The sequence below is a fragment of the Novosphingobium sp. Sphag1I genome, from assembly GCF_056279125.1.
This window is the reverse complement of the sequence record NZ_JBWBQS010000008.1, coordinates 114,580-168,323: the sequence shown is the minus strand read 5'-3', so window position 1 is coordinate 168,323 and position 53,744 is coordinate 114,580. Positions and strand designations below refer to the sequence as shown.

At 61.2% G+C, this 53,744-nt stretch carries 64 protein-coding genes (2 of these 64 only partly in view); 36 read left to right on the top strand and 28 right to left on the bottom strand.

The features are described from left to right. The 4 genes from ACZ9HU_RS11405 to ACZ9HU_RS11390 form a co-directional block, all read right to left on the bottom strand. A protein-coding gene (locus tag ACZ9HU_RS11405; protein WP_476105021.1) for a hypothetical protein crosses the window boundary here: on the bottom strand, nucleotides 1–1,139 show its beginning. The gene continues 1,684 nt to the left of window position 1, outside the view; 1,139 of the gene's 2,823 nt are visible here — the first part of the coding sequence; its start codon is at nucleotides 1,137–1,139; the stop codon falls past the left edge of the window. 148 nt (nucleotides 1,140–1,287) lie between these two features. After that, complete coding sequence (locus tag ACZ9HU_RS11400) at nucleotides 1,288–3,801, bottom strand: hypothetical protein (RefSeq protein ID WP_476105019.1); 2,514 nt, start codon at nucleotides 3,799–3,801, stop codon at nucleotides 1,288–1,290. Continuing rightward, complete coding sequence (locus ACZ9HU_RS11395; protein WP_476105018.1) at nucleotides 3,798–3,995, bottom strand: hypothetical protein; 198 nt, start codon at nucleotides 3,993–3,995, stop codon at nucleotides 3,798–3,800. Before ACZ9HU_RS11395 ends, ACZ9HU_RS11400 begins: the two co-directional genes overlap by 4 nt. Further along, nucleotides 3,992–4,717 carry a BRO-N domain-containing protein gene (locus ACZ9HU_RS11390; RefSeq protein WP_476105016.1) on the bottom strand — a complete coding sequence of 242 codons (726 nt, stop codon included), beginning with the start codon at nucleotides 4,715–4,717 and terminating at the stop codon, nucleotides 3,992–3,994. Before ACZ9HU_RS11390 ends, ACZ9HU_RS11395 begins: the two co-directional genes overlap by 4 nt. A 258-nt stretch (nucleotides 4,718–4,975) precedes the next feature. Between ACZ9HU_RS11390 and ACZ9HU_RS11385 the strand changes: the two genes are divergently transcribed. Both ACZ9HU_RS11385 and ACZ9HU_RS11380 read left to right on the top strand, forming a co-directional pair. Beyond that, nucleotides 4,976–5,260: a hypothetical protein gene (locus ACZ9HU_RS11385; RefSeq protein ID WP_476105014.1), complete on the top strand. Its 285-nt coding sequence runs from the start codon at nucleotides 4,976–4,978 to the stop codon at nucleotides 5,258–5,260. A 25-nt stretch (nucleotides 5,261–5,285) separates the two neighbouring features. Beyond that, nucleotides 5,286–5,603, top strand: a complete 318-nt coding sequence (locus ACZ9HU_RS11380) for a hypothetical protein (RefSeq protein WP_476105012.1) — start codon at nucleotides 5,286–5,288, stop codon at nucleotides 5,601–5,603. 148 nt (nucleotides 5,604–5,751) lie between these two features. On the opposite strand, the gene ACZ9HU_RS11375 is transcribed toward ACZ9HU_RS11380, so the two are convergent. The 17 genes from ACZ9HU_RS11375 to ACZ9HU_RS11295 form a co-directional block, all read right to left on the bottom strand. Further along, entirely contained in the window at nucleotides 5,752–5,886 is a 135-nt protein-coding gene (locus ACZ9HU_RS11375; RefSeq protein WP_476105128.1) for a hypothetical protein, read from the bottom strand. 447 nt (nucleotides 5,887–6,333) lie between these two features. Further along, the gene (locus tag ACZ9HU_RS11370) at nucleotides 6,334–8,739 is read right to left on the bottom strand and encodes a phage tail tip lysozyme (RefSeq protein WP_476105011.1); all 2,406 of its coding nucleotides are present in this window, start codon (nucleotides 8,737–8,739) and stop codon (nucleotides 6,334–6,336) included. After that, nucleotides 8,739–10,760 (bottom strand): hypothetical protein, encoded by a 2,022-nt coding sequence (locus tag ACZ9HU_RS11365; RefSeq protein WP_476105130.1) that lies wholly within the window; start codon nucleotides 10,758–10,760, stop codon nucleotides 8,739–8,741. Before ACZ9HU_RS11365 ends, ACZ9HU_RS11370 begins: the two co-directional genes overlap by 1 nt. Before the next feature lies 1 nt (nucleotide 10,761). Further along, nucleotides 10,762–11,304, bottom strand: a complete 543-nt coding sequence (locus ACZ9HU_RS11360) for a hypothetical protein (RefSeq protein ID WP_476105010.1) — start codon at nucleotides 11,302–11,304, stop codon at nucleotides 10,762–10,764. After that, entirely contained in the window at nucleotides 11,288–11,740 is a 453-nt protein-coding gene (locus tag ACZ9HU_RS11355) for a hypothetical protein (RefSeq protein ID WP_476105008.1), read from the bottom strand. Before ACZ9HU_RS11355 ends, ACZ9HU_RS11360 begins: the two co-directional genes overlap by 17 nt. Beyond that, complete coding sequence (locus ACZ9HU_RS11350) at nucleotides 11,737–13,995, bottom strand: phage tail protein (protein WP_476105006.1); 2,259 nt, start codon at nucleotides 13,993–13,995, stop codon at nucleotides 11,737–11,739. The genes ACZ9HU_RS11355 and ACZ9HU_RS11350 overlap by 4 nt, the downstream gene beginning before the upstream one ends. Nucleotides 13,996–13,998: 3 nt before the next feature. Then, entirely contained in the window at nucleotides 13,999–14,598 is a 600-nt protein-coding gene (locus ACZ9HU_RS11345; RefSeq protein ID WP_476105004.1) for a phage connector family protein, read from the bottom strand. A gap of 12 nt (nucleotides 14,599–14,610) precedes the next feature. Next, entirely contained in the window at nucleotides 14,611–14,808 is a 198-nt protein-coding gene (locus ACZ9HU_RS11340; RefSeq protein WP_476105002.1) for a hypothetical protein, read from the bottom strand. 87 nt (nucleotides 14,809–14,895) lie between these two features. Beyond that, nucleotides 14,896–15,345 carry a hypothetical protein gene (locus ACZ9HU_RS11335; RefSeq protein ID WP_476105001.1) on the bottom strand — a complete coding sequence of 150 codons (450 nt, stop codon included), beginning with the start codon at nucleotides 15,343–15,345 and terminating at the stop codon, nucleotides 14,896–14,898. A 68-nt stretch (nucleotides 15,346–15,413) separates the two neighbouring features. Next, on the bottom strand, nucleotides 15,414–16,352 hold the full coding sequence (locus tag ACZ9HU_RS11330) for a phage capsid protein (RefSeq protein WP_476104999.1): 939 nt from the start codon (nucleotides 16,350–16,352) through the stop codon (nucleotides 15,414–15,416). 207 nt (nucleotides 16,353–16,559) lie between these two features. Further along, a complete protein-coding gene (locus ACZ9HU_RS11325; protein ID WP_476104997.1) occupies nucleotides 16,560–17,492 on the bottom strand; it encodes a hypothetical protein in 933 nt (310 codons plus the stop codon). Beyond that, on the bottom strand, nucleotides 17,485–17,781 hold the full coding sequence (locus ACZ9HU_RS11320; RefSeq protein ID WP_476104996.1) for a Bbp19 family protein: 297 nt from the start codon (nucleotides 17,779–17,781) through the stop codon (nucleotides 17,485–17,487). The genes ACZ9HU_RS11325 and ACZ9HU_RS11320 overlap by 8 nt, the downstream gene beginning before the upstream one ends. Further along, on the bottom strand, nucleotides 17,781–19,418 hold the full coding sequence (locus tag ACZ9HU_RS11315; RefSeq protein WP_476104995.1) for a portal protein: 1,638 nt from the start codon (nucleotides 19,416–19,418) through the stop codon (nucleotides 17,781–17,783). Before ACZ9HU_RS11315 ends, ACZ9HU_RS11320 begins: the two co-directional genes overlap by 1 nt. 28 nt (nucleotides 19,419–19,446) lie before the next feature. Beyond that, on the bottom strand, nucleotides 19,447–19,821 hold the full coding sequence (locus ACZ9HU_RS11310) for a hypothetical protein (RefSeq protein ID WP_476104994.1): 375 nt from the start codon (nucleotides 19,819–19,821) through the stop codon (nucleotides 19,447–19,449). Beyond that, nucleotides 19,818–20,066, bottom strand: a complete 249-nt coding sequence (locus tag ACZ9HU_RS11305) for a hypothetical protein (protein WP_476104992.1) — start codon at nucleotides 20,064–20,066, stop codon at nucleotides 19,818–19,820. Before ACZ9HU_RS11305 ends, ACZ9HU_RS11310 begins: the two co-directional genes overlap by 4 nt. Nucleotides 20,067–20,079: 13 nt before the next feature. Beyond that, entirely contained in the window at nucleotides 20,080–21,627 is a 1,548-nt protein-coding gene (locus ACZ9HU_RS11300; RefSeq protein ID WP_476104991.1) for a hypothetical protein, read from the bottom strand. Continuing rightward, on the bottom strand, nucleotides 21,624–22,250 hold the full coding sequence (locus tag ACZ9HU_RS11295) for a hypothetical protein (protein ID WP_476104990.1): 627 nt from the start codon (nucleotides 22,248–22,250) through the stop codon (nucleotides 21,624–21,626). Before ACZ9HU_RS11295 ends, ACZ9HU_RS11300 begins: the two co-directional genes overlap by 4 nt. Nucleotides 22,251–23,580: 1,330 nt before the next feature. Between ACZ9HU_RS11295 and ACZ9HU_RS11290 the strand changes: the two genes are divergently transcribed. Together ACZ9HU_RS11290 and ACZ9HU_RS11285 are read left to right on the top strand one after the other, a co-directional pair. Beyond that, nucleotides 23,581–23,742, top strand: a complete 162-nt coding sequence (locus ACZ9HU_RS11290; protein ID WP_476104988.1) for a hypothetical protein — start codon at nucleotides 23,581–23,583, stop codon at nucleotides 23,740–23,742. Between the two features lie 48 nt (nucleotides 23,743–23,790). After that, the gene (locus ACZ9HU_RS11285; protein ID WP_476104987.1) at nucleotides 23,791–24,381 is read left to right on the top strand and encodes a hypothetical protein; all 591 of its coding nucleotides are present in this window, start codon (nucleotides 23,791–23,793) and stop codon (nucleotides 24,379–24,381) included. Nucleotides 24,382–24,419: 38 nt separating this feature from the next. Here the strand turns inward: ACZ9HU_RS11285 and ACZ9HU_RS11280 are convergent, their stop codons facing one another. Genes ACZ9HU_RS11280 through ACZ9HU_RS11265 form a run of 4 tightly spaced genes read right to left on the bottom strand, consistent with a single transcriptional unit; the run spans nucleotide 24,420 to nucleotide 28,025 of the window. Beyond that, nucleotides 24,420–26,390, bottom strand: a complete 1,971-nt coding sequence (locus ACZ9HU_RS11280) for a hypothetical protein (protein WP_476104986.1) — start codon at nucleotides 26,388–26,390, stop codon at nucleotides 24,420–24,422. Next, entirely contained in the window at nucleotides 26,387–27,526 is a 1,140-nt protein-coding gene (locus ACZ9HU_RS11275) for a DUF7146 domain-containing protein (protein ID WP_476104985.1), read from the bottom strand. Before ACZ9HU_RS11275 ends, ACZ9HU_RS11280 begins: the two co-directional genes overlap by 4 nt. Then, the gene (locus tag ACZ9HU_RS11270) at nucleotides 27,526–27,804 is read right to left on the bottom strand and encodes a hypothetical protein (protein WP_476104983.1); all 279 of its coding nucleotides are present in this window, start codon (nucleotides 27,802–27,804) and stop codon (nucleotides 27,526–27,528) included. Before ACZ9HU_RS11270 ends, ACZ9HU_RS11275 begins: the two co-directional genes overlap by 1 nt. After that, the gene (locus ACZ9HU_RS11265; RefSeq protein ID WP_476104982.1) at nucleotides 27,801–28,025 is read right to left on the bottom strand and encodes a helix-turn-helix domain-containing protein; all 225 of its coding nucleotides are present in this window, start codon (nucleotides 28,023–28,025) and stop codon (nucleotides 27,801–27,803) included. The genes ACZ9HU_RS11270 and ACZ9HU_RS11265 overlap by 4 nt, the downstream gene beginning before the upstream one ends. A 93-nt stretch (nucleotides 28,026–28,118) precedes the next feature. Here ACZ9HU_RS11265 and ACZ9HU_RS11260 point away from each other — a divergent pair, with 93 nt between their 5' ends. The 21 genes from ACZ9HU_RS11260 (at nucleotide 28,119) to ACZ9HU_RS11160 (ending at nucleotide 38,629) form a co-directional block, all read left to right on the top strand. Next, nucleotides 28,119–28,535, top strand: a complete 417-nt coding sequence (locus ACZ9HU_RS11260; protein ID WP_476104981.1) for a helix-turn-helix transcriptional regulator — start codon at nucleotides 28,119–28,121, stop codon at nucleotides 28,533–28,535. Then, on the top strand, nucleotides 28,532–28,843 hold the full coding sequence (locus tag ACZ9HU_RS11255; RefSeq protein WP_476104980.1) for a hypothetical protein: 312 nt from the start codon (nucleotides 28,532–28,534) through the stop codon (nucleotides 28,841–28,843). The genes ACZ9HU_RS11260 and ACZ9HU_RS11255 overlap by 4 nt, the downstream gene beginning before the upstream one ends. A gap of 87 nt (nucleotides 28,844–28,930) precedes the next feature. Then, nucleotides 28,931–29,284 (top strand): hypothetical protein, encoded by a 354-nt coding sequence (locus ACZ9HU_RS11250; RefSeq protein ID WP_476104979.1) that lies wholly within the window; start codon nucleotides 28,931–28,933, stop codon nucleotides 29,282–29,284. Continuing rightward, nucleotides 29,281–29,592, top strand: a complete 312-nt coding sequence (locus ACZ9HU_RS11245) for a hypothetical protein (protein WP_476104978.1) — start codon at nucleotides 29,281–29,283, stop codon at nucleotides 29,590–29,592. Before ACZ9HU_RS11250 ends, ACZ9HU_RS11245 begins: the two co-directional genes overlap by 4 nt. Then, nucleotides 29,589–30,134 carry a hypothetical protein gene (locus ACZ9HU_RS11240; RefSeq protein WP_476104977.1) on the top strand — a complete coding sequence of 182 codons (546 nt, stop codon included), beginning with the start codon at nucleotides 29,589–29,591 and terminating at the stop codon, nucleotides 30,132–30,134. Before ACZ9HU_RS11245 ends, ACZ9HU_RS11240 begins: the two co-directional genes overlap by 4 nt. After that, nucleotides 30,131–30,271 (top strand): hypothetical protein, encoded by a 141-nt coding sequence (locus ACZ9HU_RS11235; RefSeq protein WP_476104975.1) that lies wholly within the window; start codon nucleotides 30,131–30,133, stop codon nucleotides 30,269–30,271. Before ACZ9HU_RS11240 ends, ACZ9HU_RS11235 begins: the two co-directional genes overlap by 4 nt. Further along, on the top strand, nucleotides 30,268–30,567 hold the full coding sequence (locus tag ACZ9HU_RS11230; protein WP_476104973.1) for a LexA family protein: 300 nt from the start codon (nucleotides 30,268–30,270) through the stop codon (nucleotides 30,565–30,567). Before ACZ9HU_RS11235 ends, ACZ9HU_RS11230 begins: the two co-directional genes overlap by 4 nt. Further along, on the top strand, nucleotides 30,564–30,782 hold the full coding sequence (locus ACZ9HU_RS11225; RefSeq protein ID WP_476104972.1) for a hypothetical protein: 219 nt from the start codon (nucleotides 30,564–30,566) through the stop codon (nucleotides 30,780–30,782). Before ACZ9HU_RS11230 ends, ACZ9HU_RS11225 begins: the two co-directional genes overlap by 4 nt. 99 nt (nucleotides 30,783–30,881) lie before the next feature. After that, on the top strand, nucleotides 30,882–31,097 hold the full coding sequence (locus tag ACZ9HU_RS11220; protein ID WP_476104971.1) for a hypothetical protein: 216 nt from the start codon (nucleotides 30,882–30,884) through the stop codon (nucleotides 31,095–31,097). Further along, nucleotides 31,094–31,474, top strand: coding sequence for a hypothetical protein (locus tag ACZ9HU_RS11215; RefSeq protein WP_476104970.1), 381 nt, complete (start codon nucleotides 31,094–31,096; stop codon nucleotides 31,472–31,474). Before ACZ9HU_RS11220 ends, ACZ9HU_RS11215 begins: the two co-directional genes overlap by 4 nt. Nucleotides 31,475–32,351: 877 nt before the next feature. After that, entirely contained in the window at nucleotides 32,352–32,996 is a 645-nt protein-coding gene (locus ACZ9HU_RS11210; protein WP_476104969.1) for a DUF6745 domain-containing protein, read from the top strand. A gap of 31 nt (nucleotides 32,997–33,027) precedes the next feature. Next, nucleotides 33,028–33,375, top strand: coding sequence for a hypothetical protein (locus ACZ9HU_RS11205; protein ID WP_476104968.1), 348 nt, complete (start codon nucleotides 33,028–33,030; stop codon nucleotides 33,373–33,375). After that, nucleotides 33,375–33,803, top strand: a complete 429-nt coding sequence (locus ACZ9HU_RS11200) for a DUF4326 domain-containing protein (protein ID WP_476104967.1) — start codon at nucleotides 33,375–33,377, stop codon at nucleotides 33,801–33,803. The genes ACZ9HU_RS11205 and ACZ9HU_RS11200 overlap by 1 nt, the downstream gene beginning before the upstream one ends. Beyond that, complete coding sequence (locus tag ACZ9HU_RS11195) at nucleotides 33,800–34,534, top strand: hypothetical protein (protein WP_476104966.1); 735 nt, start codon at nucleotides 33,800–33,802, stop codon at nucleotides 34,532–34,534. The genes ACZ9HU_RS11200 and ACZ9HU_RS11195 overlap by 4 nt, the downstream gene beginning before the upstream one ends. Continuing rightward, nucleotides 34,531–35,319, top strand: coding sequence for an ATP-binding protein (locus ACZ9HU_RS11190; RefSeq protein ID WP_476104965.1), 789 nt, complete (start codon nucleotides 34,531–34,533; stop codon nucleotides 35,317–35,319). Before ACZ9HU_RS11195 ends, ACZ9HU_RS11190 begins: the two co-directional genes overlap by 4 nt. Next, on the top strand, nucleotides 35,316–35,522 hold the full coding sequence (locus ACZ9HU_RS11185) for a hypothetical protein (RefSeq protein WP_476104963.1): 207 nt from the start codon (nucleotides 35,316–35,318) through the stop codon (nucleotides 35,520–35,522). Before ACZ9HU_RS11190 ends, ACZ9HU_RS11185 begins: the two co-directional genes overlap by 4 nt. Then, nucleotides 35,519–35,776 carry a DUF2312 domain-containing protein gene (locus tag ACZ9HU_RS11180; RefSeq protein ID WP_476104962.1) on the top strand — a complete coding sequence of 86 codons (258 nt, stop codon included), beginning with the start codon at nucleotides 35,519–35,521 and terminating at the stop codon, nucleotides 35,774–35,776. The genes ACZ9HU_RS11185 and ACZ9HU_RS11180 overlap by 4 nt, the downstream gene beginning before the upstream one ends. Beyond that, nucleotides 35,773–36,324, top strand: coding sequence for a hypothetical protein (locus ACZ9HU_RS11175; protein ID WP_476104961.1), 552 nt, complete (start codon nucleotides 35,773–35,775; stop codon nucleotides 36,322–36,324). Before ACZ9HU_RS11180 ends, ACZ9HU_RS11175 begins: the two co-directional genes overlap by 4 nt. Nucleotides 36,325–36,371: 47 nt before the next feature. Further along, a complete protein-coding gene (locus ACZ9HU_RS11170; RefSeq protein ID WP_476104960.1) occupies nucleotides 36,372–36,848 on the top strand; it encodes a Gp49 family protein in 477 nt (158 codons plus the stop codon). 140 nt (nucleotides 36,849–36,988) lie between these two features. After that, nucleotides 36,989–37,306, top strand: coding sequence for a hypothetical protein (locus ACZ9HU_RS11165; RefSeq protein WP_476104958.1), 318 nt, complete (start codon nucleotides 36,989–36,991; stop codon nucleotides 37,304–37,306). A 3-nt stretch (nucleotides 37,307–37,309) separates the two neighbouring features. Then, nucleotides 37,310–38,629, top strand: a complete 1,320-nt coding sequence (locus tag ACZ9HU_RS11160; protein ID WP_476104957.1) for a hypothetical protein — start codon at nucleotides 37,310–37,312, stop codon at nucleotides 38,627–38,629. A 191-nt stretch (nucleotides 38,630–38,820) separates the two neighbouring features. On the opposite strand, the gene ACZ9HU_RS11155 is transcribed toward ACZ9HU_RS11160, so the two are convergent. The 3 genes from ACZ9HU_RS11155 to tenA form a co-directional block, all read right to left on the bottom strand. Then, the gene (locus tag ACZ9HU_RS11155) at nucleotides 38,821–39,102 is read right to left on the bottom strand and encodes an SOS response-associated peptidase family protein (RefSeq protein ID WP_476105127.1); all 282 of its coding nucleotides are present in this window, start codon (nucleotides 39,100–39,102) and stop codon (nucleotides 38,821–38,823) included. Nucleotides 39,103–39,177: 75 nt separating this feature from the next. After that, nucleotides 39,178–39,417: a hypothetical protein gene (locus ACZ9HU_RS11150; RefSeq protein ID WP_476104956.1), complete on the bottom strand. Its 240-nt coding sequence runs from the start codon at nucleotides 39,415–39,417 to the stop codon at nucleotides 39,178–39,180. An 845-nt stretch (nucleotides 39,418–40,262) separates the two neighbouring features. Beyond that, complete coding sequence (gene tenA, locus ACZ9HU_RS11145; RefSeq protein WP_476104954.1) at nucleotides 40,263–40,925, bottom strand: thiaminase II; 663 nt, start codon at nucleotides 40,923–40,925, stop codon at nucleotides 40,263–40,265. A 381-nt stretch (nucleotides 40,926–41,306) separates the two neighbouring features. Here tenA and ACZ9HU_RS11140 point away from each other — a divergent pair, with 381 nt between their 5' ends. The 11 genes from ACZ9HU_RS11140 to ACZ9HU_RS11090 form a co-directional block, all read left to right on the top strand. After that, nucleotides 41,307–42,977 (top strand): GH35 family beta-galactosidase, encoded by a 1,671-nt coding sequence (locus ACZ9HU_RS11140; RefSeq protein ID WP_476104952.1) that lies wholly within the window; start codon nucleotides 41,307–41,309, stop codon nucleotides 42,975–42,977. Between the two features lie 62 nt (nucleotides 42,978–43,039). Further along, nucleotides 43,040–43,843 carry a hypothetical protein gene (locus ACZ9HU_RS11135; protein ID WP_476104951.1) on the top strand — a complete coding sequence of 268 codons (804 nt, stop codon included), beginning with the start codon at nucleotides 43,040–43,042 and terminating at the stop codon, nucleotides 43,841–43,843. 129 nt (nucleotides 43,844–43,972) lie between these two features. Continuing rightward, entirely contained in the window at nucleotides 43,973–44,473 is a 501-nt protein-coding gene (locus ACZ9HU_RS11130; protein ID WP_476104950.1) for a c-type cytochrome, read from the top strand. Nucleotides 44,474–44,914: 441 nt separating this feature from the next. Next, nucleotides 44,915–45,793, top strand: a complete 879-nt coding sequence (locus tag ACZ9HU_RS11125; protein ID WP_476104948.1) for an ATP-grasp fold amidoligase family protein — start codon at nucleotides 44,915–44,917, stop codon at nucleotides 45,791–45,793. Nucleotides 45,794–45,899: 106 nt separating this feature from the next. Further along, nucleotides 45,900–46,274: an SOS response-associated peptidase family protein gene (locus ACZ9HU_RS11120; protein ID WP_476104947.1), complete on the top strand. Its 375-nt coding sequence runs from the start codon at nucleotides 45,900–45,902 to the stop codon at nucleotides 46,272–46,274. A gap of 202 nt (nucleotides 46,275–46,476) precedes the next feature. After that, nucleotides 46,477–46,800 (top strand): hypothetical protein, encoded by a 324-nt coding sequence (locus ACZ9HU_RS11115; RefSeq protein WP_476104945.1) that lies wholly within the window; start codon nucleotides 46,477–46,479, stop codon nucleotides 46,798–46,800. A gap of 332 nt (nucleotides 46,801–47,132) precedes the next feature. Beyond that, nucleotides 47,133–49,061 (top strand): ATP-binding protein, encoded by a 1,929-nt coding sequence (locus tag ACZ9HU_RS11110; RefSeq protein ID WP_476104944.1) that lies wholly within the window; start codon nucleotides 47,133–47,135, stop codon nucleotides 49,059–49,061. After that, a complete protein-coding gene (locus tag ACZ9HU_RS11105) occupies nucleotides 49,058–51,253 on the top strand; it encodes a two-component system response regulator (protein ID WP_476104943.1) in 2,196 nt (731 codons plus the stop codon). The genes ACZ9HU_RS11110 and ACZ9HU_RS11105 overlap by 4 nt, the downstream gene beginning before the upstream one ends. A gap of 186 nt (nucleotides 51,254–51,439) precedes the next feature. Next, on the top strand, nucleotides 51,440–51,748 hold the full coding sequence (locus ACZ9HU_RS11100; protein ID WP_476104941.1) for an STAS domain-containing protein: 309 nt from the start codon (nucleotides 51,440–51,442) through the stop codon (nucleotides 51,746–51,748). Further along, nucleotides 51,745–52,113 carry a response regulator gene (locus ACZ9HU_RS11095; RefSeq protein WP_476104939.1) on the top strand — a complete coding sequence of 123 codons (369 nt, stop codon included), beginning with the start codon at nucleotides 51,745–51,747 and terminating at the stop codon, nucleotides 52,111–52,113. Before ACZ9HU_RS11100 ends, ACZ9HU_RS11095 begins: the two co-directional genes overlap by 4 nt. After that, on the top strand, nucleotides 52,110–53,744 hold the 5' portion of the coding sequence (locus tag ACZ9HU_RS11090) for a chemotaxis protein CheA (RefSeq protein ID WP_476104938.1). Its footprint extends 348 nt past the window's final position; only the first 1,635 of its 1,983 coding nucleotides appear in the window; it begins with the start codon at nucleotides 52,110–52,112; the stop codon falls past the right edge of the window. The genes ACZ9HU_RS11095 and ACZ9HU_RS11090 overlap by 4 nt, the downstream gene beginning before the upstream one ends.

The following is a 53,744-nucleotide window of genomic DNA, read 5'->3' as shown; positions in this document are numbered from 1 at the left end:
TAAAAAACGCCGGTCCCGCCGATGATTTCCAGATTGGCGACATAGGCCGACCGCGCCGATTTGCACAAAACCAGCGACACCGCCGACGTGATGGTCAGGCGCGTCGCATCCTTGCCCGCCCCCATGATGACCACAGGCAGCGTTGCGCTGCTTCCGCTGGCCGCGCCGTTGACCAATCCGGGGCCGTTGTAAATGTAATTGCCGCCGCCCAGCCGCACCACGGCCGCCGAATTGATCGTGCCGTTCGATCCGCCCCCGGCGGGCGACCACCAGTTGCCGCCGACCTGCGAATACAGCCACGCCGCCTCAATCGCCGCCGTGTCCGCCGCCGCGCTGTTGCCGTCGCCAATGCCGCCGAAATGGTCGGTTGTCGGAAACACCTCATCAATCGCAAAACGCTTGCCGGTCGCATCGGTAAACCACCACTTGCCTTGCCCCGCTGCGGGCAACGTGATGGGCTGCGGCACAAAGCAATAGCGCGCTGCGCCCTTGCCGCGCTTGCCGCTGGCGGGCGTGGCATAACTGGCGGTCTGAATATAATTCGTGCCCGCTGGAACACTGATCCCGGTCAGGCTGTCAAACGGCCCCACCGCCATCACATTCCCGCCCGGATCGCCCTTATACCCGGCGCCCAGCAAGGCCATCATTTCCAGCTTGAGGAACAGCGCCTCATCCCGCGCCGTGCGGACAGTCGGTGCGCCGTTCTCGTCAAAGCCGGTGCTGGTCAAAATCCGATCCGCCGCGCCGGGCAATGCGATTGAGCCGGGAAGATCGGGGATGCGCAACGTCCGCGCTGCACTCGACATCAATTCCTGAATAAGCCGAGTATGTCGATCGAGTTGCTTTTCAAAGCTGACAGAGGGGAACCGCCCATTGGCCGGAAAATTTTCCTCCTGATCCGCCAATGTTGCGCGGCTGCGGTTGACCGTACTGCCCACCGGGGGTGCGCTGTCAAACACCACATTCTGGCCGATGATGGTGTAATCCATCACCGTGGCCACGCCGTCGATCAAAACTTCGACAATGACTTCGCCCACATCGGAATAGGTAAAGCCCAGATCAAAGCTGACGGTCGAACCGTCGCCATTGCTGCTGTTCCACGGTGTTTCGGCCGCAACCGTCATACTGCCCTCGCTCATCTGGATCAGAGCGAAGGGCTAAGCCGACAGGTTCGGGGCCGCTTCTGGCGTTTTACGGCTGCTCGCCGGGCATTCCGTGCCAGGGCCGCTGGGGCGCGAATTCACGCTAGGCCAGCGGCTCTGTATTTCTCACAAGGGGCCGGATGCGTCAAGGTTGGGGTGGGGTCGCCATGGCATTGCCGAGGTTGGGCGCGCGATCCGGCGCAGTTTGTCCCGGTGCCATCCAGAATTCTGTTCCCGCCTCGCGCGCGGCGCGGTCCATCCGCGCCCAGCTTCGCGCGTAATAAGGATCGAACTGCGTCTGCATCTGATCCAGCCACAGGCGATTAAGCGCAAGCCGCGCATACCAGATATTGTTGCCCGGCAATGCCTGCCTCGCCCACCGATAGCCCTCCGCTTGCAGGTTGGTGTCCTTATCCTCCTCGGCCTTACGGATGTTGCCGCCAACCATGCTGAACAGTGGATCGACCACCGACCCAATCGTCGGGCCTGTAACAAAGCTGGCAATCGGGCCGCCATGCCGATCATCAAGCCCATTTGCCCCGATGTCCGCCAGATACCCAAAGGCGCCGCTGCGAACAACCGCTCGGCCAAATCCGGCCAGGGTGAACCATGGCGAAGGGTCTTTGCCGGTCGCGATTTCGCGCATGGAGTTGGACAGATAGCCACCAAGGATCAATAGCGTCGGCAGCGTCAAGGCATAGGCAATCCGCGACATACCACCTTCGGCCCCATAAAGCGCGCGCTGAATATGGGTGAACATCGCAATCGCCGAAAAGGTTTTGAACTGGCTGGCGCTATGCAGCATTTCACCGGCCAACGTTCCACGCTCAATTCTGACACTATTGTTGAGTGTCGCCACTTTCGTTTGCGCTCGCAGTTGCTCGCTGGGCACGGCAAACCGCAATTCACTGTCAATCAGACTCATGAACTTAACGGCGCTGGCTAAACCTTCATCGCCGCCCTCGCGCGCCAGATCGCCGGGGCGCAGCAACTTCTTGCCACCATCCTCCACAATGGGAATGGCGCGCAGCCGATCCCAATCCGCCGCGGTGATCCCGTATCGCTCCAACGATTTCCGTTTGGGCGCCTCCAGCTTATCAAAGGCGCGGCCTGCATGGTCCGCCCAATCCATCATAAAACCAAGCCCGACCGCCTGCTTCATCGCCACAGTATGCGGCGAAAGCAGCGATGTGCGCATCGCGCCATCGGCGAATCGGCGCGATAATTCATGGAAATTAAAACCCTGTCCTTCGCGATACATGCGCTCGGCCCGGCTGGTCATTTCGCTGAACACCAGCCCCGCATGCTCTGCAATCTCGCGATGCCCTTTGTTGAACGGCTGAAACCCTTTCACATATTCGCTCAACACCCGCATAACCGGCAGACCGTTCATCTTGGCCGTCACCCCGGCATAGGTCGGGTCGGTGACAATCGCATCAATAAATGCGCTGCCCAGCTTGGTCGCCACATTCCAGTTGCGCAGGGCGGACCAACGCCGCGCATACGTCCTGTTTTCCGGGGCGACAGCGGTCAATGTGCCGGTGTAATAATCCCACATATCGGCCACTTCCTTGGCCGCTCTGCCCGCATCTTTTTCCAGCTTGATCGTCTTGCCGCCCTCAATTGTGGGCAGAGCATCCTGTTTCAGAATGTCGCCGATCCAGCGCACCGTCTGCGCCGGGTTGGGGCCAAGCACCTGCATCGCGGCAATGTCGCGCGTCATGCTGTCAATATGGCCAATCACCGCGTCGAACGGATCACTGCTGCCGAAACGGTCATTGTATTTCAGCCACGCATCAGCGTCCTTGAACACAAAGAACCGGTGATCGGCACGGCTGTTGGCCATTTTGCCGGGGCCGGAAACCGTGCCCGGCACCTGTCCGTCCATCCCATGTGATACAATCGCCCGCCACGCATATTCGCCCGCCTCGCGCAAGGCGTCCTCGGTGGCAAAGGCTTTGCCGGTGGCCCCGTCCATCATCTTTTCCGGGTTCAGCAAGGGGCGGATGAAATCCCACCACGCGGTAAACCCGGCCTTGCCGATGCCAAGGGCATCATGCCTCTGCGGCAAACCCCAATCGGCCAGCTTGGCGATATTGCCGCCCGCATTGTTGAACATCTGGCGCAGCCATTCGAACGTATCGCCCACCGCCTGCGCCATTTCCTTGGCGCTGGCATTGTCGGTATGCTCACCGCGCAGCGCCCGCACCATCTCGCGCAATTCATCGCCATGGCGCACCCGCCCCAACAGGTCGCGCTCATACCGGCCAAGGAACCCCTGCATTCTGGACCATGCCAGACGATAGAGCGCGCCGCGCACATTCTCTACCGATGGCCCGCGATCCCCAGCCTCGTGATGCTCCATAATGGAAACGGCGACAGAGGTTGCGCTGCCGCCTTTTTCCATATGGCTTTGCAGCCGGCCCAAAATGTTCTGCTGGGTCTTGATCTGCAACAGCGTCTGACGGCGGTTGTTGATGTTGCGCCATTCAATGGCGTCCACCATATCCTTGCTGGCCGCCTCGGCTGCGGCAACCTGCCCCATGGTTTTGCCATAGGATTTCCGCAGCCGGTCATATTCCTCGCGCCAGCGCTGCGCGCGCTCGGCGTCCAGCTTGCCCTCTTCAACCAGCTTGGTCAGACATGCCGCTATGCTCATGGTGCATCATCCCTTTCATCATTGGCGGCCTCCGCCAGCGCGCGGCGCAACACGTTGTGGCGCGCCGTCCGCTCGATACGTTCAATCAAACTGTCCATTGCATCGGTTTCAAGCCCGCGCTGCGCCGCCAGCGACCAGCCCGCACGCTTGAGTTCGGCCAGTTGCAGGCCACCCGGCACCATGATCCCGATCATGCCTGCGCCTCCATGATCTGGCTGGGGCGGCGATAGATGCGCACGGCCTTTCGGCCCACCTTTTCGGTTTTGCCCTGCCAACCCCACATGGCCAGCATCCGGGCAAGGCGCAGGCGCGTGGCCCAATCGGGGCTGCTGATGCCGATGCCCTCGGCGGCCTGCTGGATCGTGGTCTGCGCCCTGCCGTCCAGATAGGCCAGCAGGGGTTGCGCCAAAGGGTCGATATCGATCACCGTCTCGCTGTCGGGCGCAACAGGTGGCAGGCCAACCTGAAGCCACAGGCTGCGCGCGGCATGCGGCCCATAAAGGCGCAGGCCAAGGCGAACCACGTTCGCCCCGGCCTGCATGCGGATCGGGTCCATATCCATCGCCTGAACCGGCGGCGGTTCATGGCCGGGCATTTCATACCGGCCTGTCTTGCGCAGGGCGGGGAGAACTTCGCGCGTCAACCAGCGGCGAAGCTCCTCCGCCTCCGGCTTGTCGCTGCGCAGCACCAGCATCCACATGCCGCTTTCGCAGACGATGTTGACGGGACCGTTCTTACCTATGCCCTCAATCAGATTTAGGGCAACCTGATCATCGTCCAGCCGCTTAATCGCCATTGTGACATTCCGCAGCCCAAGGATGCCGCAAAGATCATTGGCAACCCACCATGGCTCCGCGTCGATCATCACAACGCGCATTTGCTTTTCGTGAAACGTGAAATTGATTGGGGCGTTCATTTGCCGGTCCTTTGATAAGGTCCGACCACAGCAAGGCTACGCTGGTGGCCGGACGCGCCACGATTAGCCTTACCGCTCAAAGGTAAGCGGCGCACCCGAGGGTGCTCGCAACGCGCCCGACCATAAGAAAACGCGCCCTCACGAGGACGTGTGGCGCGGGTCGCACCTTTGATTTTAGGGAGGCTAATCCCTCGCACGGGACATACCGTGCAAGGGCCGCTATAAGTCTTAACGACTCGATAGACAAGGGGGGGCTTCGTGGCTGTTCTGATTTTTGCTATGTGGATTGGCTCCGCTATTGCCGGATGGAATGGGTATTGGCCTTGGCTTCTTATCCCATTCATTGTGATCAGCCTGTTCGTCGCCAGCAGAGCCGCCCAAATGCAGAGGGTGCGCAAATACAATGGACTGCCAACCCCAAAGTTTGGGCAAATGGGCTCCATGGCGGCGGCAAACACTATGCTCATTGTATGGACTCTGCTTCAACACGGCGCAATTTTTGCTGTCGCGACCGGGCTGCATGCGCTGCTTCGTTTGATTTGATATCTGGGTTCGGAAGGGGGCGAGGATGGATTTTGAGGGCCTTGTACAATTTTTGATCTTTGGCGGCGCTGGAACTTTGTACATTTACCTGTTCGCTGGCAGCCTCAATCCTGTCGCTTTGCCTTTGGCAATCCATGTAATTATCGCTTGGCTGATCGTGTATGGCGGCTTTTATCCCGCTTTTTGGCCGCGCGGCGAAGGATGGTTTACCCCTAATCGCGTAACCAGCTACCTTCTTTTGACTGTCATACACCTGATTGCCTTTTCCGTCGGCAGACACCGCGCCACCCAACGAGAATACGCTGAAGTCCTCGCGCGCTGGCATGAGGCAAATCGACGCTGACACTCCTACTTCCCGCCTTCCAGTAGCGGATAAAACATCAAATCTTCCCCGCCATCAAAGCTGATTTCAACGGCGGTATAGCGGCCCGGCACCTCCATGTATGGGAACAGTTCTTTTGCGCATGACGTGATCGGGATGCTGATGCCGTCTATTTGCGCTTCTGTTTTGGCGGCTTGCGCTGATCCGGTGGCAGCGATTGGCTGCCGCTGCATTTTGGCCATTCGGAACAGCCGAGAAAGAATTCGCCTTTCCCTCGGCCGCGCGTGGCCTTCCGCTTTATCATCGCCGCGCCGCAGCGTGGGCATCCCGGCGACCCCTCTTCCGGCATTCTCCTTGGCGGCGGCGGTGGTGGGGGTGGCAAGGGCTGGGGCGGCTCTTGTGGCGGCCGCGCAATCGGCGGCGGGGGCTTTGGCGGCGCGCGAAATATCGGCTCGCCATCTGCAATTTTCGCACCGACTACAATCGCAATGACAAGTACCGGAAACCGTAACAGCCCCACTGCGGAATGATGCACCCCGCCATGATGTGAACAGGCACCTCTTCGCCCAATTGCCGCCGAATACGATCCATCCCGGCATCGCGGCTCTGGCGTGATATATGCGACCGCCACGGTGCCAACCAACCAGATGGCAAAGCCAGCCAAGAATCCTTTTCCTGCGCCCATGGGCTTTTGCGTATTCGCATTCGCCCGATTCGTGGACTCGTTTTTGCGGCGGTGCGTTCTTTCCCATCACAAACACCCCTTCAATGCATCAAAGGCGGCCTGATCGGCATCCATTCTGGCCAAAGCCTGCTCTGCGCTGATCACTTCGCCCGTGTCGCTCACGGTGAATTTTACATCTTTCAACTTCCCCGCGTCCAGATCGGCGCGCACATCGTGCAGCATCCCGTCCGCCTGCACCTGCGCCGCCGCGCCCACCGGGTCCGCCCCCACATCGGCGCCGGGCTGGGCAAGGTCAGGCCGGGGGGCATCTTTGGCCGCCATCGGCGCGCCCTTGCCACTTTCGGGCGAAAGGCTTATATCCGCATCAGCCCCGGCGCCGGTAGACCGTCCGTCTGGCGCATTGATCGGTTCGCGGCGGGTAGTCTGAACCGACGGGGCATCACCTTCCTTTTTGAACGCGGTCAGCAGCCAGCGCTTGCTTTGCCCGTCCATGGTCAGGCGAACCACTGCCTTGTGATCGTCGCTTTCCAGCACCGCGCGATTGTTGCCGCTGCGCTCGGGCACAAAATGCAACTGGTCCATGATCGCGGGCAGATCGTCCAATACCTCCGGATGCCGCGCCACAATCTTGGATAGACCCCACCCGGTGTTGCGCCCGTTGCCCGGTTCGCCCCATACAACATCGATCGGCCCCACTTCGGGGTGATACAACGCCCCCGGCGCTTCGCCTGCCTGCGCCTGCATCACCTGATCGCGCGCCTCGATCCACGCCTGTTGCCGGGTATAGACGGGCGTTTCCATGCCCATCGCATCGGCGTCCGCCTGCGCCTGCGCCACGCGCGCCGTGGTTTCATCGGAAAACAGATCAAGCTGGAGCCTTGGCATTGTCTCGCTGGGGTGCGGATCAAGGCCCGGCACCGTCTCGGCTGTGCCATCCCCGCGCGCGGCCATGCCGGCCATATCCATCGCATTGGCTTCGGCGGCCATCATCCGTGCATCCGCCATGGCCGCGTCCGCATCGGCCATATCGCCGATGCCTTCGGCCCGCGCCGCCATTTCCTCGCCGCGCCCCAGCGCGGCCATGCCCCGCGTTAAATCGCCATCGGTTTCCGCGCCCGCCTTGGGCCGCATGAATTTGCGGATATAGGCGTCCAGTACCGCGCTTTCCTCGCTTTGCGCCAGCACGTGGCGGCCGCCATGATCGCCCCCGGTCAATTCATGGTGCAGAAATTCAAGCTGCTGTGCCTTGGTCGGGTTCTCCCCATACCGCTCGATCAGGGCCGCCCGGCGCGAACCCAGCCATTGGCCCAGCCCAAAGGCCCCGCTCTTGGGGTTGACCGCCCTGTGGTTCCCGCCGCTTTCTGCCGCGATGCCTGCGGCAATCCCGCGCGCCTGCCCCTCGCTGAAACCCTTGCCGCGAAAGAACGAGACGATTTCAGGGTCAAGGCCGCGCGCGCGAACCGCGCGCTCCGCTGCGCCGGTCAACAGCCTTTCGGTCGCCCCGCTCAACCGCGCCTGATGCAGATCCTGCCCGGCATAGGTCGATTCATACGGGTTGCTTGCCGCCACCTCCGCCGCGCGGTTGACGACATTCAGCGCCGCCGCCTCATCCGGCGTCCGGTAAATCTCGGGCACCCGATCCTCAAATGCCTTCGCCACCTGCGCCAGATCGGCCGCCTGCGGGTTTGACGCTTTCAGCGCGGCCCCCACCTTGGCGCTCAAGGGAATGCGATCCACCGCCATTTGCAGGCCCTTGGCCGCCCCGGCCACGGTGGCATGCATCCCGGCGCCCAGCGCAGCGGCCATGCCCACATCCTTGGCCATATCGCCAAAGGTCGTTTCCTCGCCCATCGCCTTGCGCGCCATTACGCGCCCCGGCTCGGCGGCGGCGGCCACCACCGCATTCGTTGCGGCGGAATTCAGCAGCGCCCGCGCAAACGTGGTTGAACCGGGGCCGCCCAGCATCATGCCCAGCCAGTTGACCGGATCATGAAACCCCGCGCCAAACCCGCCGATAACGCCGGAGACCATCCCCGCCTTGGCCGCCATTTGCTGATCGGCCTGATGCTGCCCTTGGCGCGTCACCACCATTCGTTCAAATTCTGCCTGATCCTTGCCCGCTGCGGCCAGCGCATTGGGATCGGCGGCGCGCAACCGGCCAATCTGGCTCCATACCGCCTCCGTGTTCCACGGATCGCCCGCATCCATAATATCGGCGCGACCAGCGAAGGGGCGGCGGAATTTATAAATCGGCACTCCGCTGGCCCGCGCCACGTCGCGCACCAGATCGGTATAGCTGTCATTCAGCCGGTTCTGCTGCACATTCTGCAATTCATCTTTCGAATTGCGATAGCTGGCCGCGATCCCTTCGAAAAATCCGGGGCTGGTATCATCGCTGCTGCTGGCCTGCCGCTGCGGAATGTTTTGCGCCTCGGGCGAAAGAACGCGCGCGGTTGCAAGAACGCCGCCCATTACTGGCCCCCAATCCGCGTGATATAGGGCTGTCCCTTTTTGTTAAGGACGATGGAGGCATTCGGGCCTGTGCCGGTTTCCCAACGATATACCCCGTTGCCGATAAAGACAGGCGTGGCTTTCTTCAGGTCGAAATCATGCCCGTTTGGTTCAACAGGGCCATGCCCGGCCTTAACCTGCGCCGCAAGATCCGCCCGGATGGCATTGAAGAATTGCGCCCCTGTCATATTTTCCGGCGCTACAACAAACCCCTGCGGCTCTCGCCACAACATGCCGCCGCCATATTGCTGGCCATTTTTCATCTGGCCGCCAAAGGCATAGGTCGCCGCCTCGCGCAGATCAGCCCCGGTAATCTGATGCGCATTGGCCTTGCCTTGGCTTTTGAACTTTCCGGCAAGGTAATTGCGCATGTTCTGCTGAACGGCCACCACCGTTTCAGCATCCACATTGCGCAACGTATTGGCAATCATCGCGTCGAAATTGGTAAGCTGCTGCGCCGATTTTCTCTGATCCGGCAGGTTCATACTGTTGGATGGCCAATAGCCCTGATTGCCTTCCTGAATAATCTTCCCTGAATGCACCAGATCGCGCACGCCGGGGGCCAGCATGGCTTCCTGCTGAAACAGCTTGTCATTGGGCATGATCGCGCGCGCCCATTCCAATCGGCGCATGGGGGGCAGGGGGTCCAGATGCTGCAATGCTTCCAGCCTGCCCTGCACACTGATGCCGATTTGCTTGCGCATCGGCTCCATTTCCGCCTCGGCCATCGGCTTCATGGACACGCCATTTGCTTCGCCAGTCCGCATCGACCATTGATCGCGCGCCATAATGCTTTGCGGATCTGCCAAATTCAGCGCAGGCGGCTGCGCCCCACGCTGCCCCAATTCGGCCATATAGGCGACCGGATCAGCGGCAAAGCGCGAGGCCAGACTTGGCGCATGCTCCTGCGCCCATGCCAGCTCGCGCTGCTCCATGGGGTTGGGGTGGGGCTTGGCCGCCAAGGTCGCAATCTGCTGCTGCATCCTGACAGAATTGACCGCCATAATGCGATACTTTTGCGCGAACCCCTGATCTTCAAGCGCGCGCGTAATCTCGCGGGCCTTGACCTCTTCCCCAAAGCCCAGTGCAGTCTGCGCCAGCGCTCCGGCCTCCACGGGCGAAATATTTTCTCCGTCATGCGCGCGGGCGAGAAACAGGCTGGCGTCCTGATTGAACTGCGCTTTATCAGCCGCCTTTTGGGCGCGCTTCTGCTCCTCGGCATGCGCCACCTGCGCCATCGCCGCCGACCGCAAGACATGCAACTGCTCGGCGGGCACCCCGGCTTCGGTGAACTCGCCATTGTCGATGCGCTTGATCGCCTCCGCGCCGTCGCGCTGCGCCCACCCCCATGCATAGGATAGTGCTTGCTTTTGCGCGCTCTGGATCGTGCCCATCGCGCGTTGCTCGTTCGTCAAATCCGGCTGATGATGCCAAAGGTCCGCGCTGCGATTCTGGATCATGCGCAGATCGCCCAGCGCCAACACCGTTCCGGCCAGCGTGTCATTGGCATTATCCGCTGCCAGCGTATTGGCATTGGCCAACCGCGCCAAGGATACGGTCTGATAATCGCCGCTCGATTGCGCAAACCGCGCCCGCATTTCGCCCAACTGGTTTTTCACCATGCGGGCCACAATCGGATTGTCTATGCCGGAAAGAAGGGCGGGGCTGTCCTGATCAAACCGGCCCAAAATCGCCGCCTGATACGTGTTGGCCGGAATGCGGCTGTCGCCCTTCGCCGCATTCTCCACGTCGCTCATACGCGCCTGAAACTGCGCAAGGGCCACCTGCGCCGCCCCGGCCTGCGCATCGACCGCATTTTTCATGTCGATTTCGCGCCGCTGCTCCAGCCCGGCGTTGATCTGCGCCGCCCCCTGCGCGATCTCGCCAAACACCCCCGCGCCGAATTGATCCGGCGTGGCGTTCATGGGTAATGGCTGGGTTTCGGTCGGCTGGGGCGCCGGCGCCACGCTCATGTCGGGCATGTCAATTGCTCCAATTCATGCCGCTGATGTCGGTATAGATTGCCTCTGCTGCGGGTTGCATCGCGCCCGCCGGGGTGCCGGGGCCAACGCCCATTCGCGCATTGGCGTTGGCATAATCGATCTTCTGGTTCATCAACCCGCTGGTGGCCTTCAACGCACCCCCGATCAGGCTCATCACGCCGCTGCTCTGCGCCGCGCTGGCTTGCGAATTATACGCCGCCGCGCGCGCCGCCGCCCCGCGCGAAATCTGCATCATGGCATAGGCCTGATTGACCCGGCTTTCCTGCAACGCGTCCAGCATCGACCCGGTGCCCATGGCAAAGCCGCTGGCGCCCTGCGCGGCCAACTGCTCGCCGATGGCGGCGCGATACCGCGATTTGGCATCCACCGCCGCGCTGGCACCATCGGCCAATGCCATCTGGGCATTGCTGCGGGCAATGGCCGCATTGGCTTGCCCCGCGCGATATCCGGCAAACCCCGTGGCCACAGAACCAATTGCCTGCACCCCCTGCGCAATTCCTTGCAGATTAGGCAGACTTTGCATGCACGACCTCCCATAATTCCATGGTTTCGCACGATGGTCCGCACGCGCGCAGAACGGCCACACGCGAAAAACCACATGCCTGTGCAAAGCGCCCATGGCCGGGGCATTGCGCCCGTGTCATCGCCTCGATCCGGGGCCACAACCCCATGCCGACAACCTGGCGCACCTGCGCCACAATCGCCCGCCCATGGCCCGCGATCCCATCGGAAAACATCGCCCATGCGCTGGCCTGTGTGGCAAAGACCTCGGTAAATCCCGCCGCGCCCAACACCGCGCCATCATTGTCGATCAACGCCCACGCCGGACCGCCATCGCATAACCACCGCCCGTAATCCTCGGTCTGCGCCGGCGCATACAACCCCATCGCGCCATCTTGCGAAGGCTGCAAACGGATGGCCGGAATATGCCATGGCTCAAGGCGGACAATCGCGCTCAATCCTTGTCCTCCCGAACATAGGTCGCGCGGATCAAGCTGATGATCGCGGGCAGGGGCGCCCGGCTTTCGATCCGCCATTCGCCCTCGCGGTCGGCATCGCCACCGGTGGAAATCTGTTGCGACACACCATTGGTCAAAGGCGACGGCTGATCCATCCGCACCGAAACATCACGCCGCAACATTTCGGAAAGCCTGCTGGCGCGCGCACCACCCGCCCAGATCGCGGCGCTGTCCACAACGCGCAACAACATCGCCGTCATCCGGCGTCGCAACATCTCGGCAAAGCCGCCGCTCTGCGCTGGCAATTTGGGCGCCAAACCCACCAGCCATGCCGGATAGAACAGGCCCAGCGCCACATTCGACGCGGCATAGGGCAATGTCACGCTGCCGTCGCTTTCCACGGTCAACGCCATTTCCGCCTTGCCGTCCAACAATCCTGCAATGGTCTTTCCGGCCCAACTCGTGGGGAAACCCGTTCCGCTCAAACCGATCTGCGTTGCCGGGGTGCCGGAATAGAATATCCCGCCATCCACAAACCGCGCCTGCGCCATATCGGTGCCGTCCACCCACCAATCGGCCAGAACCTCAACCGTCTTGACCCCGCCGCGCTGGATCAACATCCACAACATATCGGGCGATCCCGCCGCCGATGGCATGGCGCAAATGTCCAACACCTGCGCATCGGCCCCATCAAACCCGGCAATGGCGGCCAGTGCCCATCCTTTCACCTGCTGTTCGGGCGAATAGGCATGCATCAACAACCGCCCGTCCTTGCGCAACGCCCACAGGATTTCCTCGCTTTCCTGCTGATAGGCAATTCGCGCGATGCCCGTCTGCGCCAGATGCCGACACCATACCACCATGTTCGGCGCCTGATACCGGTTTTGGGTATAATCGAATGACGCCTCGCGGATTTTCCTGGCCCCGCGCTGGACAAAAATCGTCTTCGTGTTGATCTGCGCCGCGCGAATGGCCGCCCCGCCATAATGGCTTTGCCGCAATGATTGCAGATTGGTGGACGATGCTGCCTGTGCCGCATTGATCGGCCCGATGGTGTATTCATGCCGATCCGTCCCGATCAGCATTTGCAGATCGACCGCCGCCCATTTAATCGGGTTCGAACCGTTGATCCTAAAATAAAACGCCAGATCGGCGGCAAGCTTTCCTGTGTCGTCAAACTTTGAAAAATTGAAATAGTCTCCAACGACTGACCCGAATATTTCGAAATCCGTCATCAGGATCAGGCGGTTATTCCAGATACGCACGATCTTGGGCCAGCCATAGGCATCGCTGAACCGCCCGAAATTCCATCGCCATGTGGCCTGTCCGATGTCGCTCAATCCGTTGGGCAACGCGCGCGTGACCGTGGCCGTCGCCGTGTCCGACGCCGCCAATGGATCGCCCGTCGCGGTGATCAGCATCTGGCCATACTGATCGCAAACATATTGCCACAACACGCCATAGGCATGGCCGTCGACTGCATTGGTGCCGGTACCGTCCCATTCGCTGCCATAGGTGTGCGTGGGCGGCGTCGATCCGGTCTGTCCGCCGTTGATGTTGCGATACAACTTGCCGTCGCTGCGCCATATGTCGCCAACGACCGTCTGCATGCCCGGTTGCCACAGCTTGAACCCGGAAAAATCCAGCGCCTGCATCTGGAATTGGCCACCTACATGGCTGGGCATGAAAATCGCGCTGCTGGCCGTCAACGTGATCGAGGCACCCACCGTCACATCGGATGCATAAACCGTAATCGTCCGGTCTGTGTTCTGATCCTTGAACGGCCCGCTGCTCAATGTCGGCACGGAATAGGTGAAGCTGGCCGCGCCGGTCCGCGAAATCCGCGACAACGGATGCGACGGATGCGCCATATACAAAACATCGGCGCTTTGCTGCCAATCCAGATCCGGCGCTTCCTGCGCGCTCCATGGCAATCCGGTGACAACAACCTGATCGCCGCCGCCATCGGTCAATGGCGCGCCGCTGTTGGCATAGACCCTCGCGGCATAATCGCCCATTTCCAGCGCATAGGCCTGTGTCGCGTTATATTCGAACGGGATCAATGCGCTTGCGGCGGCGGCGGCCTCACCTGCAATCTGCGTGCCCGAACGCTTGATTGCCGGCCCTTCAACCGTCGGCGCGAAATTGACCATTTCCGAAAGCGCGATGTCATAAATCGCCGCATCGGTGCGCCCGTGCAAACGGGGCGAAATCGAACCACCGTTAAAACTGGTCTGAATGTCATGGGTGGGCATGGATCACCCCGGCCATCCAGAACCATAGGCAAGGCCCGCACGGGCCAGCAACCATGGATCGGGATCGAAATCGACCGGCGGGTTTTCCGTCGCGTCCACCTGCTGCGCGCTGGAAAACAGATCGCCAAATCGCTTGCCCAGCCTTTCGGTCAACGCATCATTGCCCGTAATCGTCACGCATACCAGCTCGGCCAGCTTGATCGACATGGCCATTTCGAACATGTCATCCCACAGCGTCACGCTGGTGCAGTCATAGACATAGCGGATCAACAGCGGCGCGGCATTGGCAAGGATCTTGCCGCCTTCGAATACCCAGTCGCGATCGCGTGAAAACGGCCCCACCACATCGACCAGCCGGACGAAATCGGCGGGCATGGTAAAGGCGCAGTCATATTCAAATTCCGGCTTGATCGTATCGGCGGGCATCCGTTTGCGCTTGGTCGCGAAATTCCAGTTATTGGCGCGCAAGGATGCCCGGCGCGCGCTGTCCCACGCGCCATCAAATGCGCGCGTCAAACGGGTGTCATCGCTGGGGTCAAGGATTTCCTCTTCCTGCCCCAGGTGGTTGGCCGACAGCCGATAGATCGACAGCTTGGACGCCATGCCGCCGCGCCCTTATGCCGGGGGAAAGCTGTGACCGGGAACCCAGACTTCCAGCTTTTCAAGGATCACTTCCAGATGCCCGCGCGTCATATTGGTGCCGGGGTCAAAGGTCAGCGCAAACTGCCCTGCGGCGATGGTGGGCGCGCCGGTGCCCGTGGTAAAATCCTTGGGCTGGTCGCCCAGATTGCCCTTGATGTAAACTTGCGCCATCGCACCGTTCCTTGCGTCTTATAAAAGGGGCAGGGGTGCCGCCCGGCGCCGAAGGAGGTTGGCGCCGGGCGGCTGGGGGTCGCACCATCAATTGATCGACTGGAACGACATCTCGATTTCGGCGTTGAAACTGGCCGGGATCGCCGCACCGGTTACGGTGACGATGATTTCCTCTTCCGCCGTAAACTGCCCGGCCATACGCACCGCCACAGGGCGCAGCGTATAGAGCGTGTTGGCGGCGGGCGCCGCAATCGAACCATATTTGGTTGCATTACCCGCGATCCCGAACTGCAACGTGCATCCGGTAAAGGCGGTATCGGACTGAAACGTAATCGCGTTGAACAGCGAAAACGCGGGAAACCGATACAGCACGATCGTATCATTGACCGCGCCAACGCCCTGACTGGCAAGGCTGGTCCCGGTAAGAAAGATCGAGGTCCGGCGCGCGCGCGAACCAACGATGGCGCCGTCACCCATAAGCGGAGGAAGCGTGCCATCCAGAACCCCCAGCGCCTGAAGCGAATAACCTTTTGCCATTTTGCGAAACTCCCGATTGGAGTGTCAGTATCAGGTGTCAAACGGCGCGCATCACACGCGCCGCCTGATCACGCCTCGCTGCACTGGATATGGCCGGAATAACCGTCCTGCGTACGGGTCACCGTCATGGCGCTGCGCGCATAGACCTGCGTTTCATAATGCAGATCCTCGCGCGTCGTAATGTTGGTGAACAGCCGTTCCCACCACCCCGCAACCACACCTTCCTTCATCCAGAAGGGGCACTTGCGCACGGTGCCGCCCGCCGAACTTTCGGTGGTGGGCGCCTTGGTGGAATAGAGCGGATCAGCCAGGTTCTTTTCGATGATTTCAAAGCCGAGGAAACCCAACAGCTTCTTGCCATCGGGACTCATCCGCCCGCCCAGCGCGCGGAATTCATCGCTGGTGATCTGCACCTCGCGCAACAGATCGGTGATCTGCTTGGGGGTCAGCATCATATAGGCGACGCTTTCGGAATAATCGACGTTGCCCAACGCAAGGATTTCGCGCGCGGCAAACACTTTTTCCACGCACATGCGGTTGCTGCCGCTGGCGCCAAAGCCCGTGTTGTACGGCACGATTTGCCCGCTGGGATAGCTGGCGATGACGGTGCCCTTCTTGCCGGTCTGGCGGCCGGAAAAGAAACCATTGATCCATTGGCGGTCCCAATAACGGCGAATGGCGGCGCTGCCCTGCATGACATAGCCGCCCTGCAACTGCACACCGGCCATCAACTGGTCCTGCTTGTTCACCAGCCGGTCGAAATAATCCGGGTCGGGCTTGGCCAGCCACAGGCGGTCCTGCGATGCCTCGGTGGGCGTGATCGGAATGTGGCGGTCGCGGATGGTCTGCGTATCGGCCGCGCCAAAAATATCGTCCAGCTCGGCCAGCTCACCCGACAGGTCGCGCTCCAGACAGGTGGAAATCAGGTCGCCGCCCTGCGGGGCCAGCGCCAGCTTCATGTTGCTTTCATAGGTGACAATTGCGGTCGTGTTGACCTGATCGACCATGATTGGCCTCCCGAAATGATGAAGGAACATCAGATCGAAAGGCTAGGCCGCATCCGCGCGGGGCCGTTTCTAGCGCTTAACGGCCGCTCGCCGGATGATCCCATCACGGTTTTCCGGGGCGCTTCGCCGCTGGGCGATGGGGCGCTAGGCCGGACTTTTGACTTGCGCCTTATCCATCCTGAACAAGGCGCAAGTCAAGAGGCTGTATCAGGCGGCGCGCTTTTTGGCATCGCGCGCAGCGGACACCTGCGCGATCAACTGCTGCTGCTTGGCCTTGGTGGCCGGATCACCCTTGCGCAACAGCGCCGCATTGTTCGCATCCGCATTGAACGTGTCCAACGCCGACTGCGCCTCACTCTCGGACAGGGTAAAGCCGCCCCCGCCGCCTTGCCCCCCGGCGCGCAACATATCCTCCGATGTCATCTGGCCTATTTTGTGCATCAGCTTGATCGCCCCATCCACGCCAATGCCGCGCCCGATGCCGTCCAACGTGGCATTGTCGATGCCAAGCAGGTTCATACCCCGCCGCGCCACTTCCTGATTGGCGCCAAACTGCGCGCCCCATTCCTGACGCAGCGCGGCCTTCTGCTGTTCCACCGCCTGCGCATCGGCCTGAATATTGGCGATAGCCTGCCCGTTATACCATTCGGTCAACGCCGCCGCCTGTTTGGTCGAAAGTCCTGCGTCAAACGCCGCCTGTTGAAAACTGCCGGTGAATTGCGGGTTGGCCTCAAACCCGTCCGGCGCTTTCACCTCATACCCGGTCGGCGCATCGGGGCGGCCTACGCGCTTGAAAAATTCGTTCCACCGTTCCGGGCTGTCATTCTCGCCGGGAATAGCCGTGCGCAATGCCGCCTGCGCATCGCGCGCCGCCTTGGCCACGGCGTCCATGCTTTTGAACCCGGCCTTGGCCACCCAATCGCGCGGGCTGGGCGCGCCATCGCCCATCGGTTGATCGCCAAAGCCCATCATCCAATCGGCATAGCTCAACGCGCCGCCGTCATCCTGTCCGCCCTGGACGTTGCTTTCGCCGCCGCCTTGCGCGCCCTGATCGCCGCCGCCCGCCAACAGATCCGATGCGCCCCCGCCGCCATTTCCGCCGCCTGCGCCCAGATCGCCACCATTGCTCACATCAGTCATTGTTCAAAAACTCCTCATGGGTTTCAACAAATTTACGGACTTCTTCTTCATCGAAATTCAGAACGTCATTGATGGCCAGCCACACTTCACGGCGGCCATTGTTGCGCGCTGTCTCTTCGGGCGTGGCCCCGGCGGTGGACTTTTGCGCGAAACAATAATCGCGCATCCACGCAAGGAACCGCTCCACCGCCTCGCCGTTCGGCCCTTCGGTATCCAGCGCGCGCTGGAACGCCCGCTTGCGGAAAAACCGGACGCGGATCGCGGCCAGATTGTTTTCGATCCAGCCCATCACGCCGCCATCCCGGCTTGGCGCGCCTTGGCCATGTTCAACATCGCCTGGCTGGCGGCGGGCGCGGCGGCGGTCAATTGCTCGACCTGCTGCTGCTGGGCGCGGGCCTGCTGCTTGGCCGCCACCATTTCGGGCGTGGCCAGCCAATCGGCCCGAACGCCCAATGCCTGCAACAACCCACGCGGCGCCTTGTCGGTGTCAATCACGTCAAGGATGGATGGATCAATCGAGGCAACCGGCTGCAACATTTCCAGCCCCTGCATGAAATTCTGCGCATCCGCGCTCTTGGCCGCGCGGGTAAAGGGGTTGTCCATGGTGAATTTCACCCCGGCGCGCGCCTCATGAAACACGGGCGGGGGCGGATCGATCTGGGCCGCGCGGAGCAGGATATCCATTTCCCGCTGCGCCTGCGGCACCAATGCCTCGGCAATCTGGCGCCCGGCATAGGGCGCCTGCAACATCATCGCCTCGCGCTTGCGGCCCAGAAATTCTGTGGCCGTCTGTCGGTCGATGGGCGCGTTCATGATCGCAAAGACATGGACAAGGAATTGCGCCTGGACGAAATTCTGCACCCGGTCGAACGTATGCTCGGTATAGGCCAGCTCGCCTCCGGTATGGAATGGCTCGATCATCCGCTTGCCATTGTCCATGCCGCCCGGAATCGGTGCGCCCGGCGTCATCTGCATCCGCGTGATCGTGCCGTCACCGGGCATCAAAATCGGGGGCTGCATGTTCAAATGGCTGGCCTTCATCAGGTCCGCGCTCATCCGGTTCAATTGCCTGATCGAACCGATGCATGTGCTGGCCGGGCCAATGCCGTAAACATCATGGGGGGACAGCGAATAACGCGACACCACCAACGGCATCGTGTGATATCCGCCCACGGACAGGACGTGCTTGCTGTCCTCCTCGATGTAAATCGACTGGATCTCAAACCGCCCCGCATCCAGCCGCCCCGGTTCCCATTGATGATTGGGGCGCAGGATATGGATCAGCGTGAATTTCGCCTCCGGCTTGTTGTCGGCCAGCGCCTGCTTTACCTTGGGCGGCAGATTGTCGTTGTGAAACATCTGCGCCATCTGCCGCGCGCTCACCTCGCGGCGGCGATGCACCGTGTCGATCATGCCCCGGAAATTATCGTCCACATACATCTCGGACGGGTGCACCGCCTGATAAAACAGGCCTTGCCCCACCACCTCGTCAATCCACAATCCGCCCCAGCCATAGATGCCCAGCATGCGCCAACGCAGCGCATTGTTGCCGCCAAATCCGGTATGGGGCGCATTGCGGCATGCATGCATCCGGTCGCTCGCATGTTGCAGCCAACGCTGCATTGCCGGTTCTTCGTTCAACGATGCATCGGTGGTTTCCACCAACGTCACCCGTTCACCCTCCGGCGTCAGCATGGCATTCATGGCGGCCACATAGGTGTCCAGCCCGACGCGGGCCGTATCGTCGGTAATATGCGCGTCGCGCTGCCCGCCGGGCGTGCGGCGCCAAAATCCGCCCTGCTGGTTGGGATCGACCCACCGCTCGCAATCGCGCCACAATGCCTCGCGCGGGCTGCGGTCGGAAACAAGCTGCTGGTGGCGCTTCACCAGAACCTCGGCCTCTTCCTGAATTTTATCCTTGCTCATCGGGTCGATCCTTTCGGGTGAAGGGTTTTCAGCTTGCGACGGGGGCAGGGGGAACCTTGGGCACCACGATCGCGCGCGAAATCCGCGCCTCGCATTCCGGTTCCAACCGGATCGCGCTGGCGGGCGCAAAGCTGCCGATGGCCCGCTTCTTGTCATCCAGCAGGACAAATTCGGTAATCACTACCGCCTCTTTGGCCGCGCTCATATCAACGGCAATGTCGATCATCAGCATCGCCCCGGCCGGGTGCCCGAACAACCAATCCGTGGGTGCCGCCTTCACATTGGGCCAACCGGGCACATTTTCTCCCTCGGCCTTGGCGCGGATATAAACCACGCCCTTCTGGATCTTGTCATAGGCCGGAAAAACCATCGCATTGCTGCCTTGCATATTCGCCTCCGTCATGCGCCCAACACCATCTTGGGTCCGGGCATCTGCTGGCTGATCCCAGCGTCACCGTTCAAAATATCCGCCGCGCCCCCCTTGCGCGCGGCCACCGCATCATTGGCGGCAAGGACGCTGCTCGCATCGTCGCGTTGAATTTGGGGGATGGCTGCGGGGCCTCTCGACCCCGACGTCAGCGCCGCGACACCGGCGCCAATCGCTGCTGTTGAAACAATCGTCGAAAGAACCGAGGGAACCAATTGCATACGCTTCCTCCTTTCACATGCCCGCAAACGGGTCATAATCGGTGATGACTTGAACAGGCCGCTGGGCGCCGGATGCATGCCCGCGGATTTCGGCAATGACGTTTTCGCCTTCCAACGCCGCGTATTGCTCGGCATCGGCAACATGGGTGAAAATCGTATCGGCGATTTCGACTGTGCCGCGCGTTTCGCCTGTGCCCAGCTCATGCTTGGCATAGCGATATCCGCCCGCATGGGCCTTGATCAGATGGCGGGCATTCCGGTCGACCAGATATCCGCCGCGTTCCTTATGCGCGCGCCAGATCGCCTCATTGCGCAAACCCTGCCGGTTCGTCTTGGCGCGATACACAGCAAAGCCCAGCGCCTTTTGGAACGCCAGACGCCAATCCTGTTCATCATCCTCGCGATCGCTGGCGGCAAACATGGCGGGGTCGCCCACCACACGGATATCGTCCGGGCGCAGATAGGGAAACTTCTCCATCAAAAACGCCCGGCACTTCTTGCCAAAACTGGTCGGCCCCACCTTCAACAGGCTCTTGCCGTCCGGTGCCAGATTGACCACGTTGCCTAGAACGCGGATCTGGCCCAACTCATTGCGGAACAACAGGACGGCGGCCGCAAACAACCCCTGATCCACACCCAGGATCAGTTTGCGCCGGCGGTCCCACACCACATCGCCCACATGCTCGCGCTGGTTGAAATCCGGGTTCACCGGCAAACCATGCATCAGCATCACCGGCTTGTTGTGAACCATGCGGTCGACATAACCCGGCTTGTGTCGATTTGCCGCCACTTGGAGAACGTAATAACCTCGGCCATTGTTCAGATTATGCAGGTTTTCTGCATCCGGCTCCATGCCGCCCGGCTGTACAAAAGCCTCGATCAACGGGCGCCCGTTCAACGCCTCTTTCAACGCCGCCCGATCTTCTTCGGTCAGCCCGCTCAATTCCTGATCCATCAACAACCGATAGATATGGTTTTCGATGTCCGGCATGTTGAGCGACAGGATGATGGTCGGCAGCACCACGCTATCGGGGTTCAGGTCCGAAAAACGCCCGACACGCCCCGTCAGGAACGGCACAAGATCGGCGGGCTGGATATCCGCCTCATCGACGATAACCGCGTTGACTTCCCACCCGCGACAGGCCTGCTCGACCGACATATCGCCGATCGCGCGGAACTCGAATTCCGCATGCAGGATCTCAGTTGGCAGGCCGGTATTCCTGTCCCGCCGCAACACTTTGGAAAAATTATGGGTGAACGGCGCCTTGGCCGAAAAACGCCCTTCCTCGCGCGGCACAATGGTGAACCACGATTTCAGGATGGTGGACTCGATCGAGGGATAGCTTTCGCGGATGATCCCAATCCGCGCCTTGCGATGCAGGATGCCGCGCGCATCCCGCGTGCCCCCTTGCAACGCAGCGATGCCCAACCCCTTTTGCAGAGCCGCCATCGTCTTGCCGGACCCCACCGGCCCGATGATCCCGCAAATAAATGCGGTCGAATGCGTGAACGCATCGGCCACCGGGCCGGGCGACGTCAACTTGCGCGGGCGCGGCTTCATTCGCCACCCTCCCATTCGCCCTCGACGATGTTGCCGTTTTCATCGACCTCGACAAAATCGGCGTTCACGATGTCCTGAATTTCCTCGCGGCTATGGGTGAACCCCTCCATCACCAGATCGGACAGGCCCGAGAAGCTCATATCCACAGCCACCGGCTGCTTGCTCTCGATGAACGGCATCAGCTCGGCCGCGCATTGCTTGCGCAATCCCTGCGCCTCCGCATAGGACATCTCGACCGTCACCTCGACCGGATTGCCGTTTCGGTCGATGCGCATGTACTTACGCCGCGAATTCACCATCAGGATTTCCGGGGGCGTCGATTGGATCTGCATCAGCGTCACCGCCGGATGCTGCCCATGCGACAGTATCCAGCGCTTGAATTCCTGCGTCGCCTTGTTGCGCGACCCCGGCTTGCGCCCCGCACGCCCGCGCGCAACCTCCAGCACCTGCCGCGCATCACCATCCGGCATCGCTGCCTTGGCATCCGCCATCTCCTCCGGCGAGGGGACCGCCAGCAGATCGAGCTGCTGCGGCGCCGCCTGCGGCTGCGTCACTTGCGCCTTGGCATCCTCAATGAATTCCCGCGCCGCGCCTGTGGAGAAGTTTTGCGGTTCACTGGACATATGCCGCCTCCCGATTCAACGTCGCGCTCCAGCCACTCTGGCCCCGCGTTCCCGCGCCCAGACCCGTGGCTGACCTCACCAACTTGGCCCGCTCCCAAACCCCCGGCCCCATCCGGCCCATCCCCGTTTGGCGCCCTCCCGCAACCTGTCCCTGCCTGAATGAAGTCAGGGGGCAGGCGCCCGATTGATTTTCAGAAAAATGGCAGCGCCAGCGGGCCGCCGATCTGGTCGCCACGATGGGGGAGGGTGGGGGTGGCGCGGCCAGATCGACCCCCCAGGGGGTCGCGCGCGCACGGCCAGCGCACCCCGGCGCAAGACTGCAAAGCTTACGCCCATCGGCCAAAAACCCAGCAAATCCAGCGCATTGAGCCAAGCATTCCAACATCACCATTCCAACAGGCCGCGCCGGACCCCGCAAAAATGGCTGATTTCCGCCATTCCGCCCGATCCGCCCCGCGCACCGCGCCGCACCCTCGACCCAGCCCCCGGCGCCGCCGCAGAACCCAAAAGTTTCGCCGCGCCGCCCCTCTATCCAGCCCCTGATAAGAGGCGGATCGAGCACAACCGCATATCCACCCCCCAGAATATTACGGACCGAAGCGCAGCCATAGGCAGGGGCAAGGCCAACGCTTGCCGGTTGCAACTGCAACCGCACTGCAACCGGACTGCAACCATCAACCTTATGATTATCAATGATAAGTGTTAGTGGTTGCAGAGTTGCAAGGTTTTTACCCGCCCCACATGCGCGCATGCGCGCCCGCCTGCACACGCGCACATGACGCGAGGCCAAGGTCTGCAACTCTGCAACCGCATGGGGAAATGCAATACTATCAATGGAATGCCGGTTGCAGCGCGGTTGCAGCGCGGTTGCAGTTGCAACTGCCACCCCCGACCCAGCGGGATGCCGCCATTTGGCATCCATCTTATTTGCACAGGAGCGGGCCGGGGGCAAGCGTAAGGCGATGTCAGCGCGGCGCGGCCAGTCCATGGCATCACCCACGGGCCGGGGGGCAGCAGAGCGAGCGCCCGCGTACAGCATCGGCTGCGCCGCTGCTGTGGGCGCAAGCTGGCGCTTGGCTGCACCCCATTGACCCCGCGCCAATCGTTCCTGCCTACGGCCAGCGAGGCCAAGCAGAGCGCCCGCGCACCACATTGAAAGACCTTTCGGGTCTTTCAATGCTGCGGGCACAGCATTTTGATTATTTGCCTGAAAATCAGGCAGGAAAAAAATTCGCGGCACCCACTTGACACGGCTTTCTTGTGTTAATAAATTTACACAAGAAACGGCGTCGGAACAGTCCGCGCCATGGGTCAGGAAAGGACCGAAACCATGACGATCGAAGCTCACTACACCGCTGGCAAGCAGCCCACCCTCGATCTGGCCAAGACCGAAGACGGTCGCCGCACCTGGCTGGAAACCATCAACGTCAGCGGCAAGCGCGAGGCGCGCAAGATCGCCGCCGAACGCGGCGCCACGCCCTGGAACTTCTGATCGATCAAGCGGGCGCCCCAGCGGCGCCCGCGCAAGGAGGCATGAGCGATGGCCAGCACCACTTTCCCCCGCGAATTCTACATCCCCAACGGCGCCCGCAAGGTCACCAGCAAAACCTGCGCAGCGGTCGCCTACCTTTACGAAGGCAAGGGCGGCGAACCCTGCTCCGTCGCCTTTTACGGCAAGGCGGCAAAGCCCGTGTGGCGCTACCGCTTCGCCAACCCACAGGCCCGCGAAACCCGCATCGGCAAGCTGTTTGCCCACTACACCGCCATCGAAGCCACCAAAGCCACGCGCAAGGCTGAAATCAAGGCGCAGGGCCGGGGGCTGGATCTGGGCGACGTTCTTTGCCGCAGCTGGGGCTATGAACAGACCAACATCGACTTTTACGAAGTCACCGCCCTGATCGGCGAAACCATGGTCGAAATCCGCCCCATCAAGCAGGAAATTGAACATACAAAAAGCATGGCTGGCCGCTGCGTTCCCGTCCCCGGCGCCTACAGCGGCGAACCGATCCGCACCCGCGCCTCGCGCGGTTCGGTGAAGGTTGGCCATGGCCGCGCCTACCGCGAAGAACCCAGCGCCATGATTGGCGGCAAGCCGGTCTATGGCTCGCGCTACTGGTCGTCCTACGCCTGACGCGCCACCACCATCACAGCTCATCATCTGGGCCGGGGTCATACCTCGGCCCCTTTCGTTTGCTCCGCCATCCACGCGGCCAAGGCCTCACGCCGGCTGCAATCCTCCAGCTCGCTTTCGTCCAGCACCGCACACAGCGGCACCAGAACCACACGCTGGGCCAATCGCGCCATCTTGACCGTGATGCCCGCAATTGCGTTCTCATCGCGTTGCAGCGACTGTTTCCAGCCGCCGCTCTGCCACTTGCCGCCCGCATAGATCGCGGCCAGCGCCTGATGCTTGTCCGCCACGGCCAGAAAGCCGGGCAGATGCGGCTCGAACCGCGTGGCGCCCCAACGGCCCTTGTCGGCGTTCCACCGCGCATTGACCACGCACAGGCCCATCTGCTCCAACCGCTTCTGCGCCTTGTCGGCATGGTTTTCGGCATCGGTGCCATACTTGGCCACATTGCGGCACGCCGCCTGCCCGATCCATGTGCCCAGTGACTCGCGCTCCTCGCCCCCGCGCGCCTGCACCATGGCCGTGGCCAGATGCTGTAGGCATGCTTCCTGCTCGCTCACCGCCTGCGCCACCTCGGCCAGCTTGTGCGGGTGGCAGGCCTGCGCCCAGAACGCGATTTCCTCGTCGCTGGGCAATCCGTCCTCGGTGTCCCAATCATTGATCAGCAAATCACCGCAGGCCAGCAACGTGCCGAACTGATCACACGCCCGCGCATCATGGCCCGTCGCGGCCAGCGCCTTGTGAAACTTCACCTTGGTCGCGGCCAGCCTCGGCCAGCCATCGACCATCCGCCGAAACAGCTTGCGCCCCCACAGGGCCAGCGGCAGCGTCTCCAGCGCAATCCCCTTGTCCACCACATCACGGCGCAGCGGGCGCAGCTCCAGCAGCGCCAACCGGCTCAAATCCTGCGGCTCCAACGGCGGCACGATGATCGATGAAAACCAGAAGGGCGAACGCAGCGTGAATTCATGGGCCGTATGGTCCGACCCGCCGCGCGTGATCTTGTCGCCCGACGACGCCACACGGGCCAGCTTGATAACCTCGGTCACGCGCCGATTGTCATCGCTGGCCTCGATTTCATCGAACAGCACCGGCACGGTCGAATTGCGCAAGGATTGGCGAATGCCCGCCGCACTGGCGTCCCCGGTGCGGAACAACCCATCGCCATACAGGCCATGCAGAAACCCGTCCTGCCCGTTCAACGTCGATTTGCCCGTGCCGCGCCCGCCCGTGATCCATACGTTGGGCCGCCATGACAGTGCCCCGCCAATGAACCCCGCTCCGATCGCGCCCAGCACAAACCGCGCATCCAGCAAAGGCCGCCGCCAGTTCCACGTTTGCAGAATGGCCAAAACCTGCTCGGCCACTTCGCAATCCACGCTCTGGTGGTGGGGCCGGGGGATCGCCTCCGCGGCGGAATAAACATTACGTTCGATCAGGCCCGGATCGGTCCAGCGCATCCGCTTGATGACGCCTTCCGCGTTCATCTCGCTATACAACACCTTGTCGCCGCAATGCAGGATCAACCCGTTATGCTCGGCGGTGCGATGCGCGCCGCGCCCCCGCATGCGCCCGGCCGGATCAAACGGCCCCTTGCGCACGCATTCCTCGATCAATGCCCGACTCGCCTCGGCCTGATCGAACCCGATGATCTCCGATGCCTTGACCAGCCGCCGCTTATCGCCGCGCCCCTCGTAAACCGGCGGCGACCATTGCGGAAAATTCGCCTCCAGCCAGTCCGAACGCGGGCCATACAGCGCGATCAGGCTGTTCTTGCCATGCTTGTTTCCCGCCTCCAGCGGCACCAACTGCCGGTTATAGTCGAGGTAGAAACACTTCTGGCTCCCGCTGATATCGGCCAGCATGCCCAGCGGCTGCACCGGCGATCCAGGAGGGAAGGGCGGGCGTTCGCGCTTGGCCGCTTCGGGCGCATCGCCCGCCTCGGCCATGATCGGCGCGGGCTGGGGATTGTCCAGCGCATCGGCAATCGGATTTCCGCGCCCGCTCATGCCGCCGCCCCTTCGCGGCACAGCGCCCGCCACCAATCGTTGATGTCCTTGTGCGGGGCAGGGGGCATCACGGTCGAAACCTTCAATCCCCGCGCCTGCTGCGCGGCAATGCTGCGCTCCAGCGCGTCCTGCGCCGCCGTGTTGCCGTCGCGATCACATACCAGAACGAGATTTTGGGCCTGTCGCGGCAACAGGATGCCGCCCATGTTACCCAGCGTAATCGCCGCCACGATCCGCGCCTCGGGCTTCATCATGCGGATGCACAGCGCATCCTCGATGCCCTCGCAGATATAGACCGGCTCGCCCTCCGGCATCCGACTCATCGGTCTGCCGCTGGCGCCTTTGGATATGGGCACGAAACCGCCCCACACATTGCCCAGCACTTTCTTGGCATCGCTGGCCTTGATCTTGCCCCAGACATCGCCGTCCAGCGCCAGATAGGTGCGGTGCGCCCCGATCAACTGCCCATCGGCGCGATAGATCGGCGCCACCATCGCGGGCAGGCGCTCGCCGGTCGGCTGGTACTTCACCCCCGGATTGAACCGCAACGCGCCGGGCCATTGCCGCCCCGCGCCCGGCCCGATCATCCGCGCGCGCAAATAGGCCTCGACCGGCGTGCCCTCGATGCCGATGGTGGTATCGCCCAGATAGAGCGCACGGCCCCAACGCGCCTTCTTTTCGAATTCGGCCGCCTCGCGCTTCTGCCGCTCGGCCTCGCGATCGCGCGCGGCCTTTTCCAGCGCCTCCCGCTCTTGCGGCGTCAACCGCCGCGCCTTGCCGTCGACCATATCGACAATGCCCAACCGGTCCTTGGCCTCGGCAATCGCCGCCTTTGTGTCGGCAAGGCCCAGCTTGATCCGCAACAGGTCGATCATGTCGCCATGATCCTCGCCCGGCATCGCATTGCCTGCATCGCGCCAATGGCCTTGCCGCGCCCCGTCCAGATAACACCACGCGGACCAACTGTTGCCCGTGTCCGCCATCCCCGAAAACTGCCACACCTTGCCGTGCCTGCGCCCGTTGGGCAGCAATTCGCGGCAAAGTTCATCGGCCATCGCGTTGATGCGCCGCGCAATCTCATCCACCGGGACAAGGGCCGGGGCATCGTGTCGCCCGCCTGATCGATGCCCGCCCATCAATCCCGCGCCTCACGCGCCCGGTGGCCGATAATATCGGCAATCCCGGCAATCGCCTCGGCCAGCAAATAGGCCTCTGTCGGGTCCAGCGTGGCGATGCTGTCGGCGCCGCGCAACAGCACCACCACGCCTTTCCCCTCGCGCATCCCCATGTGCGCGCCCAGACGCAGCCTCGCCTTGGCTGGCGCCTGTCTGGTTGCCTCCAGATCGCCGGGCCGCTGATCAAAACGACCCGCCTCATACAGGGCCTCGCGCTGATCATAGACCGGCCCGCTCATGCCGCTTCACCCCGCGCGGCGTAAAAATCATCCGCCTTGACCGCGCCGCCCGTGAATTCCTTCAACCGGGCCATGAATTGCGGGCTGGGGATGCGGCCGCCCTTTTCCCAACTCCACCACACCGGGCGCGTCGTGCCGACACCGGCGGCGGCTTCATCCAGCGTCAGGCGCTGGGCCTCGCGCCATTGGCGCAAAGGATGATCTGGCTGCTGCTGTTCCATGGCCCAGAGTTATCGAAATGATAACACCTTGGCAACGGCGAGTTATCAACATATGATCTACCCATGTCAGCGATCATCTTACATTTTGCCCCTATGGCAAAGGCAGCGGAAAATCTCCCCAATCGGATCAGGTACTTCCGTGAGCGCGCCGCCGTTTCGCAACAGGAACTCGCCGACCGCATCCACACATCAAAGGTCACGATTTCCTCGCTCGAAAAGGGCAAGATGCAGCTGACGCTTGATTACATGCGCCGCATCGCCAAGGTTTTCGGCATCACGCCCGTCGACCTTCTGAACGAGGATGATCAAAACGAATTCCTCCGCTCCGAAGAAATGGAGCTGATCCGCCTCTGGCGCATGGCTGACCCGCTACAGCGTGAAATGATCCATCGCGTGGCCGAACCGCGCGCCGCCTTTGATCACACCGGCCACGCCGAAGCCCCGGAAACCGGGGCGTCAAAGGCTGGCGCAAAGGCTGATATCGGGGCAGGGCGCCCCCGCGCCGCTTGATCTGGCTGCTTGATTTCTTTGACGGCATCGGGCGGTTTCTTGCCGGATTGCTGGCCGCCTTTGTGCCGCTGGCCTATTGCCTGGGCGCGGCTTTCGTAACCGATCGCGCCGTTGCCGCCCGCCGCGCTGCGGGCAAACCCCTTGCCGGTAAACATCAGGCGCTGATTTTCATCATCATGGTCAGCATTCTATTCCTGATCCTGCAACCGATCCGGGGCGCGCTTGAACGCGCATCCTGCGGCGGCTCCTCGGATTTCAAAGCCTGCAATGGTGACGATTCGGGCGATGGGGTTTATGATCGCCCCTGACGCCATGTTATCACATCGATAACAAGACTCTTGACAGAGTTATCATTTCGATAACATAAACGGCCCCGTCAACACGGAGGCTGTAACATGTCCTTGCACCAACTTTCCCCCATGGCGCAGGCCCCAACCTGCGATCTGGGCTATATCCGCCGGGCGCTCGGCAAAACGCGCATGTCCGAACGGACCTTCATTTCCTTTGTTCAGGCCTTGGTGGATGAACGCGGTTTTCCGCGCCCTTTGCCCGATTACCGGCGCGGCGCTCTGGTCGATCGCGTCACCCGCCACAGCAGCTTTCACCGCGCCTCGGTCGATTGCTGGCTCGACAATTTTGTTCCCCCCGAAGCCGCCGCCGCAGAGCAGGCCGCCGCTGGCCTTGCCGCCGCCACCGAAATGGACGCCGCAGCATCCAACCTCCGCCTTATCCGCGGAGGGAGGGTATGAAAGCCTCGGCTTATTCCGCACAGGTCGCGGCGCAACTGGTCGCTGGTGGCGTTCCCGATCGCGAAGCGCGCCTGATCGCCGACCTTGCCACCCACGCAGTGAACGAAGCCATCGCCGCCATGGCGCGTGTGCTGCGCGCGGGCGATGAATTTGCCCACCCAATCCCGTTCAACCTGCGCGGCGTGGCCTACGGTGTCGCTGCCGGCGCCTTTCACGCGCTGCGGGATGAATTGATGGAGCAAGGCCGGGCGACCGGCATGGAAATCCAACAGACCGAATGCACCCTGCACGGGAGCCGCAAGCCATGAGCCACTACGACGAACAGCGCGAAGCGTTCGACGCCGATTGCGCCGCCACAAAGGCCCGCGTCGAAGCGCTCCACCAATCCGCCCCTGAACAGGCCATCGACGACGCAACCGCCATCAACAACCGCGACCTTCTGGCCGGTCTGGTCGCAGCGGTCGAGCGTATGGCCAATGCGGTCGAAACGCTGGTCGCTGCCCGGCCGGAGGTCGCCTATTCGGGCGATCACGGTGACGCGCCGATGACGTTCAGCCCGCAAAGTCTCGAAAGTCTTTACGCTGGCAATTCAATCTTGGGTGCGCGTCCTGCCCTGATCGAGGCGATCAAGCGTGTGTCATGGTTCGGCTGCACCCATCGCAAGGATCTTGGTTCCGACGATCTTATCATGACCGTCAGTTCCGAACGCGCCACTTTTGAAAAGCTGGCCGATCTGGTGGACATGACGCCCGCCGCCTTGCGCGAGGCATTGAAAGGCTTCGACCGCTACGAACGCGGCCCCAGCTATCACCGCGTTTCCTTCCCCGCCGCATGGGTCCGTTCGGCATGACCCGGCAAACCCGCGAAGCGCTCCACGAATGGTCGGAACTGATCTTCGCCTTCGCCGTCCCCACGCTGGTGGTCCTGATCACCTGCTGGGCCATCATCCCCGGCCTCGTCGCCTTTTTCACAAGGACACCGGCATGAGCGAGAACTGGCAAACGGGCGATCTGGCCCAGCGCTATGAACGTCAAAAGGTAATCGTGAACGGCAAGCCGATTTCGAAGCGCCAGAGCGACTATTACTGTTTCATTCATCGCTATGCCGTCGAACATGACGGCAAAAATCCCACGCTGGCCGAGATTGGCGAGGCGATGGGCGTCAGCAAAATTGCCGCATTTCATGTGGTGACGCGGCTCAAACAAAATGGTTGGCTTGAGGCGCAGTCCAAAACGCAATGCGGCATCAACGCGGCCAAATCGCCCGCCACGGTGCCAGCATGACCGGTCACCGCCCCACCTGCGCTTGCGGCGCGGTGCCGGTCGGCCCGTTGGGCTGCTGCGCCACTTGCGAGGACGAACTGCGCGCTCTCCTCCTGCCCGGCACGAAAGACGCCGTGCTGACGCAAATCGCCGTCGCCGCATCGGGCCACCCCGAAAACCGCACCCTCACCATGATCGCCCGCCTCGCGCGCCACGGCGTCACCCTGAAAGCCTAACCCCATGCGCCGCCTGATCCACACCCACCCCGGCGCGGCCCTGCTGGCGCTCTACGCCGCCGCCATGGCCCTTGGCGCGCTTTACGGCTGGTGGTGCTGATGGCCGCCGTTGAAGTCACGCGCGCCGCCCATGCCGCCGCCTTCGCGCATGTTTTCAACGGCGTGCCGCCGCCGCAATGCCCGTTCGACCGCAACACCGCGCGGGCGCGCTCATGGCAAATGGCCGCCAACCGCGCCCTGGCCGAGGCGCAACGCTTCGCCCGCCAATTCCCCGGCATCGCCTTCACGGCCCACATAAAGGAGCCTGCACGATGAACGCACCCCATAACCCGCCGTCGCTGCCTTTCGGGTCGCACCAAACGGAAAACGCGGCGGCACCCACCCCGGAAGGCGCGGCCCATCCCGCCGAACCTTCCGGGGCATCCTCCTGCGTCTCGCGCTCTGCGATGGAACAGCTTCTCGCCATGCGCCTGCGCCAAATGGAACAATACGGCCACACACCCGAAGCCGACATGGCCCGCCCGATTGCCGATCTGGTCGCCGCGATGAACCCTTACACGCGCTACCTGCGCGAAGACATCACCTGTCACGCCCCGCTGGCCACCATCAAAAAACACGCCGCCGCCCTGGGCGCCATGTGCCTCGCCCTGATCGACCGCGTCGAAGGCGAAGAGGAACGGCGCAATGGGTGAGGGGGCATCAAGCACAGCCACGCCCTTGAAGTGGTGGCGCGGTCTTACGGCTTTCGCAGCTACTTCGATGCGGTGGACCATCACAAAGCGCCCGCCAATACCTAACCCAACCACCGGAGCACCCATGAAAAAATATGCTCTTCTCCCTGAACATCAGGCCCGCTTTCCCGAATGGCGCGATCGCTGGATCGCCAACGCTATGTCTACCCAAGCTATGACGGAGGATGACCGCGAAGTTTGCCGTAATGCTGTGGCAGGGATCTATGCCGCAGCCAAATTGCCGCCACCCAAGCACATCGTGTTCGTGCCCAGCCCATTCGTCCTGTCCTTCGCCAGCGGCTTCTCCGCCGCGCGCTGGCACATTACCAAGACGGGCTTTCAACATGGGGCCGCGACTAGGGACGCGACTAGGGACGCGACTAGGGACGCGACTTGGGCCGCGACTAGGGACGCGACTAGGGCCGCGACTTGGGCCGCGACTTGGGCCGCGACTAGGGACGCGACTAGGGACGCGACTTGGGACGCGACTAGGGACGCGACTAGGGACGCGACTAGGGCCGCGACTAGGGCCGCGACTAGGGCCGCGACTAGGGACGCGACTAGGGACGCGACTAGGGACGCGACTAGGGACGCGACTTTGGCCGCGACAGAGGCCGCGACTTGGGCCGCGACTAGGGACGCGACTTGGGCCGCGACTAGGGCCGCGACTTGGGCCGCGACTAGGGACGCGACTAGGGCCGCGACTAGGGACGCGACTAGGGACGCGACTAGGGACGATCTATCCCAATGGTACGTAATTCCCGGTGATATGCGCTCCTGCGCTGCCGCCTTGGGGGTTGGGGACTTCGGATTGCAATGCGCCGCGCGTGCTTGGAGCATGTGGACGGGCGGCAATCAATATTCGAGCGCCGATGCGCTGATCAGCTTTTTTCAGGATATCGCTCAGCTTCCCCTCGACTATTCCACCTATGCCCACTGGCGCGCCCTATGCGAACACAGTGGCCCACGTATCATGCATCCCGACTTCTGCATGATTTCGGATCGTCCGGAAATTCTAATGGTGGACGAAGCCAATCGTCCTCACGGCGAAACCGGCCCGTTCTGCCGCTGGCGCGATGGCAGCGCGCTTTATAGCTGGCATGGCACCCGCATTCCGGCGCGCTGGATCGAGCAACGCACCGCGCTCGACCCAGCAGAAGTCATTAAAGCCACCAACGTCGAACAACGCGCCGCCGGCGCCGCAATCGTCGGTTGGCCGCGCATGCTGACCAAACTCAAATCGAAACTGGTCGATGACAGCGGATCGCCCGACATTGGCCAGTTGATCGAGATTAAGCTCCCCGGCCTCGACCAGCCCGGACGCTTCCTCAAAGCTGAATGCCCGCGCAACGGCACTATCGTCGAAGGTGTTCCGTTCGTCTCGGACATCGATGGCCTGCCCATCGAAACCGCTATCGCCGCGCAGGCTTGGCGCATCGGCGATCCTCAATCCGAATATGCCCATCCGCCCCGCCGCACCTGATTTTGGCCGGGCTTTTCAAAGGAGAGTAAACATGAAGCGTATCATTGGTGCCCAGGGTGAAATCACCATCATCGAAATCGATGCGATGCCCGAAGGTGTCGAAACCAAGCCGGTCGAACGCACCGAAAAGGGCTGGATCATCAGCCACAGCGAAAGCGGGCATCACCATATCCTGACGGGTGGCGATGTGCTGGAGCGTACCAGCGGCGTGCCCGCTGGGATGCAGGTGCTTTACGCCCTTCTCGATGGCCCCGCCGAACTGGTGCAGGATGCAGCCACCCCTCATGGCAGCTACGCTCTGCGCAGCGGGCTTTATGAATTTCGCATCGCCCGCGAATTTGATCCTTTCGCGGAACAGTCCCGGCGGGTGGCGGATTAATGCCGCACGTTTCGGCCATTCGGAACGGGGGCCTGCGCCCCCGTTCAACCCTTCACGCCAGGCCGCAACGCATCCAGCGCTCGCGGCGGCGGGGTTATCGTCAACCCGAAGGCGCAATCTATGTCGGTCGGCCAACGCTATGGGGCAACCCGTTTGAACATCTGCGCTGGGGCCATGCAAAAGCGACCATCCTGCATCAGAACTGGCTCGATGGTCGCCTTGGCGCCCTCACTTTGGAACGTATGGGCTTTTGCCCCAATGAAATCGAAGCGCTGGAGCGCCTGCGCGCTCGCGTTCTGACCAGTCTGCATACTCTGGCTGATCACGATCTTTCCTGCTGGTGCCCTCTATCCAGCGACTGGTGCCACGCCGCCACCCTCCTGCGCATGGCACCCGCCTATGCCGATCTGGAAAGGCATGCGCTGTGACCGCCAACCGCTCCCCCGCCGTCATGGCCCAGCGCGCCCCGGCGCCCGACGCGCTCGACTATTTCCCGACGCCCCCATGGGCCACGCGCGCCCTGTGCGAATGGCTGCGCCTTCGTCGCATTATCTTGCATATCCGCCGCGCATGGGATCCGGCCTGCGGCGAACTGCACATGGCCCGCGTCCTGGGCGAATATTTCTACGAGGCGCTGGCCTCGGACGTTCACCAGTATGGCGCCAACGAGATTTGCGATTTCCTCGCGCTCAAATCCTATGCGCCGCGAACGCCGGTCGAATGGATCATCACCAATCCGCCCTTCCTTTTGGCCGAACAGTTCATCGCCACGGCCTTGGACCACGCGCTTGAAGGTGTGGCCATGCTGGTCCGCACATCCTTCCTTGAAGGACAGGACCGCTATCGCAACATCTTTGCGGGCGAGAACCGGCCATCCCACGTCCTGCAATTTTCCGAACGCGTGGGCATGTTCAGAGGGCGCGTGATCGAGGTCGGCAAACCCGATCCGTTCAACCTCGATGACAAGGGCCAACCGCGCAGCGCCTCCACGGCCACCAGCTATTGCTGGCTGGTCTGGGACAGCAAGGCACCCGCCATGCGCCCCACCGAACTCCACTGGATCGCCCCCTGCCGCACCCAACTGGAGCGGCCCGGCGACTACCCCGCCTATCCCGAACAATGGGCCAAAATCGCGCCCGCAACAGGAGGTTTGTTGTGACCAACACCCACCCCACCGCCATTGTCTACGGCCCGCAGGGCTGCGGCAAATCCACCCACGCGCATGAAATTGCCCACCGCCTGCGCATCCCGCGCTCCAACATCATCGACGACGCCGAAATCACGCGGTCGCGCCAGATCAAGCCGGGCTTCCTCCACCTGACGCATATCCCGCCCTTCGGCTTGTCTTTGCCGAAAGGCTGCATCGTCATGCCCTATTCCGATTTCGGCTTCCCCGATCTGCGCCCCGATGCGGGCGAAGCGATCCCCGTCTATCGCGGCGGCCCAAATGACAAGCCCACCGTCACCATGGAATCCCCCGCCGAAACGCGGGCGGCCAATAGCGCGCGATTGCGGCCCTTTGGGCTTGATATGAGGACGACGGGCTTGGGTGTGCTTAGTGATCAATCGCCCAACGGACTACCGCGTTTTAAAAATGAAAATTTCACGCCCCTGCCGCCGCCGTCGCCAGAGGACGTTGCCCGCATGCGCCTTACCAACGAGATCGAGCGGGAACGCCGCCGCCAGATTGAGGCCGAAGGCTATAGCCACACAGATGACGACGTGCTGGCCAAAGGCGAACTGGCATCCATGGCCGCCGCCTATGCTGCCATGGCCGCCAACGATGAACGCGCCAGCATGCAATGCTGGCCGTGGGATGATCCCGCCCCCAAAAGCCTCGCCAGCCCGCCCCGCCGCGCCCTTATCATCGCGGCCGCCCTGATCCTCGCCGAAATCGAACGTCTCGACCGCCTGACGGCACAGCCGAAAGGGGAGGGCGCATGATCCACCTCCAATGTCGCGGCGCATGGGCGCCCGTCGACCGCCACGCCAAGAACCGCAAGCTGGTGCAGGTCCGCCTGCATGATGTCGCCGCCGATGCCATGCGTATGGCTCTGGCCCGGTGGGACAGCGAAACCCAAAACTGGCTCGATACGGGCACCGGCCAGCCCCTTTCCTTCACCCCCACGGAGTATCTGCGGACATGAGCAACCATGGCCACAACAGCGGCATGGCCGCCGACGAACGCCTGCGCCTGCTGATCGAACGCATCGAACGGCTGGAGGAGGAAAAGAAGGGCATCGCCGACGACATCAAGGACGTTTACAACGAGGCCAAGGCCACCGGCTACGACCCCAAGGCGATGCGCTCCGTTGTCCGCATCCGCAAGATGAAGCCGGAAGACCGCCGCGAACAGGAAGCCATCCTTGAGGTCTACCTGTCCGCCATGGGCATCGAATGATGGCCGCCCGCTTCATCCCGCCCGTTCACTTCGCCGCCCTGCGCGCCGCCGATGGCATCACCCCCGATGCCATCGCGGCCGAGCTGACGCGCGAAGCGACGCACCGCGAGGCGGTTTACAAAACCGAGGTGGCCAAAGGCCGGATGACGCGGGCGCAGGCCGATTACGGCGTGTCGATTTTTCAGACCATGGCGGCGGACATGGCGCGCATTGGCGCCGCCACGCCGCCCGCGCCGGACCCGCGCTTCCCATGGGGCGAACGCCGCGATGCGCTGAACCGCGAACTGGCCTTTCGCGCCCGCATCTATCCCGAATGGATTGCCAAAGGCCGCCTGACCCCGACCGACGCCGCGCGCCAGAACGCCATGCTCGCCGCCGCGCTCGATGCCTATGAGGGCGGCTGGGATATGCCCACCGACGATCGCGCGCGCGGCACACAGATCTATGTCGATTTCCTGCTGCGCCGCGAACTGGCCACGCCCGATACCCTGCGCGCCGCCTATCCCAATTGCAGCCTTCCGGCCGAGCAACAATCGCTGGCCGTCTGACCCGTTCCGCGCCCGGCGGTTCCGGGCATTTTATGAAAGCCATAACAATGAACAGTGACAGTCTCGACGCAGCCGAAACCTATGCTGCGGCTAATGCTCCGGCGCCCCGCGTCACCTTGGCGGATATCAAAGCCAACATCGCGGCCGAGGCGTATTTCACTGCCGGACAGGCGGGTGCGGCTTTGGGCTTGCCCATGCATGAATCGACCAACCTTTTGACCCTTTGCATCCTCACCACGCACAACGGCTATACGATTATCGGCAAGAGCGCTCCGGCCAGCCCAGAAAACTTTGATGCCCAAAAGGGCCGCACTTTTGCCTATGAAGATGCCGTGCAACAACTTTGGCCGCTTATGGGCTACGCCCTGCGCGCGGCTTTGGCCATGCCGGTCAATGATGCTGGTATGGGCACCATGCCTGAACCTAAGCAGGCCGAAGCCAGCACGAACCCTGCCGCCCCGGCGCCCGCCGACAACCCCGAAGGCGCCCCGGCCATGGTTGCCGCCACGGATCACGCGGCCTAAACCGCGCGATAGGGTCAATGGGCAGGCTCACCCGTTTGAGCCGCCTCGACAGCACGCCCATTGACCCGCCCGCAGCTTTGATTCATACCCTGCGCTCCGGCGTCGGAACCGTCCGCGCCAAGGGTCAAAGGACCACACACATGATCGATCCCGAAGAACAGCTTAAAACCTTTCGCCTGGCCGTCACACTGCTGGGCGGCCAACGAAGCGCCGCCGCCGCCATGACCGCCGTTTCCGGCATGAGCATGAACGAACGCACCATGCGCGCCCTGTGGACCGGTGAACGCACCCTGCACGAAGGCTACCTGCGCGACATCGCCAAGGCCCTGATTGCCCATGCCGACGCCTGCCGCGCGATCGAGCGCAAACTCTCCCCCGCCTTCGCCGGAAACCTGACCACCGATCAGGCCACCAAGCCCCCGCACAACCGCACCAACCTGCGCAGGAAGGAGGCTTGACCCATGGCCAAAATCTCCATCCCCTGCCTTGTCGGCAAAAATAACAAGGCAGGCATCACCAGTTGGTTCTGGCAACCCAGCGCCACATTGAAGGCCGCCGGCTGGAAATCCAAACCGCTGGGCAAGGATATGCGTGCCGCTCTGGCCGAGGCCGAAAGGATCAACCTATCGGTCGAACAATGGAAGCTGGGCGGCGAACGCCCCGCCGAAATCACCCGCCGCGCCGTCATCGGCACATTGTCCAGCCTGATCGACCGCTATCGCAAGGAACGGGTGCTGGGCATCAACCAGCTTACCGGCAAACCATGGGTCAAGGCCAGCACGGCGGCGGGCTATGAAACCGGACTGAAACGGCTCGACATGTGGGCGGGCAAACAACCGCTGGCCTTTTTCACGCCCGCGCGCGTAACGGTCCTGCGCAACGCCTCACTGCATCCCGATACCGGCATCGGCCACGCGGCCACGCTCAACCTTTTGCGCACCGGGCGCCAGCTTTTCGCCTTTGCCGAAAGCGTCGACATCATCCCCAAGGGTTCCAACCCCTTTACCGATTTCGACCTTGGCGCCGTGCCCGCCCGCAACGGCGTGTGGGAGGACGAGGACGAGGCCGCCTTTATCGCCGCCGCCTATGCCATGGGCCTGCCCTCGATCGCACTGGCCGCTAAACTGGCCATCTACACCGCCCAGCGCGAGGCCGACCTTCTGGCCATGAACGAGGCCCAGATCAGGCCCATGCCGATCCTCAACCCCCTGATCGCCCAGCGCCTTGCCGCGCCCGACGGCACCGTCTGGGGCTGGCAATTCGGACAGGGCAAGAGCAACGGCACTACGCTGATGCAGATCCCGCTCGAACCGGAACTGCTGGCCGAGGTGCAGGACGCGCTGCGCGCCAACCGCGCCCGCGATCGCGTGGCCAAACCGCAACGGTTGCTGTCCTATGTGCTGGTCGATGACCGCACCAACATGCCCTGGCATCTGGACGCCAAGGGCGAACCACGCAAGGGCGACGGCCACAAGCGCGCCTTCATCAAACAATGGACCCGCGTGGCCACCCGCGCCGCAAAGGATGCCAACCGCCCCCATATCACCGATCTGGTCTGGCATGATTTCCGCCGCACCCGCGTGGTGCGCCTGCGCCGCATGGGCATGGCCCCCGACATGATCGCCAGCATCACCGGCCACTCACCGCGCTCGATCGAAATGATGCTCAAGGTCTACGGCCCCATCGACCCCACCATCACCGCCGCCGCCATCGTCAGCGCCATGCCCGCGCTGCCGGTTGAGCAAGAAGACCATTCCAACGGAACCGCAAAAACCGCGTGATATTGGAATGAATTTTTGTAAATTTCCATTAAGAATCAATGCTGTTTAAATATTCCTAATCTGAGGGCCATGGGTTCGAATCCCGTCGGGTGCACCATTTTTTCAAGGGTTTAGGGCATTTTTCGTTTGGGCTGTTTTCCTCGCCTAAGCCGTTAGTAAGCACATAGTAAGCACCAGAGCGATTTTCGCGCCTAAAGGTCAAAAGATGCTTGGGGGGGGGGATTCGCGGCCTTTGCGCTCCAAGGGCCTGCGGTATTTTCCACAAGCATTTTTAATGCCGGAAAGGGGCAATCAAATTTATACAGTTCGGGCAAGGGCGCGGTTAGCCAAATCCGCCACTGGTATGGGGCTAGGATAACTGGTGATCGGTCATGGATGTGCGCAAGTTCGGGCGTGTTGTCGGTCATGACGCCGGTATAGCAGTCGCCCCATTCATCAGATCGGTGATGGCTTGCAGGTCGCCGTGTTGGTATCTGCTGCCCATCGCCTAGCCTTCATGGCTATTCTAATATATTCCGACGATGACCCTGTATTTTCGAATAGTTTGTCTAGGGCTTGGCGCAAAATGCCTTAGCTTGGTTCGCCAATTCAATCTCGCCATATTGTAGCGCCACGGCAATCGCCTTTGGGCAATCACCGGCTGCTAGCAAGTCGCCTACGTCTTTTCGCAGGCCTTCACGAAAACGCGCCTTGTCGGCTGCAATCTCCGCTTGCGCTCTAGCATATTGCTCTTGTTGCGCCGCCTCGCGCTGACGCCTGATCGCCTGCCCTTGCAGATAGCCTTGCATAAAGGAATTGCCAAAATCTGGCATAGGAGACGGTTGCACTAGTGGCGCTATGGGTGGCGGAGGGGCTTGCGTTGTGGTGTTGCACTGAACCGTATTGCCGACGCGATAGTAGCTTGTGCTTGAATTTTGCGCGCTACTACCCGTTGACCACCCGAGGGCCGCGCACATCGTCACCGTCATTAAAGTCCGCTTTTCTATCATTCGCCTGCCCTTCGTCACTATGTGCCAGCGTGACAATCTCTTCTGCACTGGCGCGCAACAGGCGTAAAGACATTGCGCCTATTGGGTGCATGGCCTGTGCGCAAATAGCTCTGATAGCCCGCGTTCCGATGCGCGAAGGGATCGGCCATGTATTCCCAAAATTTCTTGCAATGCCAATCGAGTGGCACGCCAGTTTGCGCCATCCATGCTAAGGCCAATTTCTGCCCCCAAATCCGTTCCACTGGCCCATGATACGCTTGGGCAAGAGCATCCTCTAAGACACACGAAGGGCAAGGCGGTTAAGGTCATCACGAGTGAGCTGCTGCGCCAAAATCAGGCCCTTTCCCCCAGCGACCACGATTCCGTCGTCCAAATCATCCACTCCCTAGCCACCAGCGCCGCCAGCCCCCGCGTCAACGAAAGCCGCATCAGCGACGCCGATTGGTTTGGGGAGGAGGAGGTGCCTCAGCTTGTGGCCAGAAACCCACCAGTCCAAGCGTAGAGCGACCGAGGCAGGTTTCGACCAACTATCGCCGTTCGTCCATCGCCCCCAATGGCTGCCTGTGACGGAAGCGGCCGTTGTGGCTTGTCGTCGTGACGAGACCGTCGGGGATGGCCGCCATGGGAAGTCTCGAAGGGACCACTCAGATCGGCCAGGTCTCACGCCGGTAGGCGGAATCCCAGAACATCCATTCGTAGCGCGTGGCGGTTCGGAAGGCGGTCGCCATTGCGGCGCGGGTTGCCGGGGTGGCGTTGTCGGCGGCCTCGTCCACCAGTGCGCGAACGCGATCGGTTGCCTCGCCGAAGGAGGGAGCGGCGTAGGTATCGATCCATGCTGCATAAGGATTGGGCGAGGCAGCGCGCGGCTTGATGTCGCAGCCGACTTCCCAATAGACCCAGAAGCAGGGGAGGATGCCCGCGATCAGTTCCTCGTAGCTGCGCGTTGCGGCAAGGCTGGCAAGGTAGCTGGTGTAGCCAAGGCACGCGGGCGTCGCCTCGGCCTCCCGACTCATTTCTGTGGTAACACCAAACTGTACGAAGAAGGCCTGATGTAGCGCCTGTTCCACCTGCACCGCAACCTTGGCGCCGTCCGAGAATTCGAGGCGCCCTTCGGCCGTGGGCGCGCGCGCGGCCGCGATCGCCAGTACGCGGGCATATTCTGCAAGGTATAGGCTGTCCTGCAGCATGTAGTGTCTGAAGCTCTCGGGCGGGAGCGATCCATCGGCCAACTCCGCAAGAAAGGGCTGGGCGAGGATCGCGCTGCGCAGCGGGGCGACGTCCTGCCAGATCGTGTCGCAGAAGCTCATGGGCTGGTTCTCTTCCCTTAGAAACGGCGTGTGGCGCCGAGGCCGAACTGGCGGCCGGTGTTGATCGTGAAGCTGTCGAACGGGCCATTTAGGCCACAGGCGCATAATAGTAGGATGAGTTGCTGATCAATAACAGGCCACGTTGAATCACTTCAGCGGATTTGCGGTTGAGGTGGCAGGCGACCAATTCAAGCCGCCGGGTATTTGGCACTCGAACGACCGCTTGTCTCGAAAACGGCCATACATGGGGTTGCCCCAAAGATTGAACGCACTCGGCAAATGCCCCCATTGCCATATCAGAACAATAGTCCTACTTTTGATTTATGCGCTGCTGAGCGGACATCAAAGAGGGGATGCATTGTGAAGAGGATTCTGCCGTGCTTGTTGACGGCTATTGCGGCGGGGGCGCTCTTTCCTGCTGCCCATGCCGAGGAATTGCCGGTCATCCGAAACCGCCAGCTGCTTGTGGATGGCAAACCATACCTCGCGCTTGGTGGCGAATTACACAATTCCAGTGCCTCCAACTCCGACTATATGCGGCCGGTATGGGACAAATTGAAAGCAATGCACGTCCGCACGGTGGTCAGCACGGTGAGTTGGGAAGACTTCGAACCGCAGGAAGGCCGTTACGATTATGCTCTGATCGATGCCCAGATTGCGCAGGCCCGAAAGCACAATTTGCGGCTGGTGCTGATCTGGTTTGGAGCGTTCAAGAATGCCAGTTCGACCTATGCGCCCACTTGGGTGCGCGCCAATCCAGCCCGTTTCCCCCGTGCCGTTGCGCGGGGACAGTTCGCGGAGGCCTTCACCTATCCCGGCGCCATGCCCAAGCCTGTGCTGTCGGTTTTCTCGCCCGAACTGCTGAATGCTGATCGGCGCGCCTTTGCCGCTTTCATGAAACATCTGGCGCAGGTCGATCCCGATCATCGCGTCATCATGGTGCAGGTCAACAACGAAACCGGCATGTTGCATGACAGCCGGGACCGCTCACCGCTGGCCAATGCGGCATGGGGACAGCAGGTACCCTCGCCTCTGCTGAAGTATCTCGCCGCTCATCGGCAGGATTTGCGTCCTGAACTGGCGCAATTGTGGGCGCGTCAGGGGCGCCGCAGCACCGGAACCTGGGCGCAGGTCTTTGGCACGGACTGGCAGGCTGACGAGGTCTTTATGGCGTGGCATTTCGCCCGCTATATGGAGGCGCTGGCCGCAGAGGGCAAAAAGGCCCTGCCTTTGCCCATGTATGTCAATGGGTGGCTGGGGCCGCAGGAAGGGCAGCCGATCGCGGGCCAATATCCCAGCGGCGGTCCGGCCAAGCGGGTGCTGGACATATGGAGGGCTGCGGCCCCATCGCTCGACATGCTCTCGCCCGATATTTACGTGCCGGATGCCAAGGAACCGCTGGCCGATTATGACCACGCGGGCAATCCACTCTTTGTGCCCGAGGCGCAATTCCGCACCGGCAATCTGTTCTGGGCCTTGGGCCAGCATGGCGCGCTGGGCTATTCCGTCTTTGGCATCGAGGATGGCAAACCCGACAGCCAGTTGGCGCAGGCCTATGCACTGCTTGCAAATATGGATGGCGTCATTACGCGGGCACAGGCGGAAAAGCGTATCGCCGGTATCCTGATCGACGATGGCAAACCGGCCGAAATCCATTTAGGCGGCTATACGATCACGGTGCGCGAAACGCAGGGGCTGCTCAAGCAAATGTTGCTGGATGCTGGCCTTCAGGCGCCCCTTGCGCCCGCACCTTTGCCCAGCGAGACCGAGCATGGCCAGCCAGCGCCGGGGGATGGCCGCCCGTTCGGCCTTGTCATCGATGAGGGCAAAGGCTGCTTTCTGGTGATGGGCCGGGGCTTCACTGTAGATTTTGCCGACAAGGCGGGCCTTGCCGAAATCGACAGGGTCGAAGAAGGCCGCTTCGACGAAAAGGGCTGGAAGGCAGGACGCGTCATCAATGGTGACGAACGCCTAACCATTATTCCTATGGACCGCATCGGTCTGGTGCGCATCCGCCTTTTGCGAAGGGCAGGCATGCATTATGGATTATAGCACCCAGTACCGGCTTGATTTTAAGGCAGTTTGGCTTCACTCACAGGGTATAGGGGGATCGAATGCTGCCAATTCTTGCCATGTTGCTTGCTTCATCTGCGGTACCAGACAGTATGGTCGCGGTTCCAGTATCGCATGGAACGATTCAGTCCGCAGACATGGCGATTCCCGTCAGCGATTCTGTGCGCGCAGCAACTTGGGATAGCATGGCGGTCAAGCCAGATAAGCCTGTGCATTTTCGAGTGGCCTGTATTGTCATTGGCTCATTCGGATTGCCCGGGGCGTGCGTGCCAGCATCCAGCGTCGATGAAAATGGAAAGACTATTAATTGGGCCAAGGCCAGGGACGATTATGACCAATGGGAGCGAACTGCGGATCCCAAAGATGTTGCCTTGCTGCGTGTTGTCACAGAGCGGCTGAATGCTGCTCGGGCGCCGAAATCGCGTATCGCCAAATCCCTATTCGCAATACAGTTCTTTGATGAGGTCGTTAGCCCCGAAGATGCACGCGCACCATATGCGCTCGGTGATGCTTTAGCATTTAGCGACATCAAGCTGACCAAGCCGATAGATGGGGCATTGCTAAGTTGGCTTTACCCGACGGCTGCTCTGCGCAATGGCGTATCGGCCCAGGTCTTGTTGGTTTGTGATATTCAACCAAATTTAAAATTGTTGTGCAGAGATCAAGGGCGGATCAATCTTGCGGGAACCGGAGCTATTCCCGATTCAGATAGAGCAATTCACGACTTTAGGTTTGCAACCTATCAGTTTGCCTCCACCCTACAATTGGAGCCGATGAGTTTGAAAGGTGATAGTGTGGCGGGGCGGCAATTAAAGCTCTATATGAGCTGGAAGTTGCCCGAATAGTGCTATTGCTGGGCCAGTGATGGGGGCATTGCGGAACCAAGTGCAAGTTTGGGTTGATTGTCCTAGACCAACTGGACATTCCGGGCGCTTGAGAGCAACGCGATTGGCATGAATTACCCCAGCGAATCCGTGCCCAGTCGTTCCCAAAAGACCTCATGCGCCAGCGTTTTGCCACGCCACGCCAAGGGTGTCCTGCATGGCCTTCTCTTGGGAACATTGGTCATGGTGGGTGGGTGCACGGATGATCGCCGGGAAGAGCGTCTGCGCGCTGTGGGGGCAAATCCTACGCTGGACGATTTTATGCGTGTTGCCGATGCCAAAGTCGGGGCGTCGAAATTCGATCAATGCAAAGCCTGTCATTCCTATATTGAAGGCGCGACGGATCGCGGCGGGCCGAACCTGTTCGGGGTTTATGGAAAGCCCATGGGTACGAACAGCGTGAGGTTCGGCTATACGGCGGATTTGCGCGGCAAGGGGGGCAAGTGGGACGCGGCGACGCTGGATCGTTGGATCAGCAATCCGAAAAAGATGATTCCGGGCACGTCGATGCAATTTGACGGGATAGCCGACAGGCTCGATCGGGCGGATATCATCGCCTATATTCGGCAGTTGAGTGAAGCGCCGGAGTGAGGGGTTTCGCGGGGCGGACAATGAGCATTACGCCCTCTACAACCTTACCATCTGCTTGATCCCGCCAGCATCCATCGCGGTGTCGATGCTCTCGACCAGCCAATTGGTCCCACCGACTGCCGCGTCCCATCCGTTGAGCGCGACCCGCTGATTGGGCCTGACATGCGGTATTGGCTGCTGAACTGGCCGAAGGCACGTTCTTCATCGTATTTTCCCAAGTGCCATGGCCGAGACGACCTGGTGCCTTGAAAGATCTTCGGATTAGGGTTGCTTGCCACAGAATTTCTGCGATGCGGGCTCCCAAGCGGGCATCTACGCATACCCGCTTTCAGACATTTCGGGGGGAATGCGCTTGTTATGCAGAAGCTAAGGGGATCTTGTGGTGATTTGCTCATTCTTCTGATGATAAACTTATGCGTATATCTTAAGCACCCAATGTGGATGGCACGAACAGCCTATCGGCAGAGGACACTGCCTAACATAGCCGTTCCGACCCGGTTCCGTGAAAAGCGCATATGGCGCCTGATCTTCGATCAAAACCCGTTGTTTCATCTTTTTGGCGATAAATTGGCCACCAAGGAATGGATGAAACAGCGCGCGCCCGGCCTCGAAGTCGCTCGCACTTTGTGGTCGGTGACGTCGGTATCAGAGCTACCGCTCGACGCCCTGCGCGCAGGTATTGTCGTCAAGGCAAATAGTGGATGTAATCAAAACCTTTTCCTTGGAACCGGCCAGGTCGACCCTGCTTCCATCAAGGAGATCATTAGCCAATGGTTGCGTTTGCCCTACAACGAAAAGTACGGTCGACGGTACTGGCCCAATCCCACGCAAAGAGTTTTCGGTGAAGAGGCAATCATCAGCGAAAATGGCCCGCTGGTCGATGTCAATTTCTTTTGCTGCAACGGCAAGGTTTACTTTGCGGTCGTTACAGTTGGGGAGAAGACCGAAGATGAACGGATAGCCTATTTCACTGCAGACGGTCAGCGCATCACCTCGATCATGCATGAACCCACTTACCAGCGTAACTGGCTCCCTCTCGATTTCGTGGCTCCGGTTGGTTACGCCGAGGCGGCAAAAGCAGCAGCGGCTCTATCTGTCGGAATTGACTTCATGCGGGTTGACATCATGATCGCCAACAACAGACCCTATGCCTGCGAAATGTCGCCGTTCCCTGGTTACGGTCAATATGATACCACAGCCTTGTACAAGGACTGGATCAAAAACTGGGATATCCGACTTACCTGGTTTGTCACGCAGCCTAAATCCGGCTTAACAGAGCGTTATCGCAAGGCGCTCGGCAGGCGGCTAGGTGCTAATTGAAATCAATGGGATTTTGGGGCGTGCTTTCCCAAAGGCAAAATGCCCCCAGCATAGCTTGTAGAGATGCGTGCCGAGCCGCTGCGCCTAGCGTGGAACCCTTGACTTCATGCCAGAGCCGGAATCTGCGACAGATCAACGCCGCCACATGCCGGGGAAAGAGCCCTTTGCGGTCGCGGGGCTTTGGCGGCCCACCGATGTTTGGGGCAAATGCTACACAATGGTGATGGTGCCAAGCAGCGATCAGATGACAGATGTCCACGATCGTATGCCGGTGATCCTGCGCCGCGAGGATTGGGATATCTGGCTGGACGCGTCGCCTCAGGATGCTTTTGCGCTTTGCCAAACGTGGGCCGGGCCGCTCGAGGGTGAGCGCACCGACGAGCGCTGGGCGGGCAGGCGCTATGCTGGGGCAGGGCAGGGAGCGCAGACTTTGCCTTATGCCCAAACGCCCTCGCTCCCACGCCTCGCTTTCCCCCTTTAGCTTCCGGGGCGGGGTACTCCCTATTGGCTGAACTCGCAGTCTGGGCCTCGAAGTGGGCGCCGGGGCGGCCGAGTTCCCACGCCAGTTTGGGGTCGTCAGGCAGGAGTATGCTGCCGAGGCGCGAGGTGGGGTAGGGCTGCGCTCTGACTTGCGCGTGCGGCGCACCTTTTGCAGAAAGCGATGGTGCTGCAACGTGCAGATCGTGCGAACCACCGTGGCGCGGGCCAGTCTGGCCTTGGCGCAGATCGTGTCGAGCGCGGGATCGCAGCGGCCCTTCGCGTTCACCCTTGCGTTTATCCCGCGTGTTATATTCCCGCGCGACCTGGAGCAGCTTGTCGCGCCAGCGAAGCGCGTCGGCGCTGCGCCCGCCGCGTTCAAGTTTTTGCACCTGCCAGCCCACAAGGTCGCCAATGGCATAGCCGCTTATGCGTGGGGTCCAAATCAGCCGGAAAACGGTTCGCCAATTTTCGCGGAAACCCGCAGAAATGCGTCGGCGCGGTCCAGTCCTTTGTCCATTATAAGATAATGATTTAAAGCGTTAAATAAGGTAACGTCGGGTGCAACAAAACCTCCCCCCCCCGGAATGGCAAGGTTTGACGTTGTTCATCTCCCGGATTGGGCGAATGCGTTTTTGCGCGGCGGTGTTTCTTGCATCTGGAATCATTCGATCATTTTGCAAGGAAAGATCGGAAATGTGAAATTGCAGAATATGGCGTAAAAGGATGCCGTCATGGCGATCATAAGGGGCTTAACTGGGGTTTCCATTTTTCTGTGATTTAGGTGTTATTAGGTAATCTGCTCAATATCTGCTCGACAATATTTAAAGCGAAGCCGTGGTAAAACAGTCATAACTGACTGATGAAAGGCATGGCCTTGCTGCGGTATTTTCACAATCTTCTCAATGCTCAAGGGTATGCCCCCCACGGCTTCTGCCTATTGTGGCAACCAGAGCTGATTTGGACCCATGTGCTGGCTGATGCCATCACGGCGTTGGCCTACTTTACCATTCCGGTGGCGTTGGTGATGCTGGTGCGCAAGCGGGGCGATATTGCCTTTAGCTGGGTGTTCATATGCTTTGCGGTGTTCATTTTGGCATGCGGTGCAACGCATGTCATTTCGATCATCACCTTGTGGAAGCCGATTTACGGCATTCAGGCACTGGTCAAGGCGCTGACGGCGGTGGTCTCGGTGGCGACGGCCGGGGCGCTTTGGCCATTGATGCCCAAGCTTTTGGCCATTCCGTCGCCCACGCAATTACGCATGGCCAATGAAGCCTTGGCCGCGCGCGTCTTGGAACGTGACGCCGCGATCGAGCAATTGCAGGCCGAAATCGCCGAGCGCAAAAGCATTCAGGCCCAGTTGGCCCAACAGAGCCGCGAATTGGACATTGCCCGTTCGGTGGCCGAAAGCGCCAGTCAGGCCAAGTCGAACTTTCTGGCCAATATGAGCCATGAATTGCGCACGCCGCTCAACGCGGTGCTGGGCTATGCCCAATTGCTGATGCGCGAGCGCGGACTGGAGGAACGCCACAAGCACGCGGCACAGACCATCCACGACAGCGGCGAGCATCTGCTCACGCTGATCAATGACATCCTTGACCTGTCCAAGATCGAGGCGGGCAAGTTTGAACTTTACCCGTCCAGCATTGACCTGCGCGGTTTCCTGAAGGGCATTGCGGCGATTATGCGGGTGCGGACCGAGGAAAAGGCGCTGGAATTCCATTGCGAATTGGCCAGCGATCTGCCCGAATTCGTGCTGGCCGATGAAAAGCGGTTGCGTCAGGTCTTGCTCAACCTGCTGGGCAATGCGGTCAAATTTACCGAGCGTGGCGGTATTACGCTGAGCGTCAGCGTATTGATTATCAGTGATCAGAATGTCCGCCTCAATTTTTCCGTGCGCGACACCGGCGTGGGCATTTCGGAACAGGAATTGCCCGCCATTTTCAGGCCCTTTGAACAGGTGGGCGCGACCGAGAAGCGTTCGGGCGGCACCGGCCTTGGCCTGTCGATCAGCCGCCAGTTGATCGAATTGATGGACAGCGAACTCAAGGTCGAAAGCGCACCGGGCGAGGGCAGCCTGTTCTGGTTCGACCTCGATCTGCCCGTTTCGCATGTCCAAGCGGCCACCGCGATCAGCCCTGCCGAATGCACCGGCTATCGCGGCGCGCGTCGGCGTGTGCTGGTGGTCGATGACGTCACCGCCAATCGCGAGGTTCTCAGCGCAATGTTGTCGGAACTGGGCTTTACTGTTGAACAGGCGTCCAGCGCGCAGGCCGGGATTGATCAGGCGATTGCCTCGCCGCCAGACCTGATCATGATGGACATCCGCATGCCGGTCATGGATGGGCTGGCGGCGATCCGGATCCTGTGCGCGCATGAAGGCGTGAAATCCGTGCCGATCATCGCAGTATCTTCGGGCATTTCGCCTCAGAACCAGTCCAATGCGCTGGCCGCGGGCGCCTGTTCCTTCCTGCCCAAACCATTGGATCGGGGCGAAATGATCCGTCTGGTGGGTGAGGCGACCGGCGTTGAATGGATCATGGGAGAGGGCAATCCGGTTGAACCGGAAGATGATGCCATGATCATCCCGCCTGCCGATGCGCTTGATGCTCTGCATGGCGCGGCCCTTGCCGGGAACATGCGCATGGTGCGGGCCGAGGCCGAAGCAATCGCTGCGCTCGACCCGGCCTATCGCGCCTTTGCCGATACGATCCAGCGCATGGCGCGTGCGTTTCAGTCGCAGGCCCTCTTGGCATTGATAGAGAATAATAGGGAGAAGCAGGCATGAGCGATATGTCGGGAGCCTTTGTTGCCGATATGGGGGACGTGTCGGCACAGGTTCAGACCATTTTGGTGGTCGATGACAACCCGGTCAATCTGGGCGTCGTGGGCGAACATCTGGAGGACAACAATTACAATGTGACCGTGGCCCAGGACGGATTGGAAGGGTTGAAACGCGCCGAATTTGGCCAGCCCGATCTGATCCTTCTGGACGTGATGATGCCGGGGATCGACGGGTTTGAAACCTGCCGCAGGTTAAAAGCCAATCCGTTGACGGCGGAAATTCCGGTCATTTTCATGACCGCGCTGACCGATGTGGCGGACAAGATCGCGGCCTTTCAGGCGGGCGGCGTCGATTATATCAGCAAGCCGTTCCAGACCGAGGAATTGCTGGCCCGGGTGCGCACGCACCTCAGCCTCAGGGATGCGCAAAAGACGCTGGCCGCCAAGAATGCGAAGCTGGAGCAGGAAATGGCTGCGCGGCAGATCGCCGAAGTCAGCCTGCAACGCACAGAGGTCAGCTATCGCCGCCTGTTCGAAACGGCCCCCGATGGGCTCATGTTGGTCGATGCGCTGACCGGCCAGGTGTTTGATGCCAATCCGGCGGCCTTGAATATGTTGACCGATGACCCTGCCGATGTGCTGGGCAAAAAGATTTGGGAGATTGCCGGCCTCGCCCATTTGGGGCTGGATGCGGCATTTTTGGGAGACGCGCTGCGCGGTGAAATTATCAAATATGACGATTGGAACCTGTTGGCCACCAATGGCATGATCACCCATGCCGAGGTTATTGCCCGATCCTATCAGACCGATCAGCGCAAGGTGATCCTTTACAATTTCCGCAGCATCAATGACCGCAAAGAGGCCGAGGCGCGCATTCGCTATATGGCGCTGCATGATGCGCTGACGGGTTTGCCCAATCGCACGTTGTTGACCGATCGGCTGGGACAGGCCGTCGCCCATGCCCGCCGCGCGCGCGGCAAGGTGGCGGTGATGATGCTGGACCTCGATCATTTCAAACATATCAATGACTCACTGGGTCATCACGTGGGCGATATGTTGCTGCAAACCGTGGCGGATCGATTGCGCGCCTGTCTGCGCGAATGCGATACGGCGGCCCGGCTGGGCGGGGATGAATTTGTGATCCTGCTGGGCGATGTGGAAAGCAGCGCCGATATTGACGTGGTGGCCGAAAAGGTGCTGGCTGCGCTCAAGACGCCGTTTATGATCGAGCAGCACCAATTGCATATCGGATGCAGCATTGGCGTCAGCACCTATCCCCATGATGGCGAAGATCCGGCCAAGCTGATGCGTGCGGCCGATACGGCCATGTATGACGCCAAGGGTAATGGGCGGGGCATTCACCGCCACTTTACCCCCGAAATGAACGAAGCGACGATGCGTTGGCAGGAATTGGCCAATGACATCCATATGGCCTGCGCCAATGGCGAATTCACCCTTTACTATCAGCCGCAGGTTGCGCTCGACGGTTATCAGATCACCGGGGTCGAGGCTTTGCTGCGCTGGAACCACCCAGAGCAAGGTTTGGTCATGCCCTCGGTTTTCGTGCCTTTGCTCGAAGAACTGGGCCTGATTGTCGAGGTGGGCGAATGGGCGTTGGTGCAGGCATGTCAGCAGAATATGGCGTGGCAGGCGCAAGGCCATCCCCCGATCCGCATGGCCGTCAACCTTTCGGCTCAGCAATTCTATCGCGGCGATATCGTTAAAAGCGTTAAACATGCGCTGGAAGTGTCTGGCATGGATCCGCAATGGCTTGAGCTTGAGCTGACCGAGAGCCTGACGCTGGACGATACCGAAGTCACAATAAAGATCATGAATGATCTCAAGGATCTGGGCGTCACGCTTTCGCTCGATGACTTTGGCACGGGGTGGTCGTCTCTGTCCTATCTGCGGCGTTTTCCATTGGATCGTATCAAGATCGACCGCGCCTTTATGAGCGAGGTCGCCACCGAACCCAATGCGGCGGCGGTGGTGCATGGCATCCTTAACCTTGCGCAAAGTCTTGGCCTTGGCTGTGTGGCCGAAGGCATCGAAAACAATGAACAACTTGATTACCTGAAACAACAGATCTGTGCCGACATGCAGGGTTTTCTGTTCAGCCGCCCTTTGGCCGCCGAAGATGTTTCGCGGGTTTTGGCCGAAGTGATGGGGCCAAAGCCGCTTATTGATGATCAATAAATATCCGCATAAATTCAATGTATTGTGCATGTTGCGGGCAAGGTTGTGAACTAAAATCGATTATGATTGCTCCGGGACTGCGTGAGTTTACGCAGTCCCTCTCAAAGTAACCATCTACAAGCTTCTGATACTCCTGAGTCAATGAAAGGGCGCCTGAATAGGCCTTTGACGGGGTTAGGCTTGATTATGGCAACATTGGTACGACTGGCACCGCAGGTGACGCTGCAAACGGTTTCGGCAGCCTATGAGGCGCTGTGCGAGGCATTCGCGGCCGGACAGGACGTCGACCTTGACGTCGACCAACTGGAGGAGGGCGATCTGGGCGTGGTTCAATTGATTTTGGCCGCCCGCGCCGAAGCCGACCGCAACCATCGCCATTTCCGCCTGACGGCTTCGGCCAACCCGGTGCTGATCTCCTTGCTCAACCGGTCGGGTCTCTATCCTCAGACACCCGCCGATGTCGATTTCTGGTTCCATGGAGTAATCCCTGCATGAGCGCGACCATCCTTACCGTTGATGATTCCTCCAGCCTGCGCATGGCGGTGCGGATCGCGCTGACCGGCGCGGGCTATACCGTGACGGAGGCCAATGATGGCATGGAAGGCCTGACCAAGGCCGGAGCCCAGCGGTTCGACATGATTATCACCGACCTCAACATGCCGCGCATGGACGGGCTGACGATGATCCGCGAAATCCGAAAGTCGGGCAAGCAGACCGGCGTTCCGATCATCTTCCTGACCACGGAAAGCGATGACGGGATCAAGGGACAGGCCAAGGCCGCCGGCGCGACCGGCTGGCTGGTCAAACCGTTCAACGCCGACCAATTGGTCAAGATCGCCCGAAAGGTGCTGGGCCGATGAGCGAAGACGATCCAGTCGCCGCCTTTAGGGTCGAGGCCGCGGACCTGCTCGATCAGGTGGAGCGCGCCTTGCTCGATCTGGCCGGGGATTCGACCAGCAGCGCGCTGGTCGATGAAGTGTTTCGCGGCCTGCACACTCTGAAAGGCTCGGGCGCGATGTTCGGGTTTGAGGCGCTGGCCCGTTTCACCCACCATTGTGAAACCGCCTTTGACCGCGTTCGCAAGGGCAAGGCCGAAGCCTCGCAGGCGCTGATCGGCGTGGTTCTGTCGGCCCGCGATCACATGCAGGCGCTGATCGATGTCGGCACGCAGGGCGATCCGATGCTGGAAACGGCGGGCGATGCGATTCTGGCCGCGCTGGAAAAGGCGGTGGCCGATGGCGAAGGCGTCGCCATCCCCCGCCGCATCGAGGAAGCCGAGCGCAAGGGCTGGCACATTTCCTTCAAGCTGCCCCCCGGTTCGATGGCCAATGGCACCAATCCTTTGCCTTTGCTGGATGAATTGCGCGGGCTGGGCGATTGCCGGATCACGCCGCGGCTGGATGAATTGCCGCCCTTGGCCAGCATGGTTCCCACCGAATGCTATATCTATTGGGACATCGTGGTCGAAGGCGACGTGACGTGTGAGGACATCGAGGATGTCTTCATCTTTGTCATCGACGACATGGATCTGGCGATCACGCCGCTGGTCGATGAACCCGAACCGGAGGTCACCGAAAAGGAAGTCCCGGTGGCCACCGTCGTCACCGCGCCCCAACCGACAGCCAGCAAGACCGCCCCGGCGGCGCAGGAAAGCGTACGCGTTGCCGCCGAAAGGCTGGACGAATTGATGAACCGCGTGGGCGAGCTGGTCATCGCGCAAAGCCGTCTGGCCCAGCTGGCGGGCATGTCGGGGCCGGTCAATGAATTGACCCTGCGCGCGGTGTCGGAGGATATCGAGCGCCTGTCCGCCGAATTGCGCGACACCACCATGGCCATGCGCATGATGCCGGTGGGCAATCTGTTCAGCCGTTTCCGCCGTCTGGTCCACGATCTGGCGCGGGAAACCGGCAAGACCATCGAATTGGTCACCGAAGGCGAAGCGACCGAGGTGGACAAGACCGTGATCGAGCGTCTGGCCGATCCGATGATCCACCTGATCCGCAATTCCTGCGATCACGGTCTGGAAATGGCCGACGAACGCGTCGCTTCGGGCAAGCCTTCGACCGGTCGCCTGACCCTTTCGGCGCGACAGGCGGGGGGCGAGGTGTTGATCGCCATCACCGACGACGGGCGCGGCATCAACCGCGAACGCGTGCGCGCCAAGGCCGAATCGCAGGGCTTGATCCAGCCCGGCGCGCTGTTGGGCGATGCCGAATTGTTCCAGATGATCTTTCACCCCGGATTTTCGACGGCGGCGGCGATCACCAACCTGTCCGGGCGCGGCGTTGGCATGGATGTGGTCAAGCGCAGCATTGAATCCTTGCGCGGCACGATCGACATTTCCAGCCAGGACGGTCGCGGCACGACGATGACGCTGCACCTGCCGCTGACGCTGGCGATCATCGAATGTATGCTCGTGCGGGTGGGCGAAGGGCGTTATGCAATCCCGCTGTCCGTGGTCGAGGAATGTATCGAACTGCCCGCCAGCGAG

What these genes read in the sequence shown, in the direction of transcription:
- ACZ9HU_RS11170 (WP_476104960.1), top strand. Translation starts at nt 36,372, where the DNA reads ATGAACAGTGACAGTCTCGACGCAGCCGAAACCTATGCTGCGGCTAAT.
- ACZ9HU_RS11235 (WP_476104975.1), top strand. Translation starts at nt 30,131, where the DNA reads ATGACCCGGCAAACCCGCGAAGCGCTCCACGAATGGTCGGAACTGATC.
- ACZ9HU_RS11395 (WP_476105018.1), bottom strand. Translation starts at nt 3,995, where the DNA reads ATGATCGGGATCATGGTGCCGGGTGGCCTGCAACTGGCCGAACTCAAG.
- ACZ9HU_RS11105 (WP_476104943.1), top strand. Translation starts at nt 49,058, where the DNA reads ATGAGCGATATGTCGGGAGCCTTTGTTGCCGATATGGGGGACGTGTCG.
- ACZ9HU_RS11245 (WP_476104978.1), top strand. Translation starts at nt 29,281, where the DNA reads ATGAAAGCCTCGGCTTATTCCGCACAGGTCGCGGCGCAACTGGTCGCT.
- ACZ9HU_RS11300 (WP_476104991.1), bottom strand. Translation starts at nt 21,627, where the DNA reads ATGAAGCCGCGCCCGCGCAAGTTGACGTCGCCCGGCCCGGTGGCCGAT.
- ACZ9HU_RS11265 (WP_476104982.1), bottom strand. Translation starts at nt 28,025, where the DNA reads ATGGAACAGCAGCAGCCAGATCATCCTTTGCGCCAATGGCGCGAGGCC.
- ACZ9HU_RS11100 (WP_476104941.1), top strand. Translation starts at nt 51,440, where the DNA reads ATGGCAACATTGGTACGACTGGCACCGCAGGTGACGCTGCAAACGGTT.
- ACZ9HU_RS11240 (WP_476104977.1), top strand. Translation starts at nt 29,589, where the DNA reads ATGAGCCACTACGACGAACAGCGCGAAGCGTTCGACGCCGATTGCGCC.
- ACZ9HU_RS11135 (WP_476104951.1), top strand. Translation starts at nt 43,040, where the DNA reads ATGCTGCCAATTCTTGCCATGTTGCTTGCTTCATCTGCGGTACCAGAC.
- ACZ9HU_RS11375 (WP_476105128.1), bottom strand. Translation starts at nt 5,886, where the DNA reads ATGATAAAGCGGAAGGCCACGCGCGGCCGAGGGAAAGGCGAATTCTTT.
- ACZ9HU_RS11390 (WP_476105016.1), bottom strand. Translation starts at nt 4,717, where the DNA reads ATGAACGCCCCAATCAATTTCACGTTTCACGAAAAGCAAATGCGCGTT.
- ACZ9HU_RS11290 (WP_476104988.1), top strand. Translation starts at nt 23,581, where the DNA reads ATGACGATCGAAGCTCACTACACCGCTGGCAAGCAGCCCACCCTCGAT.
- ACZ9HU_RS11280 (WP_476104986.1), bottom strand. Translation starts at nt 26,390, where the DNA reads ATGAGCGGGCGCGGAAATCCGATTGCCGATGCGCTGGACAATCCCCAG.
- ACZ9HU_RS11260 (WP_476104981.1), top strand. Translation starts at nt 28,119, where the DNA reads ATGGCAAAGGCAGCGGAAAATCTCCCCAATCGGATCAGGTACTTCCGT.
- ACZ9HU_RS11360 (WP_476105010.1), bottom strand. Translation starts at nt 11,304, where the DNA reads ATGCAAAGTCTGCCTAATCTGCAAGGAATTGCGCAGGGGGTGCAGGCA.
- ACZ9HU_RS11215 (WP_476104970.1), top strand. Translation starts at nt 31,094, where the DNA reads ATGAACGCACCCCATAACCCGCCGTCGCTGCCTTTCGGGTCGCACCAA.
- ACZ9HU_RS11340 (WP_476105002.1), bottom strand. Translation starts at nt 14,808, where the DNA reads ATGGCGCAAGTTTACATCAAGGGCAATCTGGGCGACCAGCCCAAGGAT.
- ACZ9HU_RS11205 (WP_476104968.1), top strand. Translation starts at nt 33,028, where the DNA reads ATGAAGCGTATCATTGGTGCCCAGGGTGAAATCACCATCATCGAAATC.
- ACZ9HU_RS11250 (WP_476104979.1), top strand. Translation starts at nt 28,931, where the DNA reads ATGTCCTTGCACCAACTTTCCCCCATGGCGCAGGCCCCAACCTGCGAT.
- ACZ9HU_RS11325 (WP_476104997.1), bottom strand. Translation starts at nt 17,492, where the DNA reads ATGACTGATGTGAGCAATGGTGGCGATCTGGGCGCAGGCGGCGGAAAT.
- ACZ9HU_RS11345 (WP_476105004.1), bottom strand. Translation starts at nt 14,598, where the DNA reads ATGGCGTCCAAGCTGTCGATCTATCGGCTGTCGGCCAACCACCTGGGG.
- ACZ9HU_RS11110 (WP_476104944.1), top strand. Translation starts at nt 47,133, where the DNA reads ATGAAAGGCATGGCCTTGCTGCGGTATTTTCACAATCTTCTCAATGCT.
- tenA (WP_476104954.1), bottom strand. Translation starts at nt 40,925, where the DNA reads ATGAGCTTCTGCGACACGATCTGGCAGGACGTCGCCCCGCTGCGCAGC.
- ACZ9HU_RS11185 (WP_476104963.1), top strand. Translation starts at nt 35,316, where the DNA reads ATGATCCACCTCCAATGTCGCGGCGCATGGGCGCCCGTCGACCGCCAC.
- ACZ9HU_RS11175 (WP_476104961.1), top strand. Translation starts at nt 35,773, where the DNA reads ATGATGGCCGCCCGCTTCATCCCGCCCGTTCACTTCGCCGCCCTGCGC.
- ACZ9HU_RS11095 (WP_476104939.1), top strand. Translation starts at nt 51,745, where the DNA reads ATGAGCGCGACCATCCTTACCGTTGATGATTCCTCCAGCCTGCGCATG.
- ACZ9HU_RS11305 (WP_476104992.1), bottom strand. Translation starts at nt 20,066, where the DNA reads ATGCAATTGGTTCCCTCGGTTCTTTCGACGATTGTTTCAACAGCAGCG.
- ACZ9HU_RS11370 (WP_476105011.1), bottom strand. Translation starts at nt 8,739, where the DNA reads ATGGGCGGCGTTCTTGCAACCGCGCGCGTTCTTTCGCCCGAGGCGCAA.
- ACZ9HU_RS11270 (WP_476104983.1), bottom strand. Translation starts at nt 27,804, where the DNA reads ATGAGCGGGCCGGTCTATGATCAGCGCGAGGCCCTGTATGAGGCGGGT.
- ACZ9HU_RS11230 (WP_476104973.1), top strand. Translation starts at nt 30,268, where the DNA reads ATGAGCGAGAACTGGCAAACGGGCGATCTGGCCCAGCGCTATGAACGT.
- ACZ9HU_RS11285 (WP_476104987.1), top strand. Translation starts at nt 23,791, where the DNA reads ATGGCCAGCACCACTTTCCCCCGCGAATTCTACATCCCCAACGGCGCC.
- ACZ9HU_RS11380 (WP_476105012.1), top strand. Translation starts at nt 5,286, where the DNA reads ATGGATTTTGAGGGCCTTGTACAATTTTTGATCTTTGGCGGCGCTGGA.
- ACZ9HU_RS11275 (WP_476104985.1), bottom strand. Translation starts at nt 27,526, where the DNA reads ATGGGCGGGCATCGATCAGGCGGGCGACACGATGCCCCGGCCCTTGTC.
- ACZ9HU_RS11365 (WP_476105130.1), bottom strand. Translation starts at nt 10,760, where the DNA reads ATGCCCGACATGAGCGTGGCGCCGGCGCCCCAGCCGACCGAAACCCAG.
- ACZ9HU_RS11295 (WP_476104990.1), bottom strand. Translation starts at nt 22,250, where the DNA reads ATGTCCAGTGAACCGCAAAACTTCTCCACAGGCGCGGCGCGGGAATTC.
- ACZ9HU_RS11125 (WP_476104948.1), top strand. Translation starts at nt 44,915, where the DNA reads ATGGCACGAACAGCCTATCGGCAGAGGACACTGCCTAACATAGCCGTT.
- ACZ9HU_RS11180 (WP_476104962.1), top strand. Translation starts at nt 35,519, where the DNA reads ATGAGCAACCATGGCCACAACAGCGGCATGGCCGCCGACGAACGCCTG.
- ACZ9HU_RS11330 (WP_476104999.1), bottom strand. Translation starts at nt 16,352, where the DNA reads ATGGTCGATCAGGTCAACACGACCGCAATTGTCACCTATGAAAGCAAC.
- ACZ9HU_RS11225 (WP_476104972.1), top strand. Translation starts at nt 30,564, where the DNA reads ATGACCGGTCACCGCCCCACCTGCGCTTGCGGCGCGGTGCCGGTCGGC.
- ACZ9HU_RS11160 (WP_476104957.1), top strand. Translation starts at nt 37,310, where the DNA reads ATGGCCAAAATCTCCATCCCCTGCCTTGTCGGCAAAAATAACAAGGCA.
- ACZ9HU_RS11120 (WP_476104947.1), top strand. Translation starts at nt 45,900, where the DNA reads ATGCCAGAGCCGGAATCTGCGACAGATCAACGCCGCCACATGCCGGGG.
- ACZ9HU_RS11320 (WP_476104996.1), bottom strand. Translation starts at nt 17,781, where the DNA reads ATGGGCTGGATCGAAAACAATCTGGCCGCGATCCGCGTCCGGTTTTTC.
- ACZ9HU_RS11200 (WP_476104967.1), top strand. Translation starts at nt 33,375, where the DNA reads ATGCCGCACGTTTCGGCCATTCGGAACGGGGGCCTGCGCCCCCGTTCA.
- ACZ9HU_RS11165 (WP_476104958.1), top strand. Translation starts at nt 36,989, where the DNA reads ATGATCGATCCCGAAGAACAGCTTAAAACCTTTCGCCTGGCCGTCACA.
- ACZ9HU_RS11350 (WP_476105006.1), bottom strand. Translation starts at nt 13,995, where the DNA reads ATGCCCACCCATGACATTCAGACCAGTTTTAACGGTGGTTCGATTTCG.
- ACZ9HU_RS11310 (WP_476104994.1), bottom strand. Translation starts at nt 19,821, where the DNA reads ATGACGGAGGCGAATATGCAAGGCAGCAATGCGATGGTTTTTCCGGCC.
- ACZ9HU_RS11335 (WP_476105001.1), bottom strand. Translation starts at nt 15,345, where the DNA reads ATGGCAAAAGGTTATTCGCTTCAGGCGCTGGGGGTTCTGGATGGCACG.
- ACZ9HU_RS11315 (WP_476104995.1), bottom strand. Translation starts at nt 19,418, where the DNA reads ATGAGCAAGGATAAAATTCAGGAAGAGGCCGAGGTTCTGGTGAAGCGC.
- ACZ9HU_RS11400 (WP_476105019.1), bottom strand. Translation starts at nt 3,801, where the DNA reads ATGAGCATAGCGGCATGTCTGACCAAGCTGGTTGAAGAGGGCAAGCTG.
- ACZ9HU_RS11150 (WP_476104956.1), bottom strand. Translation starts at nt 39,417, where the DNA reads ATGCAAGGCTATCTGCAAGGGCAGGCGATCAGGCGTCAGCGCGAGGCG.
- ACZ9HU_RS11220 (WP_476104971.1), top strand. Translation starts at nt 30,882, where the DNA reads ATGGCCGCCGTTGAAGTCACGCGCGCCGCCCATGCCGCCGCCTTCGCG.
- ACZ9HU_RS11210 (WP_476104969.1), top strand. Translation starts at nt 32,352, where the DNA reads ATGTGGACGGGCGGCAATCAATATTCGAGCGCCGATGCGCTGATCAGC.